Source organism: Dictyobacter kobayashii (assembly GCF_003967555.1).
Taxonomy (GTDB): domain Bacteria; phylum Chloroflexota; class Ktedonobacteria; order Ktedonobacterales; family Ktedonobacteraceae; genus Dictyobacter; species Dictyobacter kobayashii.
This window is the reverse complement of the sequence record NZ_BIFS01000001.1, coordinates 2,190,738-2,248,408: the sequence shown is the minus strand read 5'-3', so window position 1 is coordinate 2,248,408 and position 57,671 is coordinate 2,190,738. Positions and strand designations below refer to the sequence as shown.

The 57,671-nt window shown below is 50.3% G+C and carries 46 protein-coding genes and 2 pseudogenes (1 of these 48 only partly in view); 23 read left to right on the top strand and 25 right to left on the bottom strand.

Features of this window, described 5'->3' with window-relative positions:
• Positions 1-74 precede the first annotated feature (74 nt).
• The 9 genes from EL645_RS09810 (at position 75) to EL645_RS09770 (ending at position 12,558) form a co-directional block, all read left to right on the top strand.
• Positions 75-863, top strand: coding sequence for an SDR family NAD(P)-dependent oxidoreductase (locus EL645_RS09810; RefSeq protein ID WP_126549856.1), 789 nt, complete (start codon positions 75-77; stop codon positions 861-863).
• Between the two features lie 789 nt (positions 864-1,652).
• Positions 1,653-3,032 carry an extracellular solute-binding protein gene (locus EL645_RS09805; RefSeq protein WP_126549855.1) on the top strand — a complete coding sequence of 460 codons (1,380 nt, stop codon included), beginning with the start codon at positions 1,653-1,655 and terminating at the stop codon, positions 3,030-3,032.
• Positions 3,033-3,176: 144 nt separating this feature from the next.
• Entirely contained in the window at positions 3,177-4,115 is a 939-nt protein-coding gene (locus EL645_RS09800; RefSeq protein ID WP_126549854.1) for a carbohydrate ABC transporter permease, read from the top strand.
• A gap of 29 nt (positions 4,116-4,144) precedes the next feature.
• A complete protein-coding gene (locus EL645_RS09795) occupies positions 4,145-5,056 on the top strand; it encodes a carbohydrate ABC transporter permease (RefSeq protein ID WP_126549853.1) in 912 nt (303 codons plus the stop codon).
• A gap of 171 nt (positions 5,057-5,227) precedes the next feature.
• Entirely contained in the window at positions 5,228-6,265 is a 1,038-nt protein-coding gene (locus EL645_RS09790; RefSeq protein ID WP_126549852.1) for an aldose 1-epimerase, read from the top strand.
• A 263-nt stretch (positions 6,266-6,528) separates the two neighbouring features.
• Complete coding sequence (locus tag EL645_RS09785) at positions 6,529-7,671, top strand: MerR family transcriptional regulator (protein ID WP_126549851.1); 1,143 nt, start codon at positions 6,529-6,531, stop codon at positions 7,669-7,671.
• A 222-nt stretch (positions 7,672-7,893) separates the two neighbouring features.
• Positions 7,894-8,748 carry a hypothetical protein gene (locus EL645_RS09780; RefSeq protein ID WP_126549850.1) on the top strand — a complete coding sequence of 285 codons (855 nt, stop codon included), beginning with the start codon at positions 7,894-7,896 and terminating at the stop codon, positions 8,746-8,748.
• 436 nt (positions 8,749-9,184) lie between these two features.
• Positions 9,185-11,269 (top strand): serine/threonine-protein kinase, encoded by a 2,085-nt coding sequence (locus EL645_RS09775; RefSeq protein ID WP_126549849.1) that lies wholly within the window; start codon positions 9,185-9,187, stop codon positions 11,267-11,269.
• 176 nt (positions 11,270-11,445) lie between these two features.
• On the top strand, positions 11,446-12,558 hold the full coding sequence (locus EL645_RS09770) for an acyl-CoA dehydrogenase family protein (protein WP_281276284.1): 1,113 nt from the start codon (positions 11,446-11,448) through the stop codon (positions 12,556-12,558).
• A gap of 36 nt (positions 12,559-12,594) precedes the next feature.
• Here the strand turns inward: EL645_RS09770 and EL645_RS09765 are convergent, their stop codons facing one another.
• The gene (locus tag EL645_RS09765; RefSeq protein ID WP_126549848.1) at positions 12,595-13,704 is read right to left on the bottom strand and encodes a glycosyltransferase; all 1,110 of its coding nucleotides are present in this window, start codon (positions 13,702-13,704) and stop codon (positions 12,595-12,597) included.
• A 742-nt stretch (positions 13,705-14,446) separates the two neighbouring features.
• Here EL645_RS09765 and EL645_RS09760 point away from each other — a divergent pair.
• The gene (locus tag EL645_RS09760) at positions 14,447-15,400 is read left to right on the top strand and encodes an alpha/beta fold hydrolase (protein WP_126549847.1); all 954 of its coding nucleotides are present in this window, start codon (positions 14,447-14,449) and stop codon (positions 15,398-15,400) included.
• A gap of 110 nt (positions 15,401-15,510) precedes the next feature.
• Here EL645_RS09760 and EL645_RS09755 read toward each other — a convergent pair whose 3' ends face one another.
• Entirely contained in the window at positions 15,511-16,032 is a 522-nt protein-coding gene (locus EL645_RS09755) for a hypothetical protein (RefSeq protein WP_126549846.1), read from the bottom strand.
• 187 nt (positions 16,033-16,219) lie between these two features.
• Between EL645_RS09755 and yabN the strand changes: the two genes are divergently transcribed.
• Positions 16,220-17,743: a bifunctional methyltransferase/pyrophosphohydrolase YabN gene (gene yabN, locus EL645_RS09750; protein WP_126549845.1), complete on the top strand. Its 1,524-nt coding sequence runs from the start codon at positions 16,220-16,222 to the stop codon at positions 17,741-17,743.
• A 65-nt stretch (positions 17,744-17,808) separates the two neighbouring features.
• On the opposite strand, the gene EL645_RS09745 is transcribed toward yabN, so the two are convergent.
• A complete protein-coding gene (locus tag EL645_RS09745) occupies positions 17,809-18,987 on the bottom strand; it encodes a citrate synthase/methylcitrate synthase (RefSeq protein WP_246035327.1) in 1,179 nt (392 codons plus the stop codon).
• Between the two features lie 270 nt (positions 18,988-19,257).
• Here EL645_RS09745 and EL645_RS09740 point away from each other — a divergent pair, with 270 nt between their 5' ends.
• Positions 19,258-19,518 (top strand): helix-turn-helix domain-containing protein, encoded by a 261-nt coding sequence (locus EL645_RS09740; protein WP_126549844.1) that lies wholly within the window; start codon positions 19,258-19,260, stop codon positions 19,516-19,518.
• Between the two features lie 91 nt (positions 19,519-19,609).
• Here the strand turns inward: EL645_RS09740 and EL645_RS09735 are convergent, their stop codons facing one another.
• From EL645_RS09735 to EL645_RS09720, 4 genes are all read right to left on the bottom strand, one after another.
• Complete coding sequence (locus EL645_RS09735; RefSeq protein ID WP_126549843.1) at positions 19,610-21,016, bottom strand: DUF58 domain-containing protein; 1,407 nt, start codon at positions 21,014-21,016, stop codon at positions 19,610-19,612.
• Complete coding sequence (locus EL645_RS09730) at positions 21,013-21,972, bottom strand: AAA family ATPase (RefSeq protein ID WP_126549842.1); 960 nt, start codon at positions 21,970-21,972, stop codon at positions 21,013-21,015. The genes EL645_RS09735 and EL645_RS09730 overlap by 4 nt, the downstream gene beginning before the upstream one ends.
• A gap of 92 nt (positions 21,973-22,064) precedes the next feature.
• A complete protein-coding gene (locus EL645_RS39985; protein WP_126549841.1) occupies positions 22,065-22,925 on the bottom strand; it encodes a RodZ family helix-turn-helix domain-containing protein in 861 nt (286 codons plus the stop codon).
• A gap of 172 nt (positions 22,926-23,097) precedes the next feature.
• Positions 23,098-24,045 (bottom strand): glycosyltransferase family 9 protein, encoded by a 948-nt coding sequence (locus tag EL645_RS09720; RefSeq protein ID WP_126549840.1) that lies wholly within the window; start codon positions 24,043-24,045, stop codon positions 23,098-23,100.
• A 250-nt stretch (positions 24,046-24,295) separates the two neighbouring features.
• Here EL645_RS09720 and purH point away from each other — a divergent pair.
• Positions 24,296-25,865 (top strand): annotated as a pseudogene (gene purH / locus EL645_RS45345) (bifunctional phosphoribosylaminoimidazolecarboxamide formyltransferase/IMP cyclohydrolase).
• Between the two features lie 156 nt (positions 25,866-26,021).
• Here purH and EL645_RS09710 read toward each other — a convergent pair.
• Positions 26,022-26,411, bottom strand: coding sequence for a hypothetical protein (locus tag EL645_RS09710; protein WP_126549839.1), 390 nt, complete (start codon positions 26,409-26,411; stop codon positions 26,022-26,024).
• 557 nt (positions 26,412-26,968) lie between these two features.
• Positions 26,969-27,886 carry a pseudouridine-5'-phosphate glycosidase gene (locus EL645_RS09705; protein ID WP_126549838.1) on the bottom strand — a complete coding sequence of 306 codons (918 nt, stop codon included), beginning with the start codon at positions 27,884-27,886 and terminating at the stop codon, positions 26,969-26,971.
• A gap of 642 nt (positions 27,887-28,528) precedes the next feature.
• Between EL645_RS09705 and EL645_RS09700 the strand changes: the two genes are divergently transcribed.
• On the top strand, positions 28,529-29,497 hold the full coding sequence (locus tag EL645_RS09700) for an alpha/beta fold hydrolase (RefSeq protein WP_126549837.1): 969 nt from the start codon (positions 28,529-28,531) through the stop codon (positions 29,495-29,497).
• Between the two features lie 61 nt (positions 29,498-29,558).
• Here the strand turns inward: EL645_RS09700 and EL645_RS09695 are convergent, their stop codons facing one another.
• The 5 genes from EL645_RS09695 to aroF form a co-directional block, all read right to left on the bottom strand.
• Positions 29,559-30,584, bottom strand: coding sequence for an SPFH domain-containing protein (locus tag EL645_RS09695; RefSeq protein WP_161977270.1), 1,026 nt, complete (start codon positions 30,582-30,584; stop codon positions 29,559-29,561).
• Positions 30,539-31,138, bottom strand: a complete 600-nt coding sequence (locus EL645_RS39200) for a hypothetical protein (protein WP_161977269.1) — start codon at positions 31,136-31,138, stop codon at positions 30,539-30,541. The genes EL645_RS09695 and EL645_RS39200 overlap by 46 nt, the downstream gene beginning before the upstream one ends.
• A gap of 47 nt (positions 31,139-31,185) precedes the next feature.
• Positions 31,186-32,187 carry a PSP1 domain-containing protein gene (locus tag EL645_RS09690; RefSeq protein WP_126549835.1) on the bottom strand — a complete coding sequence of 334 codons (1,002 nt, stop codon included), beginning with the start codon at positions 32,185-32,187 and terminating at the stop codon, positions 31,186-31,188.
• A gap of 128 nt (positions 32,188-32,315) precedes the next feature.
• A complete protein-coding gene (locus EL645_RS09685; protein WP_126549834.1) occupies positions 32,316-32,888 on the bottom strand; it encodes an ANTAR domain-containing response regulator in 573 nt (190 codons plus the stop codon).
• A gap of 137 nt (positions 32,889-33,025) precedes the next feature.
• Positions 33,026-34,090 carry a 3-deoxy-7-phosphoheptulonate synthase gene (gene aroF, locus EL645_RS09680; protein WP_126549833.1) on the bottom strand — a complete coding sequence of 355 codons (1,065 nt, stop codon included), beginning with the start codon at positions 34,088-34,090 and terminating at the stop codon, positions 33,026-33,028.
• A 436-nt stretch (positions 34,091-34,526) separates the two neighbouring features.
• On the opposite strand from aroF, the gene EL645_RS09675 reads away from it, so the two are divergent.
• Positions 34,527-36,425, top strand: a complete 1,899-nt coding sequence (locus tag EL645_RS09675) for a glycoside hydrolase family 2 protein (RefSeq protein ID WP_218031801.1) — start codon at positions 34,527-34,529, stop codon at positions 36,423-36,425.
• A gap of 8 nt (positions 36,426-36,433) precedes the next feature.
• Entirely contained in the window at positions 36,434-36,994 is a 561-nt protein-coding gene (locus EL645_RS40835) for a glycoside hydrolase family 2 protein (RefSeq protein ID WP_218031800.1), read from the top strand.
• 37 nt (positions 36,995-37,031) lie between these two features.
• Here the strand turns inward: EL645_RS40835 and EL645_RS09670 are convergent, their stop codons facing one another.
• The 5 genes from EL645_RS09670 to tgt form a co-directional block, all read right to left on the bottom strand.
• Entirely contained in the window at positions 37,032-38,672 is a 1,641-nt protein-coding gene (locus tag EL645_RS09670) for an IS1634 family transposase (RefSeq protein WP_126549832.1), read from the bottom strand.
• A 176-nt stretch (positions 38,673-38,848) separates the two neighbouring features.
• Positions 38,849-39,634 (bottom strand): hypothetical protein, encoded by a 786-nt coding sequence (locus EL645_RS09665; protein ID WP_126549831.1) that lies wholly within the window; start codon positions 39,632-39,634, stop codon positions 38,849-38,851.
• Positions 39,606-40,361: a GlcG/HbpS family heme-binding protein gene (locus tag EL645_RS09660; protein ID WP_126549830.1), complete on the bottom strand. Its 756-nt coding sequence runs from the start codon at positions 40,359-40,361 to the stop codon at positions 39,606-39,608. Before EL645_RS09660 ends, EL645_RS09665 begins: the two co-directional genes overlap by 29 nt.
• Positions 40,362-40,715: 354 nt before the next feature.
• Positions 40,716-41,537 carry a lipoate--protein ligase family protein gene (locus EL645_RS09655; RefSeq protein ID WP_126549829.1) on the bottom strand — a complete coding sequence of 274 codons (822 nt, stop codon included), beginning with the start codon at positions 41,535-41,537 and terminating at the stop codon, positions 40,716-40,718.
• Between the two features lie 49 nt (positions 41,538-41,586).
• Positions 41,587-42,768 carry a tRNA guanosine(34) transglycosylase Tgt gene (tgt, locus tag EL645_RS09650; protein WP_126549828.1) on the bottom strand — a complete coding sequence of 394 codons (1,182 nt, stop codon included), beginning with the start codon at positions 42,766-42,768 and terminating at the stop codon, positions 41,587-41,589.
• A gap of 776 nt (positions 42,769-43,544) precedes the next feature.
• On the opposite strand from tgt, the gene EL645_RS09645 reads away from it, so the two are divergent.
• The 5 genes from EL645_RS09645 to EL645_RS09625 all read left to right on the top strand — a co-directional run bounded on the left by EL645_RS09645 (position 43,545) and on the right by EL645_RS09625 (position 49,655).
• A complete protein-coding gene (locus EL645_RS09645) occupies positions 43,545-43,850 on the top strand; it encodes a zinc-ribbon domain containing protein (protein WP_126549827.1) in 306 nt (101 codons plus the stop codon).
• Positions 43,851-44,468: 618 nt separating this feature from the next.
• Positions 44,469-46,859 carry a RelA/SpoT family protein gene (locus EL645_RS09640; RefSeq protein WP_161977268.1) on the top strand — a complete coding sequence of 797 codons (2,391 nt, stop codon included), beginning with the start codon at positions 44,469-44,471 and terminating at the stop codon, positions 46,857-46,859.
• Positions 46,860-47,188: 329 nt separating this feature from the next.
• Complete coding sequence (locus EL645_RS09635) at positions 47,189-48,454, top strand: RelA/SpoT-related domain-containing protein (RefSeq protein WP_126549825.1); 1,266 nt, start codon at positions 47,189-47,191, stop codon at positions 48,452-48,454.
• A gap of 104 nt (positions 48,455-48,558) precedes the next feature.
• Positions 48,559-49,101 (top strand): TGS domain-containing protein, encoded by a 543-nt coding sequence (locus EL645_RS09630; RefSeq protein ID WP_161977267.1) that lies wholly within the window; start codon positions 48,559-48,561, stop codon positions 49,099-49,101.
• 56 nt (positions 49,102-49,157) lie between these two features.
• Positions 49,158-49,655: an ACT domain-containing protein gene (locus tag EL645_RS09625; protein ID WP_136625190.1), complete on the top strand. Its 498-nt coding sequence runs from the start codon at positions 49,158-49,160 to the stop codon at positions 49,653-49,655.
• A 123-nt stretch (positions 49,656-49,778) separates the two neighbouring features.
• Here the strand turns inward: EL645_RS09625 and EL645_RS09620 are convergent, their stop codons facing one another.
• The 4 genes from EL645_RS09620 to EL645_RS09605 form a co-directional block, all read right to left on the bottom strand.
• The gene (locus tag EL645_RS09620; RefSeq protein WP_126549822.1) at positions 49,779-50,120 is read right to left on the bottom strand and encodes a hypothetical protein; all 342 of its coding nucleotides are present in this window, start codon (positions 50,118-50,120) and stop codon (positions 49,779-49,781) included.
• A gap of 292 nt (positions 50,121-50,412) precedes the next feature.
• Positions 50,413-51,648: a sigma-70 family RNA polymerase sigma factor gene (locus EL645_RS09615; RefSeq protein ID WP_126549821.1), complete on the bottom strand. Its 1,236-nt coding sequence runs from the start codon at positions 51,646-51,648 to the stop codon at positions 50,413-50,415.
• A 349-nt stretch (positions 51,649-51,997) separates the two neighbouring features.
• A complete protein-coding gene (locus EL645_RS09610; protein ID WP_126549820.1) occupies positions 51,998-52,840 on the bottom strand; it encodes a DedA family protein in 843 nt (280 codons plus the stop codon).
• Positions 52,840-53,274, bottom strand: a complete 435-nt coding sequence (locus tag EL645_RS09605) for a hypothetical protein (protein ID WP_126549819.1) — start codon at positions 53,272-53,274, stop codon at positions 52,840-52,842. Before EL645_RS09605 ends, EL645_RS09610 begins: the two co-directional genes overlap by 1 nt.
• 310 nt (positions 53,275-53,584) lie before the next feature.
• Between EL645_RS09605 and dut the strand changes: the two genes are divergently transcribed.
• Complete coding sequence (gene dut, locus EL645_RS09600; protein WP_126549818.1) at positions 53,585-54,034, top strand: dUTP diphosphatase; 450 nt, start codon at positions 53,585-53,587, stop codon at positions 54,032-54,034.
• A gap of 3 nt (positions 54,035-54,037) precedes the next feature.
• A pseudogene (locus EL645_RS45340) lies at positions 54,038-54,232 on the top strand (DnaJ domain-containing protein); the annotation flags it as partial.
• Positions 54,233-54,669: 437 nt separating this feature from the next.
• Here EL645_RS45340 and EL645_RS09590 read toward each other — a convergent pair.
• Both EL645_RS09590 and EL645_RS09585 read right to left on the bottom strand, forming a co-directional pair.
• Positions 54,670-56,205 (bottom strand): ArnT family glycosyltransferase, encoded by a 1,536-nt coding sequence (locus tag EL645_RS09590; protein ID WP_126549816.1) that lies wholly within the window; start codon positions 56,203-56,205, stop codon positions 54,670-54,672.
• A gap of 185 nt (positions 56,206-56,390) precedes the next feature.
• Positions 56,391-57,671: the 3' portion of an AAA family ATPase gene (locus tag EL645_RS09585; RefSeq protein ID WP_126549815.1), read on the bottom strand. It continues 654 nt past the right edge of the window; 1,281 of the gene's 1,935 nt are visible here — the last part of the coding sequence; the start codon falls outside the window, past its right edge — the gene reads right to left on this strand; its stop codon occupies positions 56,391-56,393.

Sequence of the window (57,671 nt, the reverse complement as noted above, 5' to 3'; positions counted from 1 at the left end):
TAGCTGTTTTATATACAGGCTGTGGCAAAAAGTAGATCAGTTGTATATAAAGAGGTGCATGAAAGGTTCATAATATGGATTTGCAACTCAAAGGCAAGCGAGCTTTAGTGACAGGTTCCACCATGGGAATCGGCAAAGCCATTGCGGAAAGCCTGTTAAAAGAAGGTGCGCAGGTAATCGTTAATGGCCGGCGCAGGGAAAGCGTTGAAAGCACACTGCAAGAATTCCAGCAGCACTATCCTCAGGCCCAGGTATTGGCTCTGGTGGCTGATCTAGGTACTAAAGAAGGATGTCAGCAGGCCATTGAACGTTATCCAGAAGTTGATCTGCTGGTAAATAACCTGGGTATCTTTGAGGCTTCAGATTTTTTTGAAACAACGGATGAGCAGTGGCAACATTTCTTCGAAGTAAACGATATGAGTGGTGTGCGTTTATCTCGTCACTATTTGAAGCATATGCTTGATAAAGGCTGGGGACGTATCCTTTTTATTGCCAGTGAGTCGGCGGTGAATCCAGCACCCGAGATGGCACATTATAGTGCCACCAAAACGATGCAGCTAGCACTGTCTCGTAGCCTGGCTGAACTTACTAAAGGCACCCAGGTGACGGTGAATGTTGTATTGCCTGGCTCAACTTTAACGGCGGGAGTCAGTCAGTTCATTCGCGATGTGTTTCCAAACGAAGAGCCTGCCAGAGCAGAAAAGCGCTTTATGCAAGAGAATCGTCCTACTTCACTGATTGAACGCTTGATCCGACCCGAAGAGGTAGCTTACTTTGTTACCTTTATATGTAGTCCACTGGCTTCAGCGGTCAATGGAGCCGCGCTGCGTGTGGATGGAGGGCTGGTACGCAGTATTATATAGCGTAGCCAATAATAGGGCAAATACAAAATAATTGCTGATCTGTAATTTTCTGCAGGTCAGCAATTATTTGTATTTGCCACCGTTGTTTTTTTCGAATTTTATATAGCTGTGTAAAACTGGTCTAAATATTGTCTTAAAAAGCCCATCTTTACAGTCATTACATACAAGGAGGTCGACATTAAAGAAAGGCAAGCAGCTGAAATTATCGTCAACCACGGTGGCGAAGGTGCCTCATACGGGTGTAGAGTTGAGCGAAATTGTAATTGATGTTCGTCTGTCAATCAAGCTAACAAGGCGGTTCAGAGAATAAATGCTATTGAGCCTTTTTGAAATACTGCATGCTTCGTATTGACAAATGATAATTTTTCAGTTATATATTTTGCATACAAGATTTCCGTGAATGCATAGTATTTAATTAACCTTTCTATGTATTCTAGGAACTCTGCAGTTGAGTGGGGTCATATGCACAAAGTTAGTGGATAGCCACACAAAAACGGTAGTTTTAAGTCGATAGTTGAGCATCCTACACATGGATTTGCATTATGCATTTGTCATGGAGACCGAGTTATTGTTGTGACTTTAGTTAGCAGAAGTTACGCCCAATTCTATCTATAAGCAACTCGTGTCTCAAATGAGAACGGCATCTGAGTTGTAGCTCAGATGTATTTTTATACTCAAATGCCTCGATATCGATTTTTCAGTTTTCTTTAGTCGATCTGGTATCACAAATGATGCATTTATGCATCAACGTAACTTAGTTCCAAAGATGGAATAAAGGAAGGTATCATCATGGGCAATCCTCAGCAGAGCCTCGTACAAGATTTCTTGACCGGTAAAATTGGGCGTCGAGCGTTTATTGGCCGGGCCGTAGGTCTTGGTGTTTCCCTTGCCAGCGTTGAAGCCTTTGTCGCTGCCTGTGGTGGCGGTTCTACCGGTGGTGGTAGTAGCGCCTCAATCAAGTGGTCTAACTGGGCTAATACAGGTGAGTTGGCACGTTTTAAAGCTTTTACCGATGATTATAACAACACTCACCACACCAGCGTTCACTATGACTATGTTCCCTCGGCCAACAACAATTATTTCACAAAAATTACGACCGAGTTGAATGGTGGTGTGGCTCCAGATGCATTTTATGTGGGAGATGGCGATGTTGCCAAGCTAGTTGCTAACCACACCGTTATGCAATTGAATGATCTGCTCTCCAGTTCAAAGAGCAAAGAGTCAGCGGATGACTTCTTGCCTGGTCTATGGGGGGCTGCCAAGACCAAGAGCGGCAAAATCTATGGTGTGCCGGTGGACTGCAATCCCCTGTTGCTCTGGTTTAATAAGAAAGTGTTGAACGATGCTGGCATCACAACGATGCCGACCGATCTTTATGACCAGGGTAAATGGACACGTCCGGCTTTCCAGGATATGATCGAGAAGATCCATGCCAACGGTAAGCAGGGTTTCGTGCTTGAGGCCTGGTCGTTGCAGTTTTATGCCTGGTGTACTACTAATGGTGGTCAGATTTACGACAACAATGGCTATGGTAACTTTATCGCTCACGAAGATCCCAAGTCGTTAGAAGCTTTCAAATGGCTGGCTGATCAAATCAATAAGAAGACCATGATTTATGCTGGTAGCCTGCCAAAGGGTCAGGGTTCAGATCTGGCCTTCATTGGTAACCAGGTTGGCTTTATCTCGGTTGGACGCTGGGATCTACCAGAGTTCAAGTCTGCTGGCGGCCTTGAGTTTGACTGTGTGCCTTTCCCATCCGCTACAGGCACAATTGCACCCGCACCGGTAGCCCTTGCGTATATGGTCATCAACAAGAAGACCAAACTGCAAGATGCTGCCTTTGATTTCGTCACCAATTATGTCTCCGCTGCAGGTCAGACTTTCCGCCTCCATGGTGGTGGTAACGCCGTGCCTTCAATCAAATCGACCGATACAGAAAAAGTGGTACTGGAAGGCAACTCCCCTGCCCACGCCAAGTACTTGTTGGATGCGCGTAACATTGGCTATGGTCTCTTCCCGGCCGAGGGAAGTGCTCCCGCCCTGTCGGATGATATCAAAACAGCTTTAGAGCCAGTCTGGCTGCAAGGCAAAGATATCACCACCACATTGGCCAGCGTTGCCGCTATGGCTAATCCCCGTGTGAAGGCTGCCCAGAACAATTTACAGTAAGCAGGTAATCTTGTTCGTAGTCAGCACATATTCACTTTATGTAAGTAGGGAAGTAGCCTTGACAAGGCTATTTCCCTGACTATCTTCACCACAGGCTGCTTTTCCTCGCAGCCTCTTGAAAACATAGGGGTTAAGGTACGAGACATGGAGTATCAAGTCAGTTCGCTTGGAGGGGCTAAGCAAAGTTCATCGAGGAATAATTTGCGTCGGCGTCAGATGGGCGAAGCCTTCTGGGGCTACTTCTTTATTCTTCCTCAAATGATTGGGCTCGTTGCTTTCGCGTTGTATCCTCTTATTTCAGTTTTTATATATAGTGCCAATAACTGGGATGGGCTGGGGCCCATGACATTTGTTGGTTTTCAAAACTACATTGATCAGCTAAACAGCCCTGATTTACATATCGCGTTGACGAATACTCTGTATTACACCGTTCTGACTGTACCAGGAGGTCTAATTCTGGCATTGTTGGTCGCACTGGGACTCAACAACGTGCGTGGTAAAACTGTTTATCGGGTGATCTACTTTATGCCAGTAGTTACCAGTAGCGTAGCGGTGGCGGTGATCTGGGGCTGGCTGCTAAACAGTGATTTCGGCCTGATCAATGTTCTATTAAAAGATTGGTTTCATATTCAGGGTCCGGGCTGGATTACCGATTCCCGCTATGTGATTCCTTCAATTGCTATGTTAAGCATCTGGGGTAGCCTGGGCTTTAATATGATTATTTTCCTGGCTGGCCTGCAAGGTATTCCGGCGACTTATGCTGAAGCGGCCCGTATTGATGGCGCTAATCGCTTTCAGCTTTTCTTTGGCGTTACTCTGCCAATGCTTACTCCGACCCTTTTCTTTACCACTGTCCTGTCGGTTATTAGCTCTTTCCAGGTTTTCGACCAGACATTTGTTTTGACTGGTGGTGGCCCAGGTAAAGATAGCTATACGATCGTGTATCACATCTATCATCTGGGTTTTGAAACCTCCCAGTTTGGCTCTGCCAGTGCGGCTGCCGTGATTCTGTTTGTGATCTTATTAGCCCTGACGCTGGCTCAACTCTGGTTCCAGCGCCGCTGGGTCACCTACGACGTATAGACGTATGAAAAAGAAAGAGGAGTACGCATATGTTGCAAGAAACTGTGAATAGCGACGTTGCTGGCAGCTCTGCTTCTAGCCAGTTGAAACGGCTGCCAGTCCGTAAGAAGAGAGAGGGCAATGGTCGAATCTTTACCATTGTTCTACATACGCTCTTGATCATTGGCGCCTTAATTATGGCCTCACCGTTTATCTGGATGGTGTTAACCTCGTTGAAGGATACGAGCCAGGCTTTTAGTGATCCCCCGGTCTGGATTCCCAAACCATTTGTGTGGAGCAATTACCCGGATTCTTTAAATGCTCTACCCTTTAACCTGGCATACTTTAATAGCCTCTATATCGCAGTAATCGTTGTGGGTTGTCAGTTGTTGACCTGTTCCATGGCTGGCTATTCTTTTGCCCGTATTAACTTCCCTGGACGCAATATCGTCTTTGTGCTCTTCCTGGCAACGATGATGATTCCCTTCCAGTTAACGATTCTGCCGATCTTTATCACTATGCGTGATCTTGGCTGGCTGGATACTCACCTGTCGCTGATTGTGCCACCCGCACTGTTTAGTGCCTTTGGCGTCTTCCTGATGCGCCAGTTTGTGATGGGCATTCCGCCCGAGCTGGAAGAAGCCGCCATTGTTGATGGAGCCAACCGTTGGACGATCTACATGCGCGTCATTTTGCCATTACTCCGTGCTCCACTATCTGCGCTGGGCATTTTCTCGTTTCTTGCTCAATGGAATAACTTCTTTGTGCCATTGATCATGCTCAATAGCTCAGATAAATTTACAGTGCCGCTGATGCTCAATCAGTTCCGTGGCCAGTATGCAACTGAATGGACCATGGTAATGGCCGGTTCGGTGATCGCTGTTGTGCCCGTGCTGATTGTCTATATTCTCGCTCAACGTTATATCATTCAGGGTATTGCTATGACAGGCTTGAAGTCGTAACTGGCTCTTGATCAGCTTCGCTCACCCTTGATATCTCAGGAAGGTCAAGCCGTGTTGGAAAATCCTGCACCGCTTGACCTTCCTGCGTTTATAGAGGCCCAATTCTGGGAGCTTAGTGATAATATATAGATAATCCAACCACCTTAAAGAAAAACTTGTGAGGATTATCTTATGACAACAGAACATCGGCAGGGGGCCTTTTCAGCAGAGATAAGTCAGGATGCAGAGTTGGCATCTACGATCTTATCTCTTTCGTATGAGGACCCTCAGAATCCTGCGCGGAATATGAGTATCAGTATTGCTCCTGATCTTGGCAGCAATCTGTATAGATTTCGTGTGGGAGAACATGAAGTCATCTATTGTGAGCGCGAACTGTTGAAGCAGAAGTCTTTTACCGGCGATTTTGTGCTCTGGCCTTTGCCTAATCGAGTACGAAATCGGCGTTATTCATTTCAAGGACAGGAATACTCTCTGGAGGAGGTAAAGCGCCCCCAGGGAAATTATGTGCTGATCCATGGCCTGGTATTTGATCGTCAGTGGCACTATGAGCAGCCAGTTGTGCAACAGGATGCCGTTAGTGTGACCACATATGTGGATATTAATAAAGAGAGCGATCACTGGTATGAATCCTATCCTTTTGATAGCCGGCTCTCTTTGACATATACCCTGACCAGCGAGGGTGTGCAAATCACTTACCAGGTTCAGAATAAAGGAAATAAGGTACTGCCTTTTGGTTTTGCTCTTCATCCCTATTTTTCGTTGCTCTCGGGAAAGCAAGATACCTATGTGAGCGTGCCGGCCGCTACTGTGATGGAGGCGGATGAGGAACTGCTACCAACGGGTCGGCTGCTGGATGTGGGTACTACTATGTATGCTATGTTTGATGTGCGTCAGCCAGTTGCGGTGGGTAACCTGAAGCTCGATCACGTCTATATGGATCTGCAGCCTGGAACTCCAGCCGTGATTGATTATCGCCAGCAGGGTCTGCAGATACGCATTTCTGCTAGCGATGACTTTACGCATGCGGTAATTTTTACTGCTACTGAAAAGGACAATTTCTTTTGTCTTGAGCATCAAACCTGCGCTACAGATGCTATCAATCTGCATAATCAGGGAGAGGAGCGCCAGCGCATGGCTCACTTGCTGGAATTGCAGCCAGGGTCTTCCTTCAAGGGTGAACTCAATTACCAGGTGGCCTTTACTCGCTAAGCTTACCCTTCTCCTCTAAGGTTCTTACCAGCTATGGCAAGGACCTTAGTTTTATTTTCTGTACTGTCATCCTACCCGATCTAATAAATAATTACGTCTATGATAAGATCCTATAGAGATTTAACAAATCTTGTACAAAGCCTGGACTCGTAAAGATCTGATGTGCTATGGTATAGCGCAATAGAAGATTCACGCCCTTATAAAAAAAGCCTGGATTGAGCCCCCAGCTTCAAAAGAGTATGCCTGGATAAGCGGAGAAATATATGACCACCTACGACGGGTCGATAGAGTGGCCCCATTTAGAACAATATTCTGACCAACCAGTCTTTAATACAAAGGCGGTGGTACAGCAAACAGGTGTCCCAGCGCCGACTTTGCGCGCCTGGGAACGTCGTTACTCGCTTTTGGTGCCAGAACGAGCTAACAATGCATATCGCCTCTACTCTGAACGCGATGTTGCCTTGATTCGCTGGCTGAAAGAGTGTGTTGATAGTGGGATATCTATTAGCCATGCAGTGGCTCTTTTTCGCCATTTAGAGCAGCAGCAGCGCGACCCAACTGTAGCGAGCGCTGATGTGTATTTTGATATTCCAGCTCCTCCAGCCTTTCAGGTGGCCTTAAATTCCCCTGATCCAGATACAGAACAGTTTGTGCAGCGCGAGAAAGACTTGCAAGATGCTTCCCGCGCTGTCGACCTTTCATGGGCGCAGGCAAACCAATTGAACTCCAGCAATGTTTATCCCACTGTCTATACCATGCAGATGGCTCGCGCACAGCTGATCGAGATTTTCCAGGATATGGATGAGCAGGCGGCACAGGTTTTGATGGGCTCATTGTTATCCTTCTATTCGGTCGAGCAGGTCTGTTGTGAGCTGATTATGCCCACCTTGTGGGATATCGGTCGTTTATGGGCGGAGGGCCATGTGACGGTCTCTGTTGAGCATTTTGCCAGCAACTTTTTCAGGGCGGTCCTGACAAATATGTTCCATGTGACACGTGGCCCGAGCACGGGACCAATTGTACTCACCTGTTGTGCTCCAGGCGAGCCACATGAATTGTCCATGTTGATGCTGTCACTCTTTCTGCGCCGCCGTGGTATTCGCGTGGTTTATCTGGGACAGAGCATAGAGACGACTGGCTTACTGCATACTATCAAGAAGTTATCTCCTAGCGCTATCTGTATCTCCTTGACGTTACCTGCCTATATGCCAGCATTAATGAGCCTGGGGCGGCAGCTGCAACATCTTCCAGGGTCACGCCCGGCCATGATCTTTGGGGGACAGGCCTTCCTACAGTTTCCACAACCTGAAAAGCTGATTCCCGAAGGAATTTATATGGATGGTGATTTCAATAAAATTACCGCGCGCTTGCAATCAATTGTGTTTGAGGCTTCTGCCAGAAAATAAAAGTGTTACACTTATATCTATATTAGCAATGGGCTCTGTCTGTGTAAGCTATGCCTGGCTTACTTTAACTTAATGCATGGCCCTGGTAAATCAATCTACCATCTCCCGGCCCTCGACGTTTATATTGAGTAATGGATTGCTGACCTGTTTTTAAAGGCATATTACGTCCAACGAGCGTGTGAAGACAAATTTCATCCACTTGTTGTAGTAAGGGAGTAATACGTGGAATCACTATATCGAAAACCTTTCCCCTGGTATGGTTTTCTGGCTCTCCTTTTATGTATCTGTTCCTGGATAATTTCCTGGCTGCACCTTGAACCATTTAGTAGCTATGCCTTCTTTCCGCTCTGGCTGGGCTATATCGTCTTTATGGATGCCCTGGTTGTTATGCGCCACGGCACCTCGCTACTATTGCGCATGCGCTGGCGCTATATCTTTTTATTTGCAGTCTCCAGCGTCTTCTGGTGGATCTTTGAGTGGCTCAACAGTGCGATTCAAAACTGGCATTATATCGTCGATCATCCATATACACCTCTGATGTTCTTTTTGTTGGCCAGCTTGAATTTTAGTACCGTCTTGCCCGCGGTATTAGAAACCACGGAATTTCTTTTTACCTTCAAGGCGTTGCGGCCTGGTCTTCCTGCCTATGATCCTGGACCTCGTTTGCCCTTGCCGGTTTTTATTATATTGGAACTTATCGGGGTTGCCTGTTTCATACTTCCCTGGTTTTTTCCCCATTACTGTTTTCCGCTGGTCTGGTTCAGTCTGATTTTTCTGCTTGATCCACTTAATAACTACTTTGGTCGTAAATCGGCTTTCGCGCACATTGCTGTGCAGGACTGGCGTTTTATCATTTTGCCCCTTGGGGCCCTGTTTTGTGGTTTCTTCTGGGAGATGTGGAACTATTTTTCCCTGCCTAAATGGTACTATACGGTTCCCTACATCAGTTTCTGGAAGGTTTTTGAGATGCCTTTGTTGGGTTATTTAGGTTATTTGCCTTTTGCTCTGGAGCTTTTTGCTCTTTATCAGTTTGTGACCTGGCTTACGTGGCAAAAAGAAGATTTTCTTTTGATCTGAGGTGGTTTGCACTTGTGTGCGTGCGTGCGCATACGCGCCCGACCTGTTTTTCTAATGTGTTGCAGAAAACGTGCGCAGCACGTTTTCTGCAACACATTAGAAAAAGGACTTTTGAGTTAACTTGTAAAACGATGCATATCTTTCGTGGAGGTTGCCAGGGTGCTGCGCACGTTTTCTACAACACATTAGAAAAAGGACTTTTGAGTTAACTTGTAAAACGATGCATATCTTTCGTGGAGGTTGCCGGGGTGCGCAGCACCCCGGCAACCAATATAAAAACTGATCGGGCGCGCATGCGCACGCACGCATTGCGTAGCACTGGCTTAATTAAAGCCAGGCTTGCTACCAGCAACATTCCTCTTGACAACGCTCATGCATTTGTACTACTTTACTTGAGTATTGGTATTTTGGTACAAATGTTTTTATTGGGAGCTTAATGGCACTTTCATCTCATGTGTTTTGCGATCACTGTGGCGCTGCGAATCGTGAGCAAGCCCTCTTTTGTCGGGCTTGCGGACAGTCGCTGCGCCTTTCGGCTGCCACAGCGAATAGTTCAACCCTGACGGGATTGTTGACGGCGCAGGCTATGTTGAAGCAGCGCTATCTGATCCTGGGTCAGGCGGGCCGCGGTGGGTTTGGCGCGGTCTATAAGGCCTCAGATTTAGAGTTTGGCAATCGGCTGGTGGCGATTAAAGAGATGAGTCAGAGTACATTGAGCTCAAAAGAATTGGATGAGGCCGTAGCCTCTTTTAAGCGCGAGGCGATGCTGCTGGCCGGACTGACCCATCCCAATTTGCCGCGTATCTATGATCAATTTATGGAGAATGGCCGCTCTTATCTGGTAATGGATTTTATTGATGGCGAGACTTTAGAGGATCGCTTGCAGCGGCTGGGCGGCGCAAAATTACCGATAGAGAAGATATTGGACATTGCTTTACAACTCTGTTCGGTACTTGAATACTTACATACGCGTCAGCCGCCGATTATTTTCCGTGATTTGAAGCCGGCTAACATTATGCTGATGTCGACTGGCCACCTCTATCTGATTGATTTTGGGATCGCGCGCAATTTTACCCCGGGCAAAGATAAAGACACGACTGCTCTGGGCTCTTATGGTTATGCTCCACCGGAGCAATATGGTAAATCTCAAACCACTATGCGGGCCGATATCTATAGTATGGGCGCAACCCTGCACCAGTTGTTGACGGGCGAAGATCCATCTGAAACACCTTTTCAGTTTTCTCAGTTGCATCTGCGCGATGAACGGCTCGCCGACCTGGAAAGCCTGGTGATGAGTATGGTCAGCGTCGACATCAACAAACGTCCCGCTGATATCGCTCAGGTGCGCCAGTCATTGCAAAATGTAACGATGCAGTATACTCTGGGCCAGACCCTGCCGCGTGTCGCATTGAATGGCACCTCACAGACGCTGGTCCCCTCGATGCTGGCCCCCTTGCCCCTCAGGCCAGGTTCGACTGCTGTCTATCAGCCTCCACCAGCCGTGACCCCAGTTCCGGTTCCGGTTCCAAAAACTCCAACGGGCAAGCGCTCCGCGAAGCGAACTGGCCCTCCCCAGGTCTATCCACAGGCGAATATGCTCTATGTGTGTATGGGCCACTCTACCCGTATCACTGCCTTATCGTGGTCGCCAGATGGTAAATACCTGGCTTCGGCCAGTTATGATAAAACTGTACAGATCTGGGATGCTGCCAATGGGAATCATCTTACGACTTATAAAGGCCACACGGGGCGCGTAAATGGGGTGTGCTGGTCTCCAGATAGTCAAATGGTCGCCTCTGCCTCTGACGACCATACAGTGCGTCTGTGGACGCCATTGACGGGCAAAACTGAATATGTCTTTGGTCAACATAGTGGTGGCGTCAATGCGATTTCCTGGTCGCCGGATGGTCAATGGTTGGCCTCGGGCGGCGATGACAAAAAAGTATTGATCTGGCAGGCGCGGGCATCTACCCATGAGATCTCTCTCAGCTATCAAGAACACACCGCCCTGGTCAGTACGCTGGCCTGGTCCTCGGATAGTCGCCTGATTGCCTCTGGGGGTGAGGATCACTGTGTGCGCATCTGGGAACCGAATAAGGTGCAGCAGAAGCGCTCATTTTTGAGCTCCCTCTTCTTTCCAGGACAGAGCCAGAAGATATTACGTGGGTATAGCGGCAACATCCTGGCATTGGCCTGGTCGCCAGACAACCGTTACCTGGCTACTACCAGCAGCGATTACCAGGTGCGTATTGATGGGGCGCAGAGCGATTATGCTGTCACTACCTTAATGATTGATCATTCGACCCTCAAAAATGCGCTGGCCTGGTCTCCTTCGGGCCAGCACCTGGCTATCGGTGGTAACGATAAACTGGTTCACCTCTGTAGTATCGCTACACGTAAAGAGACCTATAGTTATCATGGTCATAGCGGTTATGTACAGAGCGTTACCTGGTCCCCTGACGGTAGCCGCATTGCCTCCGCCGGCGTCGACCGCACCATCCAGGTCTGGCAGGCCAAATAGATTAAAAAACGATATAAATTTTTATGCCGCTATTAGCGGCATAAAAATTTATATCGTTCTGTTTTCCCTTGCATATTTTGCTAACATATGCTACGTCTATGTATGAGTGTTTCCTGGTAAGAACTGCCAGAACTGGTACGCTTTGTACCGAATAAAATAGAAAAGGAACACATTCCATGCAATTCGATCTCAATGAAGAGCAAGCGGATATTCGCGACATGGTTCGTCGCTTTACTACGCAAGAAATTACGCCCCAGGCTGAGCTATGGGATGAGCAAGAATATTTTCCGCGTGAAATATTCAATAAGATGGCGGAACTGGGCTTGCTGGGCATGACGGTGCCCGAAGAATATGGCGGCATTATGCTGGATCGCCAATCCTGCGCCCTGGTCTATGAAGAGTTAGCTCGTGGCGATATGGCGACGGCGGTCGGTCTGGGCGTTCATAATATGGTGTCCGGAGCGCTGGCGCGCTTTGCCAGTGAGGAGCAGCGGCAGCGTTGGCTACCACGTATGGTCAGCGGAGAGTTATTTGGAGCCTTCTCGCTCAGCGAGTCTGGTTCCGGCTCGGATGCGGCCGGCCTTCAATGCCAGGCGGAAGTGAAGCCGGATGGTTATGTGGTCAACGGCTCCAAAATGTGGGTGACCAATGGTGGCGAGGCCGATATTTATCTGTTAATGGCTCGCAGTAGCGCGGGCAAGGGTTCGGCTGGCATTACCAGCTTTGTGGTAGAGAAGGGGAGTGCTGGCTTCTCGTTTGGCAAACGGGAGCGTAAAATGGGCCTGCATTCCTCTCCCACCCGTGAATTGCTGTTTGAGAATTGCCTGATACCATTTGAGCAGCGTATTGGGGAAGAGGGCCATGGCTTTAAGCTTGCCCTCTCGGCCCTGGATGGTGGACGCGTCAACGTGGGTGCCATTGCGGTCGGGGTAGCCCAGGCTGCCTTCGATGTCGCCTGTTCCTATGCCCGTGAGCGTGAACAGTTTGGTCAGTCGATTGGAGTCTTTCAGGGCGTACAATTTATGCTGGCCGATATGGCCATGAAGATTGAGGCGGCCAGGCTACTGGTCTATGAAGCCGCCTATAAAATGGATAAGGGCGAGCCTGCCAGTATGCATGCCTCGATGGCCAAGTGTTTTGCTACCGATATGGCCATGGAGGTCACAACCAATGCTGTGCAGGTATTGGGTGGTGCTGGCTATGTGCGCGATTACCCGTTGAGCGCTATATGCGGGACATCAAGGTCTCACAGATCTTTGAGGGCACCAATCAAATCCAGCGCATCGTGATCGCTCGCGCGCTCCTGGGCAACCTGCGCTAGTCCTTTAGAGCAATTGTTTCAGCAGTGGTACAATCAAGTCCGTCTGTGCATTGTTCCACTGCTGATAAGCGGCCACCGTCTGCTCCATCTTCTGTAGTATCTCGGATTGTGTTACCAGCTTCTGTAATAATGTACACTGCTCGTCCAATGTCAGCGCCACCCAGCCCAGCTTATGTTGCTGAATGAATTCCAGATTGGCCTCTTCCTGTCCGGGTATGTAAGTAGTTGCGATAAAAGGTTTACCAAGTGTTACTGCCTCAAAGAGCATATTAGGACCCGCCTTGCCCATGATCACGTCTGCCGCGGCCATATAGCTGGCGATCTCTTTGGTGAACGGTAGCGGATACACATTTTTTACCTGTTGGAAGCGTGCCTGGAGCGCATGATTGGTACCAGTTGCCAGAATAATCTGCAGTTTATCATCGATGCTCAAAAGCTGTTCTACCGCCTGACCAAACTGAGCAGCGCCCTCACCGCCTCCTTGTAAGAAGACCGTGAACCTGTCCGGATTCAATCCCAACTCTTGTAAGATGGTGGCGCGCCGGGTTGCGTTGGCCTGTAAAGCCTGTTGCCTGAACTGCGCCCGTACAGGCCAGCCTACTTGATGGAGGCGCGCCGGCACAAAGCCAACCCCTTCTGCTCGTTGATAGGTCTCGCGGGTAGGGGCTAGCACGACGCTGGCCCGTTTCTCGGTCAACCAGGAAGCATGTAGCGCCAGAGGATCTGTAAAGAGCATGGCAAACGGGATCGTTGACCCCAGGCTTTGTAGCACCTGTATTACCTCATAGGTCAAAAAAGGGTAGGTGGTAATAATTATAGAGGGCTGCAGGCGCTGAATAGTTGCTCGTAAGGAGCGCGCTACCAGCGTGGTAAACACATGATGGGCCAGGCGGGCCCGGGCGGGTGTATCAATCAGCTTAAACTCAGCCGACCACAGCCAGAGCGCATAGCGGCTGACCAATCTATAGTGCCAATGAAAAAAGCTGGCTTGCGGATCTACTATCTCTATCCGCAAGTCATCACTGGCAGAGGCCTGTAGCAGATCGCGCAGTGCTTCAGCCAGGCTCACATGGCCGCCTCCCGTTTTCGACGTAAGAATCAAAATGGTACGCATGATACTCCAACCATCTCCTTTATGCTCCCATGAAAAATAAAAGGTAGCTTGCCAACCCGACTATAACATATTTCATTCCACCTGACCATGAGTCCCCTGCCTTTCTTCAGGGCTTTTTCATGTTCCTCTTTGGCGCCTGCGGCGCCGGGTTGGGAGTGTGTGGAGGGTGTGGTGGGCGGCTGCGGCCGCCCACCACACCCTCCACACCTGAAAGAATGGACCTCGTATCGCTTGCTCGTAATCTCCCTGTTTGCAGGTGGGAGGAGGCTGCGGCCGCCCACCACACCCTCCACACCTGAAAGAATGGACCTCGTATCGCTTGCTAGTGATCTCCGGATGAACATTAAAAAGCCCTGCACCTTTCTTGGCACGTACGTCCCCCTATGGTAAAATGATTCATGTCCATTACTATTGGACATAATTAAACGCCTTTCGCTACTCATCTGAAGGGATATTCGTAGTTCTAATATAGGAGAGATATGTCTTTTTAACTTTAATGCCTGGAATATTTCAATATGATGCCATTCAATCGTATGAGCGTAGCTGCATGGGAAACTATTACTTTTCTTATAAAATGATCTATTCTAATAGATGGGTCAGTGGCAGTGGAGCTAGTGGCGATTGAGCGTCGTTGACGATTGTTTTTTTTTAGCAAGGTATTATCGCGAGAAGATGTATCTGGTGGGTAGTTATATCATTGGCCTGTGCCACTCTGGCACTTTGATGGAAGCGAAAGAAATATATGCTACGTTACCGACTTGAAGGAAGTGGACCGCCCCTCCTCCTCATTCACGGTTGGGGCGTGACCTTTGCAATATGGCAAAATTTGGCCCCGCTATTAAAATCACACTTTCAATTGATTATGATTGAATTACCTGGCCTTGCCGGTTCTCCGCATGTTGCTGCCGACGAGCCATATTATCAAATATGTGCCGAGGCAATTGAAGAAGTTCGCCAGGCTCTGGGGATTGAACAATGGGCCATGCTCGCCTATTCGTCCGGCACCCGCGCTGCAGAAGCCTATGTCAAGCGTTATCCTCAGTCTGTGAGCCAGGCCATCTTCTTATGTCCAACTTATATCCTGGAAATATGGGCGCTATTTGTGCGTTTATTAGATGCTCCCCATTCCCCGGCCCTTATGCAATGGTTCTTCTCTGATTGGCGTTTGCACAGCCTGGTGCGCGCCCTCGGCTTTAACTGGCAACGACATCAATATACACGTGTGTGGCAAAATGAGATAGAGCTACAGCCAATCGATATCCTGGTGCGCTCCTTATGCGAAATGCCCGGACAGGGACGTACCCCTTTTTATGTTCCCTCCATTCCCACCCTCTTCATTTGGAGCGGGCGTGACGCATTGATTGCTCGTCCACGTCACCTGGGTCCGCATGATGTCGTGATTCCTGCCAACCATAGTGCCCCCATGCTGGCCGCGCCCTATGTGGCGGAAGTGGTGCTGCCATTTCTGACCGAAGGCCGGGTTGTAAATATCTCTAAAATCAAAGCCAGGCGTCCCAGACGCCCTCTGCGACTGGATGCCAGTCAGGGCAAACTGCGCCCTACGGAGCGCAAGCAGTTGATCAACAGTATGGCAAAAAAGCCCGGGCAGCGTCGTTTTACCTTGAAGCGCTATGGCAGGCTGCAATCCTCCAAAAACCAGATGCCGCCGCGCCGTTCACGCAGCTACAGGGACTGAAATACCTTGCCCACTTAGAGGGATGCGCTTACCAATCAGGGAAGCAGAAAAAAACAGGGGGCCTATGAGGGGCTCCCTGTTTGCATAATAGCAAATTAATAGCAAATAAATTAATGCTGTGCAGCGGCTTGCAATTCTTTTTTGATGGTCTGGGTAGCACTGGCACGTAATGAGGCAAGTTGATTATTGGAAACCTGCGTGTTAGTCTTCGGATCGAAGACGATATCATCGCGTGAGCAGTAGTACAGACTCTTCCATTGAGCTGTGGCTTTATCCCAGGCTGGATAGAGCTCAACTGTTTCATTATCTCCGCGTACTACACGTTGGAAGGCCCAGTAAGAAACTGCCAGAGCCGTCACAATAAATATAAGTGTAAACACGACGAGTATTAACTGAGCGATTTGTGGAAAACCAGTTTCCATACCACCGATCAGTGTAATGATAAGAAAGAGACAAATGCCAACAAAAACCCCACAGATGGTGATGGGTTTCATCATCGATACATTGCGGGTAGGCATATCCGGTGGGGCGCAACGGGCCACACCAGAGTTATATGCTGCTTGCATAGTCTTGACCTGGTCTGTTTGATCACAAACCGGACAAGCGGGTTTTGAGCTTTCAGCGGACGCCATCTAGAACCTCCTTGTAGTGCTCATTCAATGAATAAGCAACCCTCGCTGTTTTGTTACTAAAAATAGCATAACACTTTGCTTCTGGTTCGACAATACTGAGATCGCTCTACCTTCTTATTTGACACAGTTCTACTCAACCAGTACACTACCACCAGCATGGTGGAACAAGGAGAGAGGACCTTTTTTTATGACTGATAAGACTGCCCCCGCAATCACAATTGTTGGCCTGGGACCAGGCAGCATACATGATTTGACCCTGGAAGCGCGCCGCGTACTCGTACAGGCGGCCAATGATAATCAGACCGTATACTTTCGTACTATTATTCATCCTACAGTCGAGCCATTGAAGCTAGATATACCTAAATTACGTATAGAATCTTTCGATAGACTCTATGATGAGTCGGACGATTGGAGCACCCTCTATCAACAAATCGCGACGGAGGTTTGTGATCTGGCGCAAGGGCAGCCTGTTATTTATGCGGTGCCCGGCCATCCTCTGGTAGGTGAGACCTCGGTCCAATTGGTACTTGAAATGGCGCGTACGCGTGGATTAACCACCCGTATCGTTTCTGGCCTGTCTTTTATCGAGCCAGTCTGTAATCTGCTGGCCCTGGACCCCTTTGAGGTAGGCGCGCAGATCGTCGATGCGACTAATCTGGCCTTTTCGCATCGTGATGAAGTGGCGGGTAAGATCGTTCCGACCATCCCTCTCATGATTGTGCAGGTTTATAATCGCCGCCTGGCCAGCGAGGTCAAATTAGCCCTGGGAGAATGTTATCCCGATGAGTGGCCGGTAAAATTGGTGCGTGCCGCTGGTATCGGAGAAGAAGAGTCGGTAATTGAGATGCCGCTTTATGAGCTGGATCGCAATAATTTTGCCAATCACCTCAGCACCCTTTATGTACCACCCGTGGGTGAGTTAGCGGCCCTGCGCCTGCCTGAAACCCTGCGCTATATCACTATGCGCCTGCGCCGCGAGCCTGATGGCTGTCCCTGGGATCGTCAGCAGACGCATGATAGTTTGAAGCGCTATGTGATTGAGGAGACCTATGAGGTGGTGGAGGCGCTGGAAGAGAACGATATGGATAAGCTGGCGGAAGAGCTGGGTGATCTGTTGCTCCAGGTGTATCTCCACTCCGAGGTTGCGCGCCAGGCGGATGAGTTTTCGATCGGCGATGTCTATGAGCATATCAATGCCAAGCTGATTCGCCGCCACCCCCATGTCTTTGGTGATGTCGAGGTACAGAACGCGGGGCAGGTCGTACAGAACTGGGAAGAGATTAAGAAGCAGGAACGGGCTTCCGCTGGTGTGGATGTGAAGAACGAGAGTGTGCTTGACCGGGTACCACAGGCTACACCGGCCCTGATGGTGGCGCAGGAATACCAGAAACGTGTGGTGAAGACCGGTTTTGAGTTTACCTCCTTGCAAGATGTCTATGCCAAGTTGGAAGAAGAGTTGGAAGAGATTAAGCGGGCTACCTCTCCCGACGAGCAACTGGAGGAGCTAGGGGATGTGCTCTTTATGGTTGCTAAACTAGGACGCTTCCTTAAAATCGATGCTGAAGAGGCCCTGCGGCAAGCCAATCGTAAGTTCCGCCTGCGTTTCCAGGCCATGGAGTCGCTAGCGCGAGAAGAAGGGCGTCCGCTGACCTCATATAGTACTCCCGAATGGGAAGCATTATGGGCGCGTGTTAAAGAACAACAAGCCTGATCAAAAGGGGGCGGAAAGCTACTGTGCTCTCCGCCCCTTTTTTATGCTATGGGTGCAAAATTATACTATGAGCGATCGGCCAGAGGAACAAAGGTTTCGTTCAATGGACCGGTATATTCGGCCTCTGGTCGGATCAGGCGGTTGTTGCTGACCTGTTCCAGAATATGGGCGGTCCAGCCGGCGCAGCGACTGACAGCGAATGTCGGGGTAAAGAGATCTCCGCTCAGGCCCACTGCCTTCATTAAAGCGGCAGAATAGTACTCAACGTTGGTATACAAACGACGTCCAGGTTTCAACTCATCTAACAAAGCAAGCGCAGTTTCTTCCACATGCCGCGAAAGCTTAAAGTCATCTGGATCGGCTACGCGAGCCATTTCGCGCAACTCTTCCGCACGCGGATCAGCTGTCTTATAGACACGATGCCCAAAGCCCATCAAGCGGCCGCCATGGGTAATGGCCTCCCGCAGCCAGGGCTCAGCATTCTCAACAGTGCCAATAGTTCGTAGCATATCCTGTACTTTAGAAGGCGCGCCACCATGCAATGGTCCTTTTAAGGCTCCCAGGGCTGCTACCAGTGAGGAAACAATATCGGACTCCGTGCTGGCCACGATACGGGCAGTGAATGTTGAGGCATTCATGCCATGATCGGCCAGCAGTACCAGGTAGGAATTTAACCCCTGCACATGTTCATCCTTGGGCACCTCGCCTGTTAACAGGTAGAGGTAGTTCGCGGCATGTCCCAACTCTGAGCGTGACTCCAGAATCTCTTTTCCATTGCGTAAGCGATTAAACGCGGCCAGGATCAAGGGAAAACGCGCGGTCACTGCGATAGCCTGCTCGATGGTTGGTTTCCCCGAAATACTGACTGCTCCCCAGGTAGACACAGCGGTGCGTAATACATCCATTGGTTCTGTTGTGCTGGGTAGTTCGCGAATCGTCTGCAAAACATTTTCTGGTAAAGATCGTTCTGCCGTGAATCTCTCATGGAGTTCAGACAGTTCTTTCTGGTTGGGAAGGTGTCCAAACCATAGCAGGTGGGCGACCTCCTCAAAGCTACAGGTACGGGCCAGGTCATGAATATCATAGCCGCGATAGACAAGTCGGCCGGCGGTGCCATCTACTTTACTAATGGCAGTGGTGGCCGCAACAATTCCCTCTAAGCCGCCCTTATTCGGTTTGGCCGCAGGATTTGTTGCATTATCTTTTTGCGGGGTATTTCCTGTATCTGGTATCGTCATTGACATTGTGATTCTGCTCCTTTGCTTTTTTCAGGTAGTACTAACTAAATATGTATTCACCTTTTGTTAGTTGTATCATCTATACCTATGAATGTCAATAATACTTGATGTTATTTGATTTATATTGATCTTATTTGATAAGGCTTGCTTTTTTAGCTTAAACATGCGATGATAAAAGGGAACGTATGATGTTTAATACCTGGAAATATAATGAAAAACAGCATTTGGCGCAAAATGGTAAGAGGAGCACAGGTGTTATGAAAGGAGGGCTGAATCTTGATCGAGTTGAATGGTGAGCACTATCTGGATGGCCATGAAGCTTCAATTCTGTTGGGTATAAAAATCTCGACACTTTATACGTATGTCAGCCGGGGAATACTGAAAAGTTATCGTCAGGGGATCAAACGTCAGCGACTTTATAAGCAGGCTGAATTGGAAGCCCTCTTGCGTTTACGAGCGAGCGATGATATCACGCCAACCCCCATTGATCCAGTGTCAGAAATACCCTATGCCAGCGATTGGGTTTCAGATATTTAAACGATAATTATTCTATGTTACAAAAATGGCACAGCACACGCTGTGCCATTTTTGTAACATAGAATAATTATCATTCGGGCGAGATATGATTTTAGAGCTGAAAGCCTGCTATAGCTGTGCTGACCTCCTCCTGGTCAGGTTGGATATTTCCATAGGTTGCTTGCAGCTTGTCCCAGGTCTCTTCTCCACCTAGATAATAGACCGGGAAGCCCGCTATTCTTGTTGGCGGTGGATTATCTCCGACCAGCAGGAGCGCGACCGCATGGCCACTACGCTGCATACGAAGCAGGATCTCCATCATGCGCTCGTTGATCCGATTGGTGATCACAACCACTGTCGTGCCGTTGGATAGGTGTGAGCGCTCCGCCAGCATAACATCTTCCAATGGACGACCCATATGTGATTGAATACGCGCCAGGGTCTCCATTAAGCGTTTGCGTTGATCCTCACTGCTGGCTGCAGGTACCCTGACCGTTCTGCGCTTGCGTTGTTCAGCAATAGATTTTTGCAAGTCTTGTTCGGACAATAGATCGCCACTTATTTCATCATCGGGCAGACTCATGGGAGTATTAGCGTAAAGGCCAACATTATATCCTTCATCAATGGCCCAATTGCTAATTGATGCGGCTGCGCAGATTGCCAGTTCTTGTAGCGCCGGGTGAATACTATAATAGTTATCCAGGTGTACAGATGAGTTTAGAAATATGGCCAGTGAGTACGTGGTAGTGGATTCATAGATCTTGCTTTGCAGTTCCTGTGTGCGCGCGGTCGCTTTCCAATCTACGCGGCGTAAGCTATCACCATAAGCATAATCGCGCACCCCAATGACCCGCGAAGGATCTTCCAGGAAACGCCGCCGGGTGCGATAGTCTCCAAAGGGGCGCTGCGAGGGTAGTTGAAAGCTACTAATGGGTACCACCAGCGGATAGACGATCATGTGGTGTACCGTCTCATCCTGTAGCTCACGGTTGATAAAGCCAAAGAGATCACCGCTGCGTAGTTTTGCCGGACCAAAGGTGTAGATGCCCCGATTGATGCACTGTACGGTATAGGTGCGTGTGACCCGCTCATACCAGCGCAGGCTAAAGAGGCTTTCCAGTGTAACCAGATTGCTGATCAGGGTTTTACGAAAGGTTTGACCTTTTAGTGGTAACGCCCTTGGAATGATATCATCAACCTGCAAAACTGGCAGTGGCAGCAACTTGGCATTCTCAATCGAGATTGATAGGGTGATCTCTTCGCCGAAAAGCACCCTGGTCTCGCTAAGCTGCCGCTGATAGTGTATCTCGCGCAAGCAATAGGTGGCCCAGATATCGGTGATCAGCAGCGCGCATAGAAAGATGCAGCTGCAGATCATGAGCAGTGGTATATGGGTCACTATGCTTAGCAATAAGACGGCAGCACCTAATAGATAGAGCTTTGGGCTGACGCGACCACCATCCACGATTGATTGTTGTTTTGCTTTGCGCTGCCGGGGCGCTAACTGTGCCTGTCTCATTGTTCAACCGGTACGGCTGTGCTCTGTAAAATATCTACAATAACTTGATCCATATCATGTCCATGTAAGCGTGAGTGGCTGGTTGCAATCATACGGTGGGAGAGCACATGGGGTGCCAGGTGTTTAACATCATCCGGTATAACATAGTTGCGCCCCCGGGCGGCTGCCAGGGCCTGGCTGGCCCGGTAGAGTGCCAGCGTACCACGAGGGCTGATACCAAGCTCAATCTCATTATGGTCGCGGGTGGCATGAATCAATTCGATAATATAATTTTCGATACCCGCACTAACATAAATCCTGCGAATGGCTTTTTGCAAGCGCATCAATTGCTCCGCATCCACCACAGGCTTTAATTCCTGCAGAGGCTGTGCCTCTTTGAAGCGGCGCAGAATCTGGCGCTCCTCATCTTTGTTAGGATAGTTGAGGCGCAGGCGCATCAGGAAGCGGTCCAGCTGTGCCTCGGGGAGTGGAAAGGTGCCCTCCAGCTCAACAGGATTTTGGGTGGCCACAACCATAAATGGTCGGGGGAGTGCCAGCGTATTGCGCTCAATACTGATCTGGCGCTCCTCCATAGCTTCTAGCAAGGCCGATTGGGTACGCGGGGTGGCACGGTTAATCTCATCTGCCAGTACGATCTGGGAAAGTAATGGGCCGGGTCGAAACTCGAATTCACCTTTTTTTTGATTGTAGAAGGTGATGCCAGTGATATCTGAAGGTAGCAAGTCTGGTGTGAACTGGATACGTTGAAAGCTACAGCCTAGCGAACGGGAAAGGGCCTTGGCCATAGTCGTTTTGCCAATGCCCGGTACGTCCTCAAATAAGACATGGCCCTCACAGAGAAGTGCCACCACCAGTAGCTCAATTACATCACCCTTACCAATGATGACGCGACTGATATTACTGCCAATGGTCTGGACCATGCTTTGTATCAAGCGAATCTCGTCGTTCTGTTCCATTTATATTCCTATGCATGAGTATTCTATATCTTTTTATGTATCTAGTATAGAATTATACGTACAAATGGACAAAAAATTCACCAGATCTGCTGTTATCTTCCCAGATTAACCTGCACTGTAGCTGGCTGCGATGTTGCCTGTTGGTTCTGTCCACGGGCGATGGCGTACAGACGGGCAGTTGCATTCATTGAGAAGTGACTAAAGGCGCGTTCATTGATTGACCACGGAATAGTGGCTGTGCCATTGGCGTCCGCGACGACTGCGTTTGTCTGCTGAAATGCAGGAGAAGCCGTATAAGTGATCAACAGCGTGACCGTAGCCCCTGGCTGGGTTGTAACAGTAATATCTACCGTGGTGTGATTGTTAACCTGGCCGGGTAAGCCGCTAAACTGAGCAGTTAATGGTCCGTTGTTTACCACTGGCGTTGGGGTTGGAGCAACCGTTGCCTGTGGTAGCGGTGTGGCCGTTGCCTGAAGAGTTGGCGTAGCTGTTGGTTGAAGCGTTGGCGTAGCCGTTGGCTGTGTCGCACCGGCTGGTGTATTTTGAGGGGTCGGGGCGGTAGCTTGCGTATTACCCTGGTTTGAAGCTGTCGTGGCTGATCTACCCCCAAAATTAGCGAAGACGCTGCCGAGTAAGACAAGGCCAATCACACTACACAGAATCACAGCTCCAATAGCTATGAAAAGCACTTTATATGCAGGGTCGGAGCGCCATAAATAGGCGATTTTCGTGTGGAGGGGTCCCGGCGGAATCGTCTGCCCCTTTCTTTTATTGATCAGCTGTTCTGGTCGCACATTTGGGGTTGGTCGTTGGCCAGGATTAAATGGCTGGCCTGCCGCTGGCTGATAAGGAAAACCCTGGGGTCGATTAGCGGTCTGGAACATTTCGGTGGGAGCATCATTTTGCCCCAACATATCTGGCTGGTTGTTTGGATTCGATGGACCGAGTTTCATACAAAGTCCTCCTCTCTATTGGGAGCTGCAGCAGGCAGTAATACGCTGGAATAAATATCTTGGACTGCTTTGGGTTGGTAATAAATAGAGTTTCTCTTGCAGCATCCAGTACACTAGGTTGCTAAAGTCAATAGTTACGAGTATATGCGATCTCTCTGTATCTGTAAAATTTCTAGCAAAAAGTGCTAATATGTTTTAGCAGGTGTGTAAGTTCCGCCAGCACGAGCTGGGGAGAGATTTGAGATAGTTGGGAGTTATAGAGTACTTTGACTCTTTCTCCCTGTGGTTGCCAGACAAGCGGATTGCTGGGTCCAAATAGCGCTAATGTGGGAAGGCCTAGCAGGGCGGCCAGGTGGGTGAGTCCTGAGTCGTTGCCCAGGTAGCCACGACAATCTTGTAGTGTCCGGGCTACCGTAACCAGTGGAGCATCAAGCAGTTGTTGCCATAATAGGGGTATGGGTGGTTCTGGTAGCAGTTGTTGCAGCGTTCGCAGCCGCGTTTGTTCGGCGGGTCCCGCCAATAGGAGTACCGGGATCTCCTGTTGCCAGAGCGAAGCAATCACATCCGCGAAGTAAGAGACGGGCCAGCACTTTTCCTCACCTCCACTGCCAGGATGGATGGCCACTGCTCGGGTATCATTGGCTCCTGGTCGCCAGGCATACGTTGCTGGCACCTGCCATCGTTGCCTGCTTGCCAGGGTTTCGCCTATACTCTGCGCCAGATAATCTCCAATCGGGATAGCACAGGAGGCCGGCGGACGTCCTGGGACGACCTTATAATCTGGAATCCCGGCAGCTTGTAGGTTGGCTGTAATCGTACCATCTGGATCTTTCAGCCAGCAGATGGCCCTCTCTATCGTGCACAGGAAGTCTTGCAGGGCTGGTTGGCGCGAACCTGTGGGGGATAAAAAAAGTTGACTCCAGCGCCGTTCTTCGTAGTCCGCGACCTCTTCCGCCAGTTCGAAGGCCTGCAATAATGGTAATACGCGCGTATTGCCCACAAAGGTTAGATGTACACCGGGTGTATTTACTCGTAGATGATGTAGCAGCGGAAAGGTCACCAGCGTATCGCCAATGGCCCCTGGTCGGATAATGAGTATGCGCATAACGTTCTTGATCATCTCCCTATTATCTCATATTGAATTCTCTTCTAACCAGCGCTGGCGCGGACTGAGATATGGTTGCGTTCGCTGTTCTATGCCCGGTGGAATATACTGATACAAACAAGATGTTCCTGGCTTTCGACAGAAGCGAAAGCCTTGTCGTGGTTCTTTCTTATCTGGTCTGCTTGATAAAGATGCTGTATGGCAACATTTGTACCTGGCGTCATAGTGGTTCGTTCTTACCCTATACATCCCGAAAGGATGACCAATGAGAGCGATAATCAGTGTAGCTAACCGTGAGGGCCTCCCTATGTTAGCACAGGAGCTGCAGAGCCACCATGTGACCATATTCTCTACCAGTGGTACGCAGCAAGAACTCGAAGCTGAGGGTATCAAGGCTCAATCCGTCAATGAGCTGACACAGTTTCCTGAAATCCTAAATGGACGTGTAAAGACGTTGCATCCCGCTATTTTTGGCGGCATTCTGGCCCATCGTGGACTGGCTGAACATGAGAAGGAACTCAAGTCGCATCAGATTGTACCTATCGATATTGTCGCCGTCAACCTGTATCCTTTTGCGGAGATGGTGCGCGATGCCGCGACCACTCTGGATGAGGCGCTGGAGCAGATCGATATCGGGGGCGTGGCCCTGGTGCGGGCGGCGGCCAAAAATTTCCAGGATGTTGTTGTGCTGGTACGTCCCAGGACTATATCCCCGTGCTGCAAGAATGGCGCGAGCAGGGTGAGATAAGCCTGGAAACGCGCCGCCACCTGGCGGCCATTGCCTTTCAACATACGGCGTGTTATGACACCGCCGTCGCTGAATATTTGCGAGGTCCCACCGGGGAGCGCTTCCCAGAGGAAATGACCATCCCTTTAGAGCGACTGCATGTCTTGCGCTATGGAGAAAATCCCCACCAGCACGCGGCCTTTTACCGCTGGGCGGATTCTACCTCATGCTCTTCCAACCTTCCAACCATAGCTGGCTGCGAAATCTTGCAGGGGAAAGATCTCTCTTATAATAATTTACTCGATCTGGATGCCGCTTTAAATGCTGTACAAAGTTTTACCGCTCCAGCTATTGTGATTGTGAAACATACTAATCCTTGTGGATTAGCCTGTGGTGATACGCTGGTTGAAGCCTATAAAAAAGCCCATGCGGGCGATCCGGTTTCCGCCTTCGGGGCATCATCGGTAGCAACCGCCCTATCGATCAAGCGACTGCGTTAGAAATCAGTCAGCTATTTTATGAGGCTGTCATTGCTCCTGATTTTACCCCGGAGGCGCGTCAGATTTTAGGGCAGCGCAAGAATCTGCGCCTGTTAGCGACACATCATGCTATTGAACCTAAATTTATTAACACCCAACTCTTGCTGAATGGACATCTTGAGGCCAGAACTGTTGGCGGTGGCTTGCTTTTGCAGACACCTGATTTTGTAGGAGACGGCGAGGCTGAATACCGCGTTGTTACAGAGCGGGAGCCGACGCTGGAAGAGATTACGGATCTTATGTTTGCCTGGAAGGTGGTGCGATGCGTTAAATCTAATGCTATCGTGCTGGCGCATAAGTTGATGGTGGTTGGGGTTGGTGCCGGTCAGATGAATCGGGTCACCAGCGTACAACTCGCTGTAGATAAAGCTGGTGAGCGTTCGCGCGGAGCTGTGCTGGCCTCGGATGCCTTCTTCCCCTTTGCCGATGGTGTTGAGTGCGCCGCTAAAGCGGGCATTACCGCCATCATTCAACCCGGAGGCTCATTACGGGACGAAGAGTCTATCCGCATGGCCAACAAACATGTGATGGCCATGATCTTTACCGGTAAGCGCCACTTCAGACATTGATGGCGCCTAAGCCTAAGCCTAAGCCAAAAGAAAGAAAAGACGTAGCATTCTCGCATTGAGAGCTACGCCTTTTCTTTTGGTGGATACCTATGTTGGAGGAAATATTGGACATGCAAAGCAAGCCTCCTCCTTTCTCAGCGAAAGGATTGTCCGCGCTTAAGCGGCGATCAGATCATCTGAGAAGAAACGTACCCAAAGTACTACAACGGCCAATCCGCCGATCAAAGCGAAGAAACCGACTGCACCACCATTGGTATTGTTTGGATCTTTAAAAGGATAAAAGAGAATAAGTGAGAGCCAGACAATCGTGAGTGTTGCGGTCGCGCTAAGCTTCTTGGTTTCAGCGGTCGCGTTGAGAAACAGATGGTAAAAGGCAACGACCAGCAGGCCGATGACGCCCAGTACCAGTTTAAGAGGCGTAAGGTTTGAGCCATCTCCCGCCCAGTCGATGACGAGAGAGTCCTTCAAAAATATGAAGAGGCACATCCACAGGATGGCAAGGACTACGCCCACGATAACCTTACGGATCTCCAAAGGGTTATTCACAGTATACGGCTCCTTTCGAGGAGGATTTGTTACAAGAAAAGGACTAGTCAGTGTGAATACACACATTTTTTGTGTATTCGTATTGTAGTCGTTATGATGGAATAAATCAACGTCTACTTAGTGGGAACTTTAAATTGTTTTTTGTTTTTGTCTGTGGCAAAAAGGGGTAGTTTTTTGGATGGGAGCTGATCGCTGCTGTCTTTATGCCGCACTGGAGCACCTACGGTGCTCAAAATTATTTACATGGTGTGATGTAGAAAATGAGCATCGCTCATTTTCTACATCACACCATGTAAATGTCTATGGAGCGCCAGCATACAAAACGATATAAAAATAGATCTGGCGCGAAAGTGGATGGAACCTATAAAAATAGGTGCTTCTCCGCCCTTTAGGAGGAAAGCGGGGTGCAGGGGCGGCAGCCCCTGACGGAGCACGAGGTGTCCTCGCAGCCCTCCCTCCCCGTCATTCCAGGGGAAGGACGGAGAGCCAGTATATCTGGCGCGAAAGTGGATGGAACCTATAAAAGTATGTCGTGCGCGACGGCGCACGACATACTTTTATAGGTTGTGGTAGGCCTGGGCAAAACGGGCTGCCCAGTGGGCATTGTTGAGCAAGAGGGCTTTGTTCGCTTCGATACTTTCTCCGGTTGTGGCCTGGGCTACTTGCGAGAGAACATAGGGTGTGAGGGCTGACCCCTGGATACCTTGCTTTTGTGCCTGTTGGAGGGCTTTTGTGATGGCTTGTTCAATGGGCGCGGCTTCCATGGCGTGGGCTGTGGGAATCGGGCAGGTGACAAGGATGCCATTCAGGCTACTCGTCCATTGGATGTGTGCCAGGCGGGCAAGCGTCGATACGTCGTCGAGTCGCTGAGAGAGCCCCAATCCGCTCTTTTGCACATAAAAAGCTGGAAATTCGTCGGTCTGCCAGCCAATCACGGGGACGCCGTGCGTTTCTAGATACTCCAGTGTCAGATTAAGATCGAGCAGCGATTTGGCGCCAGCACAGGTGACCAGTACGGGGGTCTGGCTGAGTTCTTGTAGATCGGCAGAGATATCCATACTCTTGTCAGCCCCATGGTGAACGCCTCCAATTCCTCCGGTCGCGAAGAAGCGAATACCAGCCAGATGGGCACAGAGCATGGTACCTGCCACGGTCGTGGCTCCCCATTCTCCTGTGGCGAGTGTGAAGGCAACATCTCGCCGACTGACTTTGCGCACATTTGAAGCGGTAGCCAGGTGCTCAATTTCGTCAGCGTTAAGTCCGATGACGATTTTTCCGTCATGAATGCCGATGGTAGCTGGAATGGCTCCTTCGGCTCGAACGGCTGCTTCCATCGCATGCGCAATTTCAATATTTGCAGGATATGGCAGGCCATGCGCAATGACAGTTGATTCAAGTGCTACAATAGCTTGCCCTGCTTGTAATGCAAGCTGCACTTCTTGTGAGATACTTAAATATGATGATATATCTTGCATAGCAAACTAATGGTACGCTATTTAAAAGCAATCGTCAACGCCCCAGCCCTGTATCCCAGGGCTTTTAAATTTTCCCCTTTGGCGCCTGAGGTGCCGGGTGTGGAGTGTGTTTGGTGGGCGGCTGCGGCCGCCCACCAAACACACTCCACACCTGAAAGAATGTACCTCTTATCGCTTGTTCGAGCAGGAGGGGCGGCGAGCCCCTTCTGGCGGGGAGTGGGGTGTCCCCACCGAATCCTCCACCTCTCCTCCCGCCGCAGGCGAGAATGGAAGAGGTATCTTATATCCTGTTAAAGAGAAAAGGTCATTAGCCTATATATGAGTATTCATACTTCTACATGTACCTGAAAATGGAGTGCATTCATACTATACTATTTGTAGCATCCTATCGATTGAGAAAAAGATGAGCTGCTGAAATGCGTACCATGCAATAGAGTACTAATTTGGGTACTACTGTTTGCGCATTCTCGCTGGCACATGCTATATTACTTCTTGAGCCTGCTGTGCTCTATACATTAGAGAATAGTATAGGGATATTGATATTTCTATAGGTAAAGTGAGTATAGTATAGTGTCGAGGTGATTCTATCAAACGCCTCGTAATTGAAATCAGGTAGAACAGCAAGTAGGAGTGTGTATAGATATGGCAATTGCAAAGAAATTGTTTAACACCAGCCTGGTACTTGGCGGTGCACTGGGTGCACTGGCCCTCTATAATAAAGTGACCGAGACAATGGCAGGCGAGCTTGATACTGTTCTGACAGGAGAAGAGCGCCGCTATCCATGGAAGTACGGCGATATGTTTTATGAAGTCAAGGGGAGCCGGGATGCCAAGCCGCTGGTCTTGATCCATGGTTTTGGTCCGGGCGCTTCATCTTATGAGTGGCGTAAGAATATTGATACACTTGCCGAGCAATTCCGTGTATATGCCCTGGATCTGTTAGGTTTTGGCCTATCAGACCATCCAGCCATTGATTATGACGCAGAAACATATACCGACCTTCTCAATGATTTTATTCGTGAAGTGGTTGGCAAGCCGGCCATTGTAGTGGCTCATGGTTTGACCAGCGCTTATGTAATTGCAGCCGCTTACCGTCGTCCACAATTGTTTGAGCGCCTGGTCCTGGTAGGAGCTCCCACCACAATCTTACAGGAATCCTATCCTGGTCCTTTAAATGCGCTACAGAAGTTTATTCTCCGCACGCCTATCATTGGTCAATTCATTTACAACACCCTGACATCGCGCCAGGCCATTCGTGGCTACTATGACGGCCAGGGCTATCACAATCCCGGCCTGATCACCGATGAGCTGGTAGAGTACATCTATACCTCAGCGCATCAGCCCAATAGCCGCCATGCCAGTGCGGCCTTCCTGAGCAGTCATCTACACCTGGATGTGCATGAGCCCCTGGCCCGCTTGCAGGTTCCTGTTGTGGCTGTCTGGGGCCGTGAAGGTTTCCTGACCCCCGCAGAGGCAAGCTCGACCTTTAAGCGCGTCAATCCACGCATTGATGTACGCATCATCGATAAAGCGACTTTACAGATTCAGGATGAGCAGGCTGCTCAATTCAATAACCTGATTCGCGAATTTGCCGGTGCTCCCGTTAAATAATAGCGCTAAAAAGCAGGCTCCGGTCGCCACGTGGCGACCGGAGCCTGCTTTTGGGCTACGCTTAATTGCCGGCCATGAGATTTTCGTCTTTAGGACGTTGTGTATTCCAGCCAGCTTGCGGCTCATCGTGATAGGGTCCGCCAGGATAGCGTAGTTCCTGTTTCTTCGCCTGTTCATAGAGGTTGCGCGCAGCCTGGGCAGCATCAAAATGGACGCTCTGGCTGGCTTCAGGGTCTATGGCCACCTCATGAAATTTGGCTGCGATGCCGCGGATGGTCTCAGGATCTGTAATACGCCCATCCTGCACATCTTTATACGCGTGGACAAGTACATCTTCAGTAAGATCATAGGAGGGGGTAGCGGGTGCGGGGTTTTCGACGGGATAGGATCGGGCAGGTGCTTCAGCGGGTTGATTGCTGGCATTGGCTCTGGCAGTGGCCATCTGAGGTCGGGGTAATGTCATTTCTGGCACCGTTTTTTCCATTACCCTGTCCATTTGAGCCGGTTCCGGTCGCGACGGCTGTACAGGTTGTACAGGTTCGATCTTGATCGCGCCGTGCGGAGCAATCTCAATGTCGCGTATGCTGACCCAATTAATCTGCACACCCCACAAGGCCACTTTCTCGCGCATAAGCTGGAAGAGATAGTCGTTGATCTGCTCGCGACGCTCAAAGCTACCCGCGAAATCATCATCGCCCGGTTGGGCCATCTGACTATTCCTACCGTCGGGCCAGGTCAGAAAATCCTCTGGCTGGAAAACGGTCGTGATAGTTTGTAACGTTGTCTGGAAGAGATCGCGCAGGCTCTCCTCCCAGCGGCGCACCTGTGTGACCGCCAGATAGGCATCCTCTGGTAACAATTGGTAAGAGATCACGCCCCGCAGCATCACATCTTCATCGCGTGACAGCTGAATAATCTGGGCTGGACACATCCACTGGATCTCTTCAACGTTGAGTTGTTTGGCTACCTCTTCCCATGGTAGGAGGACATTGAAGCCAGGATAAATGGTGCGCGCGTACTTCTTGAAGCTATAAATGATGTCTACGAAACCTTCAGGGACTGGATGAACACAGCGGCGAGCCAGCACAACCCGATGGCGATCAAAGCTACCAGTATCAGCAGACCGGGAAGCAGTCCATAGACCGCAAAGCAGGCTGTCAGCAAGAAGAGGCAGAAGCCTCCTAGCGTGCCCAGTGTCCATAACCCATTATCTGAACCTGCGTAATAGACCATGACTGCCTGAATGATGGTGATGGCGATCAGGACAATCAGGATCGGCCAGAAGCCTCCGGGTCCCAGGACGGCGTGTCCTGAGGCCACCTGAGGTAGGATGAATAGACAGGTCAGACCACAGAATACAAGCGGGATCAGGATTAGCGTAATGTACTGATTAACGTTCTTGAAGGATTCGAAAAACGAGGAAGCCGCCTCAGCCGGTGTGACCCGTGCCTGACGGCCTGCATAGCGAGATGACGCTCCTCCTGGCTGGGGCGCATTTTTGTCATTCTGTACTGGTTCCGCCTGGGCATCAACCAGTTCCCCATCTACGACTGGAAACTGTTCAGGATACTGAGGCCAGTTCGAAGCTGGGTCATGGGGTTCTTGCCAGGAATCCCCGGGGTCCTTCCTGTCCGACGACATGTATACACACACCTTCCTCTCATCTCTGCAACCAGATAGTCGTTGAATTACGGCTTCTTCTTGAGGCCACATGATCCACAGCCGCCGGCGCCACCTTTGGTGGAACCGCAGCCGCCACTGCCACAACCGCCACTGCCACAGCCGCCGCTACCACAACTACCGCCGCCTTTAGAGCTACAACATGCGCCACCGCTACCACAGCCACCTGACGGCTTTTTTTCTTCCTGTGACTCGACAGGGACGTGGATAGTGACGCCACTCTCTAACATAACTTCAACAGAATTTTGGGGGACGTTGATTGATACGACCTTGCCACGACCTCCCGGAGTATCGAGGAAGGTGCCGATTTGCGGCATCTGTTGCTTGGCTTGAATGTAATTGTCATTCTCATAAGAGAGACAGCACATCAAGCGTCCGCAGACACCAGAGATTTTTGAAGGATTTAGGGGGAGTCCCTGTTCTTTGGCCATCTTGATCGAGACAATGCCAAAGTCAGTGATCCATGAACTACAGCAGAGGGTCTTGCCGCAAGGCCCGACGCCACCCTGTAGTTTTGCCTGGTCGCGAGCGCCGATCTGGCGTAATTCGATGCGCGTACGAAAAGTGGCTGCCAGGTCGCGCACCAGGGCACGAAAATCTACGCGCTCATCCGCGGTAAAGTAGAAGGTCAGACGGCTGCCATCAAATGTGTATTCGGCCTCTACTAGCTTCATTGGAAGCTTATGATGGACCACACGCTCATGACAACGAACTAACGCGTCTTTCTCTTTACTCTTGTATGAGAGCATCATTCGCAGTTCGTCTTCGGTAGCCAGATGTAGAACGGGCTTCAGTGTATCACTCAGGTCGACTTCGGCCATTTTTTTTGAGGCAATGACTACCCGACCTGCCTCTACACCGCGCACTGTTTCTACAATGACATATTGGCCCGTTGAAAACGTTTGCCCAACCGGATCGAAATAGTAAATTCTACCGGCGGGGCGAAAGCGAATACCAACGACAATAACGTTTGTTTGATCTACACTTGTACTACTCGCTGCCAGTGACATCGCTTTTCTATTTCTTGCTAGCTTTTTTTCAGCAGTCAGACAGGCTACTCGCTGCCCGGTAACTCATCTGATCGTACAATATGATAAAAGAAGGATGTAGCAGCATCGCCACATCCTCTTATCCTGCTTTACATCTCGTTTGTCAGCAAGATAGCTTCGGCTACCTCACGCATGGACTTACGATTATTCATGCTTGCCTTCTGAATCTTGCGGAAGGCTTCCTGTTCAGAGAGGCCCTGCTTTTCCATCAAGAGCCCTTTGGCGCGCTCGACAACTTTTCGGGTCTCCAGTTTCTCAGAGAGCGTCCGATTTTCTTCCTCAATAGCACGGTACTCACTATAGCGTGCCAGAGTGACTTCGATTGCCGGAGCGACCTCACTCTCACGGAGTGGCTTCACAATATAGTTCGCCACACCTGCCTCTTTGGCGCGTTCAACCAACTGCTGGTCTCCGAAGGCAGTGAGCAACAACACTGGTGCAATCTTTTCCTGTGCGAGTGTTTCGGCGGCGGCAATGCCGTCCATGTCGGGCATACGAATGTCCATGATGACCAGGTCCGGTCGCAGCTCACGAGCCAGGTTGACCGCGCTCTGGCCATCGCCAGCTTCTCCAATGACCAGATAGCCTTGTTTGGTCAGCACATCTTTCAAATCCATGCGCTGAATGGCTTCGTCATCAGCAATAATAATTCGTGTTGGCATAGTGTCTCCTCAAAGCCTTTGGTCTATTCCCACCCATCTAATTAAATACTCTTTCTACGTACAAAGAGTATATCATAACACTGGATCAAGCGTCGATAGTGGAGTGGATTGTGTTAACAGTTTGCAAGACTTTGTGCTCAGGCGACACTAACCTCCCCGCGCATCATACGCGCCAGCATGGCTGTTTCATGAACGATCTTTTCTAATTGTTCAGGTGTGATAGATTGCTTGCCATCGCAGAGTGCGGTATTGGGATCGGGATGAACTTCAATGATGAGTCCTTGTGCTTCAGCTGCGATGCTGGCACGAGACATAATTGGAACGAGTTCGCGGCGACCAGTAGAATGGCTGGGATCTACCATAATAGGCAGGTGAGTCAACTGATGGAGCAGGGGGACGCAGGATAAATCGAGGACGTTGCGGGTCTGGGGATCGTAGCTACGAATGCCACGTTCGCAAAGGATTACATTTGGATTGCCGGCTGCGATAACATATTCGGCGGCCAGTAACCATTCTTCAATCGTAGAGGAGAGTCCACGTTTTAAGAGTACAGGCAGTTGCTTGCTGTTGCGACCAGCAGCCAGCAGGAGTGGGAAATTCTGAGCGTTACGCGTACCGATCTGTAATACATCCGCATATTGAGCAACTGTTTCCACCATACCTGGCTCCATAACCTCGGTGATAACTGGTAGCCCGGTAAGAGTGCGAGCTTCTGCCAGCAGGTGTAGACCTTCTATCCCCAGGCCCTGGAACTGGTATGGTGATGTACGCGGCTTGAATGCCCCGCCGCGCAAAACTTGTGCGCCTGCACGCTTGACCGCTTGTGCGGTCGTGAGTAGTTGGTCTCTACTTTCGACGGCGCAGGGTCCAGCCATAATCACGGGCTGTGATGAATCTGCACCTATCGTTACAGGGGTACAGTCAGTAGTGGAACCGATAGTGATGCTGGTGTTTTCTGATTGGAAGGATCGACTGGCTAGCTGGTAGGGGGTGGTGAGGGAATGGGTCTGCTCGACTGCGTTCTGGGCTTGCAGGGCTATTTGTGCCTGCGCATCAACTAAAGCTGAATCAATGGCGATCACCTCTCGTTCATGCATCTGCGTCGTTGTAATTGGACGCTGACTGCCGGTGATTCTACATAAAAGCGCCATTAACTGTGCTCTGTCTTCACTGTTTGTATCCTGGCGGATTGTAATGATCATGTCTGTAACCCTTTCATCAATCGAAAAACTGCATAATTCAAAGAAACAAAAAAGCAGAGGAATTTTCCTCTGCTTCTCCAGCACGCTGGTGGTTTATTTTTGCTCAGCCCAAAGGGCCCACCATCATGCTGGAGGGCTAAACCAATAATAAAAGCTCGATTGTGCAAATTTAATATGCTGGCTGAGCATTTGATTGTTTCCGCTTCTGTTTTTTTTACGGGACCGGCCACATTAAGTTTGCTTGCTTCAGTCCCTGTACTGATTATACGGACCTTTCTATCCCTGTGTCAAGGGGGAATAGTACAGTTTTCGTTAATTCGTGGAAAAAATCTATGGAAAAAATCTATAACGCGAACGTTGCGAAGGGGCTTTATTCCTGTTATGCTGTGCATCATATATGTTCAAGGCGATGTTGCTGAAAGGAAAGTACTGGCCAGTGAAATATAGAGATCTGACAGATAATTGGCAATTGAAACAACGGACTCCTGAAGTTGAACTTTCCGCTGACTTTATGGCGACGGAAAGCTGGCTGCCGGCTACTGTTCCCGGGGTAGTACACCTGGATTTGTTGGCGGCGGGACAGATCCCCGAACCTTTCTATGGATTACATGAGCAACAATTACAATGGATTGGTGAGCGTGATTGGCTCTATCGCACTACTTTTGAGCTGACAGCCCAGGAACTGGCTGCCTCCGAGTTGACCCTGTGCTTTGATGGCTTAGATACCTACGCAACCGTCTGGCTCAATGGCGTACAAATATTGACCAGCGATAATATGTTTGTGCCACAACGTGTCTCTGTGAAATCACTCTTACGCGTAGGACAGAATGCGTTGCATATAGTCTTTGCGTCGGCCCTGTTACGTGGCCAGCAGCTCGAAGCACAGTATGGTAAGTTACCGCTCTGGAATGGTGATTCCAGCCGTTTGTATGTGCGCAAGGCGCAGTATCACTATGGCTGGGATTGGGGTCCAGTCTTTATGACGGCCGGACCATGGCGGGCTGTGCGCCTGGAGTCATACGATGCGCGCCTGGCTGAGGTACATTGTCCTTATGAGATAGCCGAGGACCTGGCGAGCGCAGTATTGCCGGTGAATGTACGGCTCGAGAATCCAGCGCAAGCGGGTGCGCAGGAAGTGCATTTCGCGCTATATGCGACTTCTGGTGACGTGGTGGCCGAGAAGACGCTGAATGTGCAGGGAAAGACAGAGGCTGAGACGCGCTTTGAGTTGAAGCAGCCTGAGCTCTGGTGGCCGCATAATTATGGGAAGCAACCACTGTATCGATTGGTGACAACCTTGCGTGGCCCGCAGGGTGAGTTGGATCGCCATGAATTGCGCCTGGGTCTACGACGTTTGCGTTTGATCCAGCAACCATTGCAAGAGACAGCTGGTAGCAGCTTCTATTTTGAAATCAATAATACCCCGATTTTCTGTGGTGGCTCTAATTGGATCCCTGCTGATTCTTTTACGACCCGTATCAGTCGGGAACGCTATCGCCAATGGTTGCAGTTAGCGGTGGATGGTAATCAGACCATGCTGCGCATCTGGGGCGGTGGCATTTATGAAGATCCGGCCTTCTATGAGCTGTGTGATGAGCTGGGCCTGCTAGTCTGGCAGGACTTTATGTTTGCCTGCGGACTTTATCCTGCCCATGCTGAGTTCCAGCAGAGCGTGCGTGCCGAGGCCGAGGCTAATGTACGTAGCTTGCGTCACCATCCCAGTATTGTGATCTGGTGTGCCAATAATGAAGATTATGCGGTGGCCGAGAGTAAAGGTGTCTCGGACCCGCAGATCACCGAGCATTTTGAGCAGACGGCCTTTCCGGCCCGTGCGCTGTATGAGCAGTTGCTGCCAGAAGTCTGTGCTCAACTGGACCCCACGCGTCCGTACTGGCGCGGTAGCCCTTATGGCGGGGCCAGTTCATCCGATCCCACCGTTGGAGATGTCCATGTCTGGTCTGTCTGGCATGGGGGGATACCATATCAGAATTACGCAAAGCTGGCTGGTCGTTTTGTCAGTGAGTTCGGCATGCAGGCCTTCCCGGCCCTGGAGACCATTCAAGGCTTTGCGCCAGCGGAAGAACTTTATCCCCAGAGCCGCACACTAGATTACCATAACAAAGCAGATGGAGGTCCGCGCCTGATGGCCCCATACCTGGTGGATAATGTGCGTGTACCCGCTGACCTTGAGGGCCAGATTTATGTGACCCAGTTTGTGCAATCCGAGGCGCTTGGAGCCGCTATTCGTGGCTGGCGTCGCCGCTGGCAGGGCCGGGTCGCGAGTATACTGCTGGTGCTCTGGTCTGGCAGCTTAATGATTGTTACCCGGTCATGAGCTGGGCCATGGTTGATTATCATTTACGTACCAAGCCCGCTTACTATAGCGTCGCCCGTGAACTGGCACCGCTGGTAGTGGGCCTCGATCGTCAATCCGTTGAGCAGGTTGCGGTCTGGGCAGTTAATGGCAGTGTTCACGAGGTGCAGCTTGAACTAGAGCTATGTAGCGTCAACCTTGCGGGCGACCTGCTTTCCGAGCAGCGCCGCAGTGTGGTACTGGCGCCTAATCGTTCCAGCGAACTGGATGTTATCCAGCAGCCTCAGGATGATCAAGTAGTATTGCAGGCGCGCCTCTGGCAAGATGGGAAGATTGTTGCTCGCACAACGCTGTGGTCTGAACCCTATAAATACCTGACCCTGCCCGATCCCGAGCTGCATGTTGAACGTGTTGACTCCCACACCGTCACCATCAGCGCCGAACGACCCGCCAAAGGGGTCTGGCTAGATGCTGGTTCTGGCGTCAAATGGAGTGATAACATGCTAGATATCATACCTGGAGACCCACAGACCCTTACCGTCTCAGGCCTTGAAGACCAACCCATCCAGCTACGCTGGCTCGATAAATAAATCGCCTTTTTTATTATAAATCCCACATTCCGCAGTTTCAATCTGAAAAAAAATAGAATTGTTGATAGGCTGGCCCCAGTAAAGAAAGGATCTTGTGATGCAGTGGCTGCAAGCGGAGGACCACCGACTCTGTTCTGGTTCCAGTGCGGATCTGCAACAATTCAATGCCTTCAAAGCATTGGAACACCCAGCGCATTGTTGGTCGAGCGGTGGGCTTGTTGACTTGATTGGGGATTGTTTGCCCGCTTGCCTGCAATTGCTCACGCAAGCGATGTTCTGCCAGACGGTAGACCAACAATGCGAGCACCATAATCAAGCTTAGGGCCACAATGCGCTCTGGTTTTTTCACAAAGACCGAGGAGGCCAGGAACAAGGGATCTTTCAAGAAACGGAAGCCCCGTTCCACACTGCCTTGCTCCAGATACAGGCTGATCACCTCCTCATTGGAGAGATCCGCTTCATCCACGATATTGGTTGCGATGATAAAACAGGCTTTGCGCTGGGCGTAGGCCAGCAGCTTTGCTTCGTTGAGGATGACCTGCGACGTGACGCTCCAGCGCAGCCCGCTTGGCTCAGCATCCCGAGCGGGACGGCCTCGTCCTTCAAAGACCGCCTGGCTCTTGAGTTCCACCGAGGCTTCCAGCCACTCAGGCAGGCCTTTCAGGCTCTGCTCCCAGGCCTGTTGCGCATCCTCTCGACAGGCAAACGACTTGGTGCTCACATGCCACAGCTTCTTTGTCCACACGTCCACCTGCTTGTCGGCTTGCTTACGAGCCGTCTGCAACGCGCGCTTGACCCCATCAGCACTTCGAACCACGATCCAACGCTCAGGCCCCTGCGACAGGTCCATCTGCTGTACGACCATGCTGCGTGTCCCATCAGCGCTGAGCTGCCACGCATCCTCGGCTTGGATCACGGCGGCTTTGGCTTCTTTGCTGGTTTCAGGAACACGACTGACCCACCCCACCCCAGCTTGATTGAGCTGGAGCACATTCGCTGTACTGTAGAGGCCACTATCGGCGACGTAGATGGGCTTTTCTTCGGGCTCTTTCTGCCGCAATTGGGCATGCAACTCTGCAATGACCTTGACCAGGCTCTCTTTATCGCTGCTATTGCCCGAAAGAGGCTGCAAAAAGAGGGGAATATCTCCCTGATGCGTAGTCGCCAGTGCCAACATCCACTGTTTGAGATCTTCGCGATGATCGCGTGAGTAGCCATGGGTAATGGCGATCACGTGCTCGTTTTCTTGCTCGGTTTCGTAGGCTCCATTGACCGAAAAGGAGGTGGTATCCACATGCAGATGCCGTGCTTTCACCCCAAAGCATTGACGGGCCTGATGGGCAATGCCCGCGAACACGGTGGTCACATCTTGCTCGTAAAGCCAATCCAGGGTGCGTCCCAGGCAATCGTCGTTGAGCATGTCTGCGCTGATACCTGCTCCCAGGAGGTGAGCGACCGGTTTGTTCTCGAAGAATTGTGGCACCAGATAGAGCTGGCGATTGGCAAAACCCAATCCGTTGAGAATCATGGCGACGGTCGCCGTTCCGTAACTGACCACGCGTTGTTGGTTGGGCTCCAATGCGTCCAACCACGCTGCCAGCCCTATTTCTTGACAGACTCCTGCGACAATGCCCAAATGATCCAACCGTTCGTTCTGGTACTCTTCAGCTCGTTGCATGCTGTTTTTCTGCTCCTTTTCGTGCTGAGAATACCTTATCCAATTTCTCTTTTTCTGTCAATTACCCTGCGGAATGTGGGATAAATTATGATGAAGTTGAAGCCAGTGCGCGCGCGCACTGGCTTCAACTTCATCATATACAATTCTTTGCGCGCCGCAGGCGGCTAAAGGAGAAACTAGCGTTTCTTGCGCTGCTGGCTGCGATAAGCCTGATAAAGATCATCATGCTCACCCTTGACACCCTGGCGCATCACTGGTGGCGCGACTTTAGGGGTCGGGGTACCCGCCGTGCTGCTGCCCGTTTTCGCCTTGTTGGCCTGAGTCTGACTGCTAGCGAACTGCTTACCATTTGGTAGCAGGTCGAAGGCCACCAGAGCATATAGTAAGACGATCAATGTCAGGATGTTGAGCAAGAACGAGGTTGTCACTGGCAGATTATTAATAAATGGAACGGTGAATACGGTTTTCTCGATATGCATGTTGATCGCGAAGGTGCGTTCCAATGGCAGAAGGAGATTGGCGCCAATCAGGTAGATAACCATGCCAAACATATGACGAGGCTTGAACAGGCTGGGGCGAGTCGCAGGCCGGGCTTTGGCGGCGGCTGGTTTCTCTTTAGCTTCCGCAGCCTCTTCCGCCTTGACAATGGCGGTCTTTGGATTCATGTTCTTGCGGGCACGGGCCATACGCGCGTCAACCACTTCTTTTTCATCGGCGGGACCATCCTGTTCGCTACGCTCGACTTTTGAGAAGAATTTAGGGAGACGCGATAGGCGTTTAGGTGTTGCTACAGGCTCGCTGACCACATCCTCTACAGCGGGCGCGGTATCCAACTCCAGATCCTCAGTAGTGGGAGGGAGGGTTCCTTCCTGTGTTTCGGTATCCGTAACGAGGACTGGGCGATTGCGCGGTACACGGGTGCGTCGAGGTCTTTTAGCAACAGTATTGTAATTCTGACTCATGCTTGGTCTCCTGGATGGTCCACCTCTGGTGGGTAGCTGAATTATAACGGAATGACTGATAGGAATCTTGCTCGCGTGTGGTTGATGAAGAAAGGTCCGCGGGCTTTTGATTGGATTGATTATAGATGGAGCTATTATCTCTATCTCTTGTAGATGAGCCAGAGACTGGTTCTCCACTATTTCCTTTATCCTGGGTATTGTAGGCCGCCTGTGAATAGAGCGGCTGTGAGTATGGCGCTGCTGGTTCCGCTGGATTGTTGTAGACTGGCTGTGGCTGTGGAACATTTGCCGGAGTGCCCCTCATTGGAGGGGCACTGGCTTCCAGTGCTCCGAGGCCTGCGCGCGCAATCTCATCGTCGCGTCCAGGGGCATTTCCACCACTGACACCAACGCCACCGATGGTAACACCATTGACGCGGAGCGGCCAGCCGCCCGCCGCCATGATGAATTGTCCATTGGTCATGCTGGCCAGGCTGGAAGCGAAACCTGGTATCGCAGCTCCCCACTGGGCTACATCGTCGGTGGATTGATTAAACATCACTGCTGTATGGGCTTTGGCAATACTAATATCGCCAGTTGCGAAGCCATATGGTGCCATCATGCGCTCAAATAAGACGAGGTGTCCCCCGGCATCGACGATTGCGATGCTCACCGGACTGCGCAGTTCACGAGCTCGCTGTTTGCAGGCTTCTTGAACTTTGCGGGCCATCTCGATAGATATACTCACGCCCAGATACTCCTTACTAAATGACTGCACTCGATGGATGGACAATCAACAGATGTATGTCCATAACCGGTGTCCCAGTGTTGGTGAGGTAGTGTCTCTGCACTGTTATATTGTGCTTCTCTAGAGATAGATGAAGACAGCTGTATCCACCTACTCAAAAAGTTAAAAACATAACCATGCGTACGTTCGCTCATTGTACATCACATACCGTCTACGTGCAATGCGTCTGTTTCTGTGAGGTGGACTTTTTTCAGACGCTGTGTGCCGACTGTGATACCTTGAAATGGCATCTATCTGCTCCCCGCCTGGTCGCTACCTGCATATGGTATTATCTACGCACTACTCGTCGCCAGGTTACGACAACGAGATCCGTTCTTTGCGCCAGTTGAGCTTACTATACTTCTCTTCGACCAGCTGGCGAGCCAGTTCCCACTCTGAAGCACTGAGTTCTTCTTCGACCATCTCGTGCTGTAAGAAAGTACTAAACCCCTGACGGAATGCCCGAGCTACTTCATCCCAGCTGGCCTGTGGGGCAAATGTATGTAGCGGCGTTGTCTTTTCAAGATAGAGCTTGAGGGCCTCGGCACGCTCTTCGGCGCTGGGATAGCGCAGCAGGCTAAAAAACTCGGCGGCGCGATCATCCAGGGGCAGTGAACCCTGTTGTAGTAGCGCGTCCTCTTTCCAGACCTGGGCACTGCCCACCAGTTTGAAACCGCCGCTGGTCAGATCGGCCTGCGTGGATGAAGCAAAGCAGGCTGCCGAAGGATGCTTATTTACCCGCTCATCACTTATTTCGGCCTGAACGCCCAGCAGGCGTAGGGCGGCTAATAATCCCTGTGAGAGATAGGCGTAGGCAGCGACCACACCCGAAGGTACACCATAGCGTTTTCCGATCACAATACTATAGGTGAATTCATCGCGGTGATAGACCGCACGCCCTCCTGTAGGACGACGAACCAGGATAACTCCCTGCTCTTCACAGGACTCCTGTTCAATTTCGCGCTCAATGCTTTGAAATCTTCCTAGCGAAATCGATGGTTGTGTCCAGCGAAAGACGCGCAGGGTTGGAGGGACATCCCCTCTAAGATGGTGCAACAGGATTGCTTCGTCGATGGCCATATTTAACTGGGCATCCTGAATGCCTGTGTTCACAAAACGATATGGTGCTGTCTGCATAGACCAGAATTCCTTATGCTTAAATCTTTATAGTGGTTGTTTATCTTATTTATGCACGCTTATCGCGCGCTTCTTTCCATTTTTCGCGCTGGGCTTCACGCACTTTTTCAGACGCCGGAATATAGCGGGCCAGGAATTCATCACGGAAAGCTGGATACGTTCCATTGATAATCGAATCCCTTAATTGGCCGGCCAGGCGTAGCATAAAGCGGATATTGTGGATACTGCCCAGGCGGAAATACAGTTGCTCTTCGGCGCGGGCCAGGTGATTGACATATGCCGCGCTATAATGCTGGCAGGTATAGCAATCGCAACCTTCTTCAATAGGGCCCCTGGCGGTACGGAAGCGCGCACCCTTAATGCTGACTCGACCATCGCGGGTAAAGAGTCCACCGTGGCGCGCCACGCGCGTTGGCAGTACACAATCAAACATATCCATGCCCAACCCTACACCGATTACCAGATCTTCGGGTGAGCCAACGCCCAGCAGGTGGCGCGGCTTATCGCGGGGTAGATTAGGGGTCACATGTTTCAACATCCCCCACATCTCTTCTTTTGGCTCGCCCACGGACAGCCCACCGATTGAAAGACCCTGGAAGGGCATATTTCCAATTACCTGTGCGCTTTGTGCGCGCAACTCCGGCTCAAAGGCCCCCTGGACAATCCCGAATAGCGTCTGTTCCGGTCGTAGTTTTTCCTTCTCTACCAGGGCGCGCTCTTCCCAGCGATGGGTCCATTCCATCGCCTTTTTGGCTTCCTTCGGACTGCAGGGATAGGGGGCGCAGATATCGAGTGGCAGAATAATGTCGGAGCCCAGTTCGGCCTCAATCTGCATGACCCGCTCAGGTGTCAGTGTATGCAGCGAACCATCGATATGAGATTTGAACACCACCCCATCTTCATTCAGCTTGCGCAAGTGGCCCAGGCTCCAGACCTGGAAACCGCCGCTATCCGTTAGAATAGGGCCATGCCACTGCATAAAAGAATGCAGGCCACCAAATGAATCGATCAAGGCAGAGCCAGGTCGTAGCATCAAATGATAAGTGTTAGCGAGAATAATCTGTGCACCAGCCGCGTGCAATTCTTCAGGGGCAACGCTTTTAACGGTCGCCTGTGTCCCGACAGGCATAAAAATAGGGGTTTGAATCGTCCCATGGGGAGTCTGAATTGTCCCAGCGCGTGCCCACGTCTCCGGACATTCAGCATCTATTGTAAAGTTGAATGATGACATGCATTTCTCAAAAGTGGATTGACAACAGCGGGCCCAGTCATATTAAAAAAGGTGCCCGGCATTTCTTCTTATTTTCTCATGAGCGTCAAGTCAAGCCCCGCCATTCCCTCCCGATTGCCGCCCTCCGCAGAGCCGGCGGCCCGTTCTCCTCATCACGCGGTTGCTTGTCTTTAACACTTCTGCCCACGTGGTGCCCAAAAGCATCGTCCGTGTTTGGGCACCGCGTGCAGGAAAAGGCGATGCCACGGGGTGCCTGAGCGCTGGGATACGGGGCCGCCGGCTCTGCGGAGGGCGGCAATCGGGGACCAGTCCAGAACCTATAGGCATCGCTTTTCTTGTTGCCGTTTTGACAAGCGATGAACCTCCCTGCGGCTATTACATTTGCAAGGGAGATTATATAGATAGTGTTTAATATAGTCGGCATCATCATATAGAGAAACGATAACACTTCACAAAATGATGAGTATAATCGTATCTACGCATGATTGAGAATCTGCTTGTGAAAGCTAACTATAATCATCATATATAAATCGCTAAATCCAGTTGCATATAAAAGCTACATAAAAATATGTACCATAGAGACAATTTGTCATAAAAACACTTGCAAATCACGAAACAATAGTGTATGCTTTCAATCGGTATCCAATCTCGGTCTCGCATACAGTGCTCGTCCAGGGCTATAGAATCCCACGCTGGTAGGGGGACAAAATGACTGGTGACAACTGCTAGGATATGGACCCGGAGGATAACCAACATATCACACAGGAGGTCCCTAGTTGAACTTCGTTGACAAAACCCTAAAGTGCCGTGAGTGCGGAACAGATTTCGTGTTCACCGCCGGAGAACAAGAGTTCTACCAGCAAAAAGGTCTGATGAATCAGCCTGGCCGCTGCCCTTCATGCCGTGCGGCTCGTCGTCAGACAGCCGGTGGTTCAGGTAGCCGCGAGCGCGCTCCCCGTGAAATGCATACAGTAATTTGCGCCGAGTGTGGTACCGAAACTCAGGTGCCGTTCTTACCAAAGAACGATCGCCCGGTCTATTGCAGCCCTTGTTACGACAAGGTCCGTGTTGCCCGCGACTAACTCACCGTTAGCTACGTGTTGCACTCACATTTTATCTCAGCGTCATGTGCTCTAATGTAGAGGATATGTGCTGGTGAGCAATAGGCGCCAGTTTACTGGTTCTTTCCCCAAAAAACAAAGAGGCTTAGTCAAGGTGTGTTCTTGACTTGGCCTTTCTCTTTTGCCTTCTCCTATCACTAGATTTTTTTCCTCCCGGCTATGACTTTAGACTATGTGGTATAATTAACCACAAAACGAAAATGTATATGTACCGTTTGTGGTTGTTGAATACAAATATGCCGCAAAGGCTTGTAAAAGGCGCACCTATAGCCTTGTTTTCCTGCCTGATTGCCTTCTTTTTACTTCTTCTTCAGCGTAAGTGACATTGTATCTGCTTGACAGGCGCTCATTGCTCCTTATAATAGAGAAGTAACATCAGTTTTGCCCAGGTGTAAGTGTTCCCACATAGAGTGTATCTCTATTGAGGGGGACACTTTATTAGTAAAAAGCTACCAACTATCCAATCAGGTATGGGCAGATGGTACAACATGTAGTAGCAGGTATTAGAGAATGGCTACCAATTTCGATAAAGTTGCTGACGAGTCTGGAAAATCCAGAGATACGCAGGCGATCATACCCATGGTTAGAACAACAACAACATGGGGGACGAAAGCCACGCCCTCACGGATGACGATCCAGGACTTATTAGATGAGACGCAGCACTATCTCACTCCAGAGGATATGGAGAAAATTCAACGTGCCTACGATTTAGCAAATCGCGCACATAAGGGAGCCGTGCGACGCTCTGGCGAACCTTATATTCAACATCCCCTGGAGGTAGCCTTACTGCTTGCTGGAATGCGTATTGATGCAGATGGCATTGTATCGGCCCTCCTCCATGATGTGGTTGAAGATACCGAATATTCATTAGAGGATTTGAGCGAGCAATTTGGGCCGGCGGTGGCGAATATCGTGGATGGTGTGACGAAGTTTGATACCCTTGCTGGCAATAAGCCCGCCAAACCTTCCCATGATGCCTCCGGCGCGCCCACCAAAGATGTCGCAGCACCTCCTTCTCTGGTAGATAAGCGGCGTATTCGTACCGAGACGGTGCGTAAGATGCTTCTGGCAATGGCTGAAGATCCGCGTGTGGTGGTGGTGAAACTGGCTGACCGCTTGCATAATATGCGCACCCTGAGTGCGATGTCGCCAGCGCAGCAGCAAAACACCTCACGTGAGACCAGCGAGATCTATGCTCCCCTGGCCCGGCGCCTTGGTATGTCCCTGGTGCAGGCCGATCTGGAGGATCTGGCTTTTGGCTATCTAGAGCCAGAGAAATATATTCAACTGGCCAGGCAGGTGGATGAAGAGGTCAAGCGACGGCAGCCATTTGTAAACGAGGTCTGCCGCGTTCTGCGTGAAGAGATGCAGCGAGCTGGTATTCGGGCCGATGTATTAGCCTGGCAGAAGCACCTGGCCAGTATTAATCGCAAGTTAGAAGATGTGCCTTCCCAGTTAAATGGTAGTGAGTTGAGCCAGATTCACGATCTGATCTCATTCCGTATCCTGGTCGACTCTGATTATGAATGTTACCTGGCACTGGGCCATATCCATGCGCTCTGGCGACCCAAGGATGGCCGTATTAAAGATTTTATTGCCACCCCTAAATTGAATGGTTATCAGTCGCTCCACACCACAGTATTCTGTCTGGACAATCGCCTGGCTGAAATTCAAATTCGCACCTATGATATGCAGCGAACCGCTGATTATGGGATTGCCAGTTACTGGTTTTTGCGTGAGCGTATGGGCAACGCCGACAGAGATAAAGAGCGTGGTGAGCATAATGAAGCTACGCCGGGCAGCTGGCGCCTCTCCTATCGAGAGATGGTAACATGGATTGAGCAGTTGCGGGAATGGCAGCGGGCCTTGCCCCAGGGAGCCGATGAGTTCGTCGAGGCGGTTAAGGGAGATATCTTCCAGGAGCAGATCTTTGTTTTTACGCCGCAGGGCGAGGTCAAGGATCTTCCGCGCGGTTCGACGCCCCTGGATATGGCTTATCGTATCCATACTGATATCGGCGATCATTGCGCTGGAGCCCGTATCATCACCAATACTGATGATAGCGGTCGCCTGGTGACGCGCCTGGTGCCATTGGATTATGAGCTAAAGGGCGGTGAGATTGTTGAGATCATGGTCAACCGTACCGTGCATCCAACACGTGACTGGTTATCATTTGCGCGCACCGCTGCGGCCCGCAATAAGATTCGTCGCTATCTCAAGACGTATGAGCGCGAGATCAATATGCAACTGGGCCATGAGCGCCTGGACTTTGCCCTTAAAACCGCAGGTTATCAGGCCGGTGTGGATGAGCAGATAGAAGGATTGTTGCGCCGCTTCTGTACAGAGGAGCCAACGGCCAGCACTACGTTCAAAAAGTATGCCACGATCGAAGATGTCTATGTGGCGTTAGGACGTGAAGATCTGCTGGTTGAGCAAGTACTGGACCTGTTACAACCCCAATTGCCGCAGCCAGAGGCCCTGGGTGGCTCTGAGGGCGAAAATAGCTTATATCTACATAAGGATGGCGATAACGCCTTGTTGATCCAGTTAGATCGTGGTTGTTGTCCTATCCCAGGTGATTCGATTATTGGTCAGTTGACGCCGGATCAAGGGGTTGTAGTGCATAGGACCGATTGTGATCTATTGCGTCGCAATCAAGAGTTACCCACCAGCCTGGTTGAGGTAAACTGGCGCCAGCTTCATCCCACCAGCTATCTGGTTGCCATTTCATTAGTGGCCCATGATCGCTCCGGTTTGTTGCGCGATGTGGCGGCCGTGGTTGCAGACGCTGGCATCAATATGGTATCCGTAACCTCAACGACCAACCCATCGTCCCAAAAGGCCGTGATTACTGCCACCCTGGAGATATTACCAGCTGAAGGTGAATTATTAGATCAGATGGAACGCATTTTGCGGCGTTTACGACAAGTGAAAACAGTGGTTAGCGTTGAGCGTGCAATAGGAAAATAAGGCCCCCGCCATTGTGAGCACTTGATGTGAGTGTAGGTGCTCCAGACCTTGTTTCAGCGTGTATCATCTCCACTCTCACAGTAAGAGGCATCTAGTATGAATGTGCGACAATATACACTGAGCGTTCTCGATGTAATGCACACAAGCGATGCCTCTACTTTTCCGCTAAGAGTATGAGCTAATCTAACAAGTGACTTATTGGTACGTATACTGTTGTAGGTATAAAATCGTATAGCGTCACGGATAACTTGTGAACCAAATCAAATGCTACGAAGTAAACAATACCCGACAATCCAATATTGGATATGTCATATGGCCATAGATGAATTATGATAGATAGGTCTGTAGAACAACAATTTGTTGAGCCTCCTTACCCGCCTGCGATGAAGCAACTGCTTTCGCTGGTCAACCAGTATATGGCCCCGGCTGAAATCGACCTTGTCATGAAAGCCTTTCAACTGACGTTAGAGACTTGCCAGGGTATTCCCGGTTCGAGTACACGTCCGATTCCACCACTGGATCATGCGCTGGCGGTAACAATTATCATGGCGGAGTTGATGCATGTGGATGCGATTGGGATTGCTGCCGGGCTGGTATATGAGGCTGTAGATGCTGAATTATTGATTTCTGACCAGGTAGAATATGTGCTTGGATCAGCTACCGCACGTGTTGTGGAGAGCATGCTACGTTTAAATATCCTGGAACGCAAAAAGCAAAATGCCGCTACGGGCGCTATGCTGGCGATTCAGAATACCCAGCTCTCATCCTCAAAGAAGGCTTATAGCGAGCGGGATGATGACAGTATATCCTCCTCTATAGAGAGCAAGAAGCCCAGGGTGCGTGAAGCCATGCGGCGCCAGCAAGCAGAGACCGTGCGTAAGATGTTTGTGGCCATGGCTGACGATCCACGGGTGGTACTACTCAAATTAGCATATCGACTGCATGCGATGCGCTTAATGTGTGAGCCTTCCTATGAAGGCGATCCGCAGGAATTAATGACCCTGGCCGAGGAGTCGCGTGAGATTTACGCTCCCCTGGCGGGCCGCCTGGGTATGTCGCGTGTAGAAAGTGAATTACAGGATCTGGCCTTCCAGATTCTAGAGCCCGATCGCTATAGCTGGGTGCGCAATGTGCTGGATATTGAGACCAAGCAATGGCGTTCTTATGTAGATCGAGTATGTGAGCGCCTGCGGTCTGAGATGGCATCAATCGGGGTCAAAGCAGATATTTCGGGGCGCGTCAAACATGCCTATAGTTTTTATAAGAAGATCGCGCGTACCGCGGGCGATTTTGAAGACTTTGAGCAGTTAAAGGCGGCGGCTGATCTCAGCCAGATCCATGATTTGCTGGCCTTCCGCATTCTGGTCGACACCACCACAGATTGCTATATAGCGCTGGGACATGTACATAGTCTCTGGCGGCCAAAAGAGGGTCGCATCAAAGATTTTATCGCCAATCCCAAGCCCAACGGGTATAGTGCCTTGCATACCACTGTTTTTTGCCTGGATGATCAACTGGTAGAGATCCAGATACGCACACACTCTATGCATGAAACGGCTGAGTATGGTGTGGCCACTGGCATTATAAAGACGTAGGCGATAATGCCTCGGCCTCAGCCAAAGAACTGCTAACCTGGCTCAGACAGCTGACCGAATGGCAACAAGATCTTCGTACCGCTAATACCAGCGACACTGAATTCGTGGAAGCGGTCAAGGATGATATTTTCCAGGAACAGATCTTTGTCTTGACGCCCAAAGGAGAAGTTAAGGATCTGCCTGTTGGTTCAACGCCGTTAGATTTTGCCTATCGTATCCACTCAAAGGTGGGCGATCATTGCTCTGGAGCACGTATCATCGCTTCTGATAGTGATGGCAACGGCGAGCGCCTTGTCTCACGCATGGTTCCTCTGGACTATGAGTTGAAAAACGGCGAGATAGTGGATATAGTGACCAGTCGAAGCGCCCATCCAACGCGTGATTGGTTGACGTTTGCGCGTACGGCTGCGGCCCGCAATAAGATACGCCGCTACCTTAAAATTAATGAGCGCCCAATCAATATGCAAATTGGCGAGGAGCGCCTGGAGCGTGAGCTAAAGGCGGCCGGCCCACGTGGGATGGACGCCATTAATGACGACGCGGAAAATTGGGTCTGTAACAGCTTGCACGCCGATTCATTTGAAGATCTATTGGCTGCCATCGGGGCGGATGATCTACGTCCCGTGCTGTCGTGGTCAAGTTGCTAGAATACTGGCAGCGTGAGCATAAGGACGCCAAAGAGTCGAAGGAGAGCGAAAATAATTTGTCTCTACCTGCGGTCTCAGCCAAACAAACAGCGACCGCACAACTGGAAGTGGCGGGTGTCAGTGGCTTACTGACCCGGCTGGCAAATTGTTGCTATCCATTGCCTGACGATACGATCGTAGGTTTTATTAGTCGTGGCAAGGGTGTGATTGTACACCGTACCGATTGCCGTAATATCGCACGCCTGGGTGAAAAGGATCGCGAGCGCCTGATCCATGTCAACTGGTCTGGTATGAGCCAGCAACTCTACCATGCACCTATCTTGATTACCGCCCATGATCGTACAGGGATGATTCGGGATGTGGCTACTGTCGTCTCGGATTCGGGCGCTAATTTGATGTCTATTAACTCCAGCGTCAGTGCGAATCATCAAACCGTCGTGATTATGGCAACCTTGGAGATTGCCGAACTGGATCAACTGCATCGCCTCTTTGTGAAGCTAGAGAAGGTGAAAGGTGTGATCCATGTGGCGCGTGATCTGGGCCAGCGAAAATAATCAGAACGCTTGCTGGCTTCCTTCTTGTATCCTTTTTGTAAATGAATGCATTGGGATCCCAGGCGCTATTCAAGCTTGCCTGGCGTTATCGTAGCATTTTAGGATGGAAGTAGTTGTTGCCGATCAAGGAAGTTCGGCGACGACGATCGCGAGCTCCATTATCAGGAGTACACAGCCAGCTACCAGAGTTAAGGTTGACAGGAATTTACCTTCTTTCCATAGCGGCTTCCGTGCCATATAGCGGCCAACAATGCCCAGTATAAGTGTTGGTAAAGGACAGGCTAGAAAAAGATAGACTGAAAGATGGGCAAAGCCGAGTGGTAACAATCCCAGCACATATGATAGATAAGTGTCCAGTGAAAGGCAGATACCAGCAATGAAGCACAGGCTGATGCCCAGGTAGGCCGTCCAATGGACCCGTGATGCTTTTTGTCCAATCTCCCTTGGGAGTATTTTTCCATCCATACTAACATTTTCCCCCTCTTTTGGATCGGCATATTTAATTGTATAGTTTTAAAGACTTCATCATAGGCTAGCATAACCGCCATCCCTCAAAATGAAAACGGACAAATGACCTATTTTTACTGTGGCACTGGTTATGATAATGATCATTATGCTCATATCTAATATTTAAACGCAGCGGGAAATGAAAATTTTATTGGATGGGTACACAAAGTCCCCCGGGAGGATGTGTTTCATAAGAAACACACCCTCCCGGGGGACTTTGCGCATGTTTTTTGTATGCTACCCTGGCAAGCTAGCCGCGCAGACGCTCCAACACGGGTGGTTGGCGCAGTTTAGCCAGTGCTCCGGCTTCAATCTGACGTACACGTTCACGAGTAATACCAAGCTCACGCCCCACCTGTTCTAGTGGATGAGCCTGACCATTACCCAGGCCGAAGCGCAATTGCAATACCAGTTGCTCACGTGGTGTTAGCACTGACTCAAGCACACGTTGCACTTCATCTTTCAATGTCTGGGTGGTTGCCAGTTCTTCAGGTGAGGCTGACTCTGTATCTGCCAGCACATCGCCCAATTCCTGCTCTTCGTCTTCGCCAACGGGTAGTTCAAGGGAGACTGGTGCTCCGGGAGCCGATTGCAGTTCAACCATGCGAATTGGATCGAGCCCCGTGGCTTCGGCCAACTCCATCTCGGTTGGTTCGCGACCAAGTTCCTGCAGCAGACGTTGACGCTCACGGCGAATACGGTTTAGCGCCGTATTGACATATACCGGGAGGCGAATGGTCCGCCCTTTATCAGCCACTGCGCGACTGATTGCCTGACGAATCCACCAGGTAGCATGGGTTGAGAAACGGTGTCCACGACGCCAATCATAGCGTTGTACTGCGCGGATGAGGCCGATATTACCTTCCTGGATAAGATCCAGCAAAGTCAGACCACGACCAACGTAGCGCTTGGCAATACTCACCACCAGGCGAAGATTTGCCAGAATGAACTGCTTCATCGCATCGCGGTCACCGGATTCAATGCGCTGAGCCAATTCAATTTCACGCTCATGAGTGATCATAGGAACGCGGCCAATCTCACGCAAATAGGTCATAACTGCGTCAGATTCGCCTGCATCTGCGGTATTTACCTGGTTTTCATCCTGATCTTCGGAGCGGCGCCGACGTGTCGCAGTACGACGGGCGGGATGCTCTTCTTCAGAATTGATGGAGGGAATATGGATTATTGAGTCATTTTCAAGATCTGCGGCCTGTGGTTCCTCATGGATATCAGAGTCAGATAGATCTTCTTCTAATTCCAATGGGCCCGTCTCGATATCGAGTGAGCCTGTGTCCATGCCACCCATCTCATCTTCTAACTCGTGGTCATCTTTCCCGGCACCAGCCTCCGCATCATCCTCTGATGTATAGTCAAGATCTTTAGAAAGAAGTTGTTCGACAATATCGAAAGGTTTCTCAAGATCTGTATTATGTGATTTATGTAAGGTAAGCGTTGTTCCCGTCATGGCACGCTTTGTGTCTATCATTGTGCGCCCTCCATGAAAAGTAGTATATCCTAAGCAGCAAGATATCTGTTCGTCGTCAGTCTGGTCCTACACTCAGGGAATTTGAGCCCTTCATCGGACCGTTCTGTCCGAGCCGAGTGGGAGGAAAATCAATGACATGCAATCAGTCTCTACTAGTAGAAACATCGCCGGTATGGAAAATATTCCTAACTTATTGACAAAAAGACGTTTCCCCGATTATTTTGAAAAAGCACGCGCAATTTTGCCGGCTTTGTCAATCGGGCGGTCAAGCAATAATGACAATGTCGTTGTCAATCAGTATAAGGAACTACGTCCCTCCCTCAATTATAACGCAAGTCACCCTTTCATTCTAGTCCCTACGGCCTGGATTTGACGTAGTTTCCTTGGGAAAACTGTAACCCGTGTGTAATCCATCTGTACTTTTATACGTTTGAACCCGCCTTAAAGTGGCAAGAAATAGAGTGGTTTTCGGATTTTTCTCCTTGCTGAACCCTTTATATTGAAGTTGTGAGTCCTGAATTTCTAGCTGGGAAGACTCCGACTCAGATGTTTCTTCCAGGTCCGTTTGTTCTCGTCCCGTTTTCATCCGCCGCAGGGTGCGTATTAATAGGACGATTAGGTAGATGGCAATGAGTAATATGAATGTCAAGGTTGAGATAGTAGTGAGTAGATCGCCCACTGCTTCCCAACTTGCTCCAAAGGCAAAGCCCAGGATCAATGGCGGAATGATGCCGATGGCTTCGCCGGTAGCATCGGCCAATAAGAATTTACGGTACGGATAATTTTCCGCGCCTGCCAGAATATTGATGGTGCCTCCCAGAGCTGGAACCAGGCAACGACTCAGGAAGACGGCCCAGCCACCCCGGCGCTGAAAATACTCCTGCGAACGACTGATTACTTTGGGAGAGATAAAGCGAAAGCGTTTTTGCCGGGCTAACCAGGCAATAACGCGTGTCCCTACTTTGCGACCAATAAAGTAACCAGTACTATCGCCTAAGACGGATGCGCTTAAAGATGTAATAAACAGTATATAGAGGTTGAAATCACCCAGGGCGGCAAAAGCTCCTGTTGCCAGCAGCAACAGCCCGATTGGTAAGGGTGCCCCAACAGCAGCAACATACACACAAATCCACAAAACTGGATAGCCATAGAACTGCAGCCAGCTGATAATTAATGGAAGTAAAGTATTCATCAAAGAGTTATGCTCTCCCCTCTTTGAGTGGATGGTGTCGGGTAAGGTTTAAAGGGATGTAGTTTGCGGTACTCCAGAATTGTGGTCTGGAGTTTAGAAATGACAGTTTCAGGAGGCTGCTTGCGTTGGAGAGCAATTGTTTGCAGCGTACTATGACGCGTGATCGCATCATTTTTCAGCTTCAACGACGAATACAGAATGGTATCTGGTACCTGATACACATGGGCGACATACGGGATCGTCATCCACTGACGAATGAGATGCACATCGCCTTTATGAGCCATTACCTGATGTTGATGAACATTCTGTACCGCATTGATTGTAGCGTTTGTCGCAATGATAGTAGCTCCTAATGATAAAATCAAGAAGAAGCTAATAATGAGAAAACGCTGCTGGATTGTTAGTTTTGGCGTCGTGTGTGTTTGCATACTCATATTACGAATAACTATCTATTAAGTTAAAAAAGCGGGGATGCAAGGGTTGCATACTGTTTTATTATCTGTGGTCGAAAATGTGCGGCGCACATTTTCGACCACAGATAATAAAACAGGTGCGGCGCGGCAGCGCACGTCTCCCCTTAATTTGTCCCCCCTATGAAAGCGGGGATGCAAGGGGCGGCAAGCCCTTTGACTGGGGGCCTGGGGGCTGTGCCCCCAAAGCTCCTTTCCCCCTTAATTTGTCACCGCAGGTGACAAATTAAAAAATCTCTTGACGAGATATCTTCTATTCTCTAGAATAACCTACATGGATGTTTCTGCACAACCTCTAGAGGTTAATATTAAACGAGTTGATACAGAATTGCCGTTGCCAACATATGCAACGGCAGGATCGGTAGGCTTTGATCTGCTCAGCCGAGAGACTACTGAGGTCGCGCCACGTTCGCTGGCCCTGATTCCCAGTAATCTGATTGTGCAGACCCCTCCCGGATATATGTTGCTGCTAACCATGCGCAGTAGCACCGCCCGGCGCAAAGGTTTATTAATGCCCAATGGTGTAGGCGTTATCGACCAGGATTATTGTGGCGAGAGCGATGAACTGATGGTTTCAGTCTACAATTTTCGGGATGAGCCAGTGACAGTGTTGCGTGGTGAGCGTATCGCGCAAGGTATTTTTATTCCTGTTGGACGCTTTAGCTGGAATGAAGTGGAGCAGGTTGGGAGTGCCAGGGGAGGATTCGGAAGCACAGGGGACTAAATTATGGCTCTACCAGACTATTATTCTATCCTTGAGGTGCCGAGTACGGCGCGGCTTGAAGATATCAAGCAGTCATATCGGCGCCTGGCGCGCTTATATCATCCCGATATCAATCGCGATGCCGAGGATCGTTACATCAAACAGATCAATGAAGCATATGCTGTTCTTAGCGATCCTACCCGGCGCATGACCTATGATATTCAACGCCTTGAAGCTATGAAGCGTGATGTATTGCTCAACTTTATTTTGCAGCAGCGCGAACAGGCCAGGCATAAACAGCCACGCATGACCTGGAAAGAAGGGGCTATGGGTTTTGTGCGTGAACTTAAAAAGAATATGAAAGACGACTAAGCGGGGCATGATTTCTTAGCATACCCCGCTTAGTCGTCTGGTTTCTGGTTACTTTTTTTGATCATCCTGGCGCGCTTGCAAGAATGAGAGTAGGAGCGAGCCGACCAATACGCCGACCAACACAATCTCCATCGTACTAAATGTTTTCTTCTTTTGCATCTGTTTTCTTCCTCCTCACTCAAAAAGTGATACCTATGTGGTTACAAAATATTAAGCCGTACTCAATATTTTGCAACCACATAAAAGGGATTCGGGCGCCTCAGCGCAAGTATACTTTCTTCGCTTTATTGTATTTTAACCCATAGCGCACTGCCATTGCCATAGTGATGAACCTGACGGAAGTGCTGTGGTATCCAGTCGCGGAATGCCTGCAGGTTGCTATTCGTCAGGCGTCCTGTATAGAACAGGATAGCTTCTACCCGGGGCTGTGAGGCCTGCTGAATCAACTGGGCGCTGGTCAGATAGTTTGTATTGATGCGCACACTGGAAGTATCTACCAGTTCCGGTGGTGTATTGCGTCCAGCCAGCGCGGCCACAAATTGGCCATCGGTAATCACGAATTGATTGGGGGCTACCACCTGCTGCAGATCGTGGGCGGTGCGCAATGAACCCTGGGTGCCCGCAGATGTGGCCTGCGCCTGCAAATGGCTATAATTGAGCTGGATCGTTCTGGCGCCAAAGACAATACTGATCAGCACGAGCAGCAGGCAGCCAGCCGTGATTAGCGCGGGACGCTGCCTTAATTGTTGGCTGTTCAGGGGCAGGGGTCCCAGGCCCATACAGGTCAAAGCTACCAACGCAGGTATGACGATCACAAAATGATGATCAAACAGTGGTTCTTGCTGCCAGAGCAAAATTGTGCAGGCCAGGCCCCAGCCCAGCAGTGGTATGACGCGCCAATCCTTCTTGAGTAGCGCGACGATACTGCCATAGAGGGCGGCAAACCCCAGGGGGGCAATGAAGAAGCGCACCACTTTGCCCGTATTTCCCATACGGCTACTGACCGTTTTAGCGGCGGTATGAAAGCTGATCACGCCTGACCAGAAATCCCCTAACTTGCCTGCGAAGGGCAACATAATTACTACAGTAGCCAGGACCATAACCACAATACCGATGAGCAGTGAGCGACTGGCTTTCAAGCGGCTTCCCGCTGGTTGCTGTCGAATGCGCCAGATATGGGCCAGTGCCAGGAGACAGACTGGTACCAGGGTGGCTAACGCGAAGAGCTTACTGAAAATACTTAGCGTCAGTGTGAGTGTACAGAGGGCCGCATAGAGGTCACCACGCCAACCTGTGGATTTATGCCACCACAGATAGGCAAAGGCCACTGTCAGTACTGAGAATGCGACTTGAGGGCCTTCTGCCTGAATGGTTTGTGAAGCCGAAAGGTAGAGGGGTGCCAGTAGCAGTAATAGCAGGGCAATGAAAGCACCGAGCCAGCCACGCAAAGCATAACCCAGTAGAAATATCCCCACCAGCCCCAACATAGAAACCAGGGCGATGCCAAACCGGGCCGCCCACAGGGTCTGACCAAAGAGCAGGTAGGTCGGAAAGATAGAGAACACAAACATCGGTGGCTGCGAATAAAACGTAGGATGATACAGCGCCGAGCCAGCGGCCAGCGAGCGCAAGGTCTGCCAGTAAACTCCCTCATCATATGAGTCCCGGTCAAAGGGCACGCCCAGAGTATACAGGCGCATCAGCAGTCCAATGATCAGCAACCCCAGCAAGGTACCACCGATCAAAAGTAACCTTTTCCTGGTCATGGGCGTAGATGTATGTTCATGCGTACTGGTCGCATCTGAGAGAACTGTATTCATGTTCGTGTGTACATATCTCCTCTTAATGATGGGGAAAATACCAACAATCTCTGACAACAGTAGCAAATAACCCCAAATTATTCAAGTAATCACGACCTTGTCTATCTATTTACCTATATTCAAAAAAACATAACAAAAAATGAGGCCCTCTCGAAAGAAGACCTCGCAACTGACTACAGCTGATGTTATAGATCCAGGTTATCTGTGTAATCCAGGGGCGGCAACTGCAGGTTTTCCGCGCTGGTGTGCATGCTCATATTGTTAATATGTGGACCGGCCAGAAAGCCACCGCTGCGCGCACTGCCATTGCTATGGGCGCCATTGCCATTGCCATTGCCATTGCCATTGCCGTTTGAGCCCGCTTCTAGCAAAGGAGTGAACTCGCTGAAGATGTTTCTTGAGGCTCGACGGGCATCGGCATTGTCGATCAGCTCTTTAATCTCTTCTGCTACCAGCTCGTCTTTTTCAATCAAGGCCTCTGAGACAGCGATCACAGCTTCACTGTGCTCAATAAAAAGCTGCTTGACTGCGTTCAATTGAGATTGTAAGAGGGCCTCAACGCGTTCAGCAAAACGCGGCACTGCTCCCAGTGCATTGGACGCGCTTCCAAAGGCCAGAAATGAGGTGATGGTATCATCCATGCCAAAGGCACCGATATAGAAGGCGGCACGTTCCGTGGCGCTGGCAAAATCGCCGGTTACCCCATTCAATTTTGTATTCAGGAATAATTCTTCCGCAGCACGTGAGGCCAGCGAAACCTGAATAATTGCCAGGATCTCTTCGCGATTTCTGGTAATGACGCTTTCTTTGGGTCGTGGATGAGCAAAGGCTGCGGCACCTTCGACATCACCACGCATATGGATGGTAACGTAGGCTGGAAAGAAGCGATCCATTAAGTAGTAGCTGGCTACAGTATGGCCCGCTTCATGGTAAGCCAGGCGGCGCCGCTCGATGTCTGTTAGCTCACTGATCTGTCGCAGGCCATATTCATGGACATCCTGGGCCTCGGTGAGATCTTTATACGTCACTTTGGTACGTCCAGCAAAGTGGGCGATAATCGTAGCCTCGTTGATGACATGTTTAATAGCCACTGGTGTATAGCTAACGAAGCGGGCCGAGAGGGCTGTGATAGAGATATTGTCTACATGATCAACTTTGTTGAGGTAGTATTCAATCACCTCTGGACGGTACTTATCGGTTGGTGGGGCGACATTGATCTGGCGATCAAAGCGACCTGGACGTAGCAGGGCACGATCCAGGGAATCTGGAATATTTGTGGCACCAATTGTCAGTACCGGTTGATGTTGAGCTCGACCATGGTAGAGACCCAGCGTACGCAGGATCTTTTTAAACCAGCCGGTCTCGATGTTAGGGGGGTCCATCTCCATTAATAACTGGTTCAAGCCGCCGGTACCACCGCCCATCATGCCGCCCATCATACCCATCATGCCCATGCCACCGCCGTT

Bases quoted from the DNA above. Each gene is read 5' to 3' on its own strand.
- tgt (WP_126549828.1), bottom strand. From the start codon at position 42,768: ATGTCATCATTCAACTTTACAATAGATGCTGAATGTCCGGAGACGTGG.
- EL645_RS40835 (WP_218031800.1), top strand. From the start codon at position 36,434: ATGGTTGATTATCATTTACGTACCAAGCCCGCTTACTATAGCGTCGCC.
- EL645_RS09685 (WP_126549834.1), bottom strand. From the start codon at position 32,888: ATGCCAACACGAATTATTATTGCTGATGACGAAGCCATTCAGCGCATG.
- EL645_RS09705 (WP_126549838.1), bottom strand. From the start codon at position 27,886: ATGCAAGATATATCATCATATTTAAGTATCTCACAAGAAGTGCAGCTT.
- EL645_RS09635 (WP_126549825.1), top strand. From the start codon at position 47,189: ATGATAGATAGGTCTGTAGAACAACAATTTGTTGAGCCTCCTTACCCG.
- EL645_RS09730 (WP_126549842.1), bottom strand. From the start codon at position 21,972: ATGGAACAGAACGACGAGATTCGCTTGATACAAAGCATGGTCCAGACC.
- aroF (WP_126549833.1), bottom strand. From the start codon at position 34,090: ATGATCATTACAATCCGCCAGGATACAAACAGTGAAGACAGAGCACAG.
- EL645_RS09800 (WP_126549854.1), top strand. From the start codon at position 3,177: ATGGAGTATCAAGTCAGTTCGCTTGGAGGGGCTAAGCAAAGTTCATCG.
- EL645_RS09765 (WP_126549848.1), bottom strand. From the start codon at position 13,704: ATGCGTACCATTTTGATTCTTACGTCGAAAACGGGAGGCGGCCATGTG.
- EL645_RS09690 (WP_126549835.1), bottom strand. From the start codon at position 32,187: ATGTCACTGGCAGCGAGTAGTACAAGTGTAGATCAAACAAACGTTATT.
- EL645_RS09775 (WP_126549849.1), top strand. From the start codon at position 9,185: ATGGCACTTTCATCTCATGTGTTTTGCGATCACTGTGGCGCTGCGAAT.
- EL645_RS39985 (WP_126549841.1), bottom strand. From the start codon at position 22,925: ATGAAACTCGGTCCATCGAATCCAAACAACCAGCCAGATATGTTGGGG.
- EL645_RS09610 (WP_126549820.1), bottom strand. From the start codon at position 52,840: ATGAATACTTTACTTCCATTAATTATCAGCTGGCTGCAGTTCTATGGC.
- EL645_RS09640 (WP_161977268.1), top strand. From the start codon at position 44,469: ATGGTTAGAACAACAACAACATGGGGGACGAAAGCCACGCCCTCACGG.
- EL645_RS09755 (WP_126549846.1), bottom strand. From the start codon at position 16,032: ATGGCGTCCGCTGAAAGCTCAAAACCCGCTTGTCCGGTTTGTGATCAA.
- EL645_RS09590 (WP_126549816.1), bottom strand. From the start codon at position 56,205: ATGAATACAGTTCTCTCAGATGCGACCAGTACGCATGAACATACATCT.
- EL645_RS09700 (WP_126549837.1), top strand. From the start codon at position 28,529: ATGGCAATTGCAAAGAAATTGTTTAACACCAGCCTGGTACTTGGCGGT.
- EL645_RS09745 (WP_246035327.1), bottom strand. From the start codon at position 18,987: ATGTCAATGACGATACCAGATACAGGAAATACCCCGCAAAAAGATAAT.
- EL645_RS09605 (WP_126549819.1), bottom strand. From the start codon at position 53,274: ATGAGTATGCAAACACACACGACGCCAAAACTAACAATCCAGCAGCGT.
- EL645_RS09790 (WP_126549852.1), top strand. From the start codon at position 5,228: ATGACAACAGAACATCGGCAGGGGGCCTTTTCAGCAGAGATAAGTCAG.
- EL645_RS09735 (WP_126549843.1), bottom strand. From the start codon at position 21,016: ATGAGACAGGCACAGTTAGCGCCCCGGCAGCGCAAAGCAAAACAACAA.
- EL645_RS09670 (WP_126549832.1), bottom strand. From the start codon at position 38,672: ATGCAACGAGCTGAAGAGTACCAGAACGAACGGTTGGATCATTTGGGC.
- EL645_RS09620 (WP_126549822.1), bottom strand. From the start codon at position 50,120: ATGGATGGAAAAATACTCCCAAGGGAGATTGGACAAAAAGCATCACGG.
- EL645_RS09720 (WP_126549840.1), bottom strand. From the start codon at position 24,045: ATGATCAAGAACGTTATGCGCATACTCATTATCCGACCAGGGGCCATT.
- EL645_RS09805 (WP_126549855.1), top strand. From the start codon at position 1,653: ATGGGCAATCCTCAGCAGAGCCTCGTACAAGATTTCTTGACCGGTAAA.
- EL645_RS09760 (WP_126549847.1), top strand. From the start codon at position 14,447: ATGCTACGTTACCGACTTGAAGGAAGTGGACCGCCCCTCCTCCTCATT.
- EL645_RS09795 (WP_126549853.1), top strand. From the start codon at position 4,145: ATGTTGCAAGAAACTGTGAATAGCGACGTTGCTGGCAGCTCTGCTTCT.
- EL645_RS39200 (WP_161977269.1), bottom strand. From the start codon at position 31,138: ATGTCGTCGGACAGGAAGGACCCCGGGGATTCCTGGCAAGAACCCCAT.
- EL645_RS09615 (WP_126549821.1), bottom strand. From the start codon at position 51,648: ATGATAGACACAAAGCGTGCCATGACGGGAACAACGCTTACCTTACAT.
- EL645_RS09655 (WP_126549829.1), bottom strand. From the start codon at position 41,537: ATGCAGACAGCACCATATCGTTTTGTGAACACAGGCATTCAGGATGCC.
- EL645_RS09785 (WP_126549851.1), top strand. From the start codon at position 6,529: ATGACCACCTACGACGGGTCGATAGAGTGGCCCCATTTAGAACAATAT.
- yabN (WP_126549845.1), top strand. From the start codon at position 16,220: ATGACTGATAAGACTGCCCCCGCAATCACAATTGTTGGCCTGGGACCA.
- EL645_RS09810 (WP_126549856.1), top strand. From the start codon at position 75: ATGGATTTGCAACTCAAAGGCAAGCGAGCTTTAGTGACAGGTTCCACC.
- dut (WP_126549818.1), top strand. From the start codon at position 53,585: ATGGATGTTTCTGCACAACCTCTAGAGGTTAATATTAAACGAGTTGAT.
- EL645_RS09665 (WP_126549831.1), bottom strand. From the start codon at position 39,634: ATGAGTCAGAATTACAATACTGTTGCTAAAAGACCTCGACGCACCCGT.
- EL645_RS09770 (WP_281276284.1), top strand. From the start codon at position 11,446: ATGCAATTCGATCTCAATGAAGAGCAAGCGGATATTCGCGACATGGTT.